42 protein-coding genes and 1 tRNA gene (1 of these 43 only partly in view) are annotated in these 53,232 nt (G+C 64.6%); 22 read left to right on the top strand and 21 right to left on the bottom strand.

Features of this window, described 5'->3' with window-relative positions; genetic code table 11:
- Window positions 1-211, top strand: a 211-nt coding sequence (locus tag ABWP22_RS06535; RefSeq protein ID WP_353199151.1) for a hypothetical protein, incomplete at its 5' end; no start/stop codon positions are given.
- A gap of 12 nt (window positions 212-223) precedes the next feature.
- On the opposite strand, the gene ABWP22_RS06530 is transcribed toward ABWP22_RS06535, so the two are convergent.
- The 3 genes from ABWP22_RS06530 to ABWP22_RS06520 form a co-directional block, all read right to left on the bottom strand.
- Entirely contained in the window at window positions 224-685 is a 462-nt protein-coding gene (locus ABWP22_RS06530) for a hypothetical protein (protein WP_353199150.1), read from the bottom strand.
- Window positions 686-1,057: 372 nt separating this feature from the next.
- Window positions 1,058-1,142: transfer RNA gene (locus ABWP22_RS06525), tRNA-Leu, on the bottom strand.
- A gap of 154 nt (window positions 1,143-1,296) precedes the next feature.
- Window positions 1,297-5,154: a TonB-dependent receptor domain-containing protein gene (locus ABWP22_RS06520; protein ID WP_353199149.1), complete on the bottom strand. Its 3,858-nt coding sequence runs from the start codon at window positions 5,152-5,154 to the stop codon at window positions 1,297-1,299.
- 459 nt (window positions 5,155-5,613) lie between these two features.
- On the opposite strand from ABWP22_RS06520, the gene ABWP22_RS06515 reads away from it, so the two are divergent.
- Together ABWP22_RS06515 and rsmD are read left to right on the top strand one after the other, a co-directional pair.
- The gene (locus tag ABWP22_RS06515) at window positions 5,614-6,729 is read left to right on the top strand and encodes a pseudouridine synthase (RefSeq protein WP_353199148.1); all 1,116 of its coding nucleotides are present in this window, start codon (window positions 5,614-5,616) and stop codon (window positions 6,727-6,729) included.
- Window positions 6,729-7,265 (top strand): 16S rRNA (guanine(966)-N(2))-methyltransferase RsmD, encoded by a 537-nt coding sequence (gene rsmD, locus ABWP22_RS06510; protein ID WP_353199147.1) that lies wholly within the window; start codon window positions 6,729-6,731, stop codon window positions 7,263-7,265. The genes ABWP22_RS06515 and rsmD overlap by 1 nt, the downstream gene beginning before the upstream one ends.
- Window positions 7,266-7,369: 104 nt before the next feature.
- Here the strand turns inward: rsmD and ABWP22_RS06505 are convergent, their stop codons facing one another.
- Complete coding sequence (locus ABWP22_RS06505) at window positions 7,370-8,266, bottom strand: prephenate dehydratase (RefSeq protein WP_353199146.1); 897 nt, start codon at window positions 8,264-8,266, stop codon at window positions 7,370-7,372.
- Window positions 8,267-8,399: 133 nt separating this feature from the next.
- On the opposite strand from ABWP22_RS06505, the gene ABWP22_RS06500 reads away from it, so the two are divergent.
- Complete coding sequence (locus ABWP22_RS06500) at window positions 8,400-9,017, top strand: c-type cytochrome (protein WP_353199145.1); 618 nt, start codon at window positions 8,400-8,402, stop codon at window positions 9,015-9,017.
- A gap of 235 nt (window positions 9,018-9,252) precedes the next feature.
- The gene (locus ABWP22_RS06495) at window positions 9,253-10,383 is read left to right on the top strand and encodes an NAD(P)-dependent alcohol dehydrogenase (protein WP_353199144.1); all 1,131 of its coding nucleotides are present in this window, start codon (window positions 9,253-9,255) and stop codon (window positions 10,381-10,383) included.
- A gap of 18 nt (window positions 10,384-10,401) precedes the next feature.
- Here the strand turns inward: ABWP22_RS06495 and ABWP22_RS06490 are convergent, their stop codons facing one another.
- Together ABWP22_RS06490 and ABWP22_RS06485 are read right to left on the bottom strand one after the other, a co-directional pair.
- Window positions 10,402-11,256, bottom strand: a complete 855-nt coding sequence (locus ABWP22_RS06490) for an LOG family protein (RefSeq protein ID WP_353199143.1) — start codon at window positions 11,254-11,256, stop codon at window positions 10,402-10,404.
- Between the two features lie 68 nt (window positions 11,257-11,324).
- Complete coding sequence (locus ABWP22_RS06485) at window positions 11,325-12,125, bottom strand: SDR family NAD(P)-dependent oxidoreductase (protein WP_353199142.1); 801 nt, start codon at window positions 12,123-12,125, stop codon at window positions 11,325-11,327.
- An 87-nt stretch (window positions 12,126-12,212) separates the two neighbouring features.
- On the opposite strand from ABWP22_RS06485, the gene ABWP22_RS06480 reads away from it, so the two are divergent.
- The 6 genes from ABWP22_RS06480 to ABWP22_RS06455 all read left to right on the top strand — a co-directional run bounded on the left by ABWP22_RS06480 (window position 12,213) and on the right by ABWP22_RS06455 (window position 19,710).
- A complete protein-coding gene (locus ABWP22_RS06480) occupies window positions 12,213-13,541 on the top strand; it encodes an APC family permease (protein WP_353199141.1) in 1,329 nt (442 codons plus the stop codon).
- Between the two features lies 1 nt (window position 13,542).
- A complete protein-coding gene (gene bla, locus ABWP22_RS06475; RefSeq protein WP_353199140.1) occupies window positions 13,543-14,406 on the top strand; it encodes a class A beta-lactamase in 864 nt (287 codons plus the stop codon).
- A gap of 208 nt (window positions 14,407-14,614) precedes the next feature.
- Window positions 14,615-15,739, top strand: a complete 1,125-nt coding sequence (locus tag ABWP22_RS06470) for a phosphoserine transaminase (RefSeq protein WP_353199139.1) — start codon at window positions 14,615-14,617, stop codon at window positions 15,737-15,739.
- Between the two features lie 124 nt (window positions 15,740-15,863).
- A complete protein-coding gene (gene serA, locus ABWP22_RS06465; RefSeq protein ID WP_353199138.1) occupies window positions 15,864-17,444 on the top strand; it encodes a phosphoglycerate dehydrogenase in 1,581 nt (526 codons plus the stop codon).
- Window positions 17,445-17,716: 272 nt separating this feature from the next.
- Window positions 17,717-18,811 carry an ATP phosphoribosyltransferase regulatory subunit gene (locus tag ABWP22_RS06460; RefSeq protein ID WP_353199137.1) on the top strand — a complete coding sequence of 365 codons (1,095 nt, stop codon included), beginning with the start codon at window positions 17,717-17,719 and terminating at the stop codon, window positions 18,809-18,811.
- Window positions 18,808-19,710: a 50S ribosomal protein L11 methyltransferase gene (locus ABWP22_RS06455; RefSeq protein WP_353199136.1), complete on the top strand. Its 903-nt coding sequence runs from the start codon at window positions 18,808-18,810 to the stop codon at window positions 19,708-19,710. Before ABWP22_RS06460 ends, ABWP22_RS06455 begins: the two co-directional genes overlap by 4 nt.
- Before the next feature lie 27 nt (window positions 19,711-19,737).
- Here the strand turns inward: ABWP22_RS06455 and ABWP22_RS06450 are convergent, their stop codons facing one another.
- From ABWP22_RS06450 to ABWP22_RS06440, 3 genes are all read right to left on the bottom strand, one after another.
- Window positions 19,738-19,896, bottom strand: a complete 159-nt coding sequence (locus ABWP22_RS06450; protein WP_353199135.1) for a hypothetical protein — start codon at window positions 19,894-19,896, stop codon at window positions 19,738-19,740.
- Window positions 19,897-20,026: 130 nt separating this feature from the next.
- Complete coding sequence (gene ligA / locus ABWP22_RS06445) at window positions 20,027-22,105, bottom strand: NAD-dependent DNA ligase LigA (RefSeq protein ID WP_353199134.1); 2,079 nt, start codon at window positions 22,103-22,105, stop codon at window positions 20,027-20,029.
- A 79-nt stretch (window positions 22,106-22,184) separates the two neighbouring features.
- On the bottom strand, window positions 22,185-24,512 hold the full coding sequence (locus ABWP22_RS06440; RefSeq protein WP_353199133.1) for a TonB-dependent receptor: 2,328 nt from the start codon (window positions 24,510-24,512) through the stop codon (window positions 22,185-22,187).
- A gap of 165 nt (window positions 24,513-24,677) precedes the next feature.
- On the opposite strand from ABWP22_RS06440, the gene ABWP22_RS06435 reads away from it, so the two are divergent.
- Window positions 24,678-25,304: a TetR/AcrR family transcriptional regulator gene (locus ABWP22_RS06435; RefSeq protein ID WP_353199132.1), complete on the top strand. Its 627-nt coding sequence runs from the start codon at window positions 24,678-24,680 to the stop codon at window positions 25,302-25,304.
- 6 nt (window positions 25,305-25,310) lie between these two features.
- On the opposite strand, the gene ABWP22_RS06430 is transcribed toward ABWP22_RS06435, so the two are convergent.
- The 3 genes from ABWP22_RS06430 to recN are packed head-to-tail and all read right to left on the bottom strand — an operon-like array spanning window position 25,311 to window position 28,702.
- A complete protein-coding gene (locus ABWP22_RS06430; protein WP_353199131.1) occupies window positions 25,311-25,724 on the bottom strand; it encodes a DoxX family protein in 414 nt (137 codons plus the stop codon).
- Window positions 25,721-27,046, bottom strand: coding sequence for a serine hydrolase domain-containing protein (locus tag ABWP22_RS06425; protein WP_353199130.1), 1,326 nt, complete (start codon window positions 27,044-27,046; stop codon window positions 25,721-25,723). The genes ABWP22_RS06430 and ABWP22_RS06425 overlap by 4 nt, the downstream gene beginning before the upstream one ends.
- A gap of 3 nt (window positions 27,047-27,049) precedes the next feature.
- On the bottom strand, window positions 27,050-28,702 hold the full coding sequence (gene recN / locus ABWP22_RS06420) for a DNA repair protein RecN (RefSeq protein ID WP_353199129.1): 1,653 nt from the start codon (window positions 28,700-28,702) through the stop codon (window positions 27,050-27,052).
- Window positions 28,703-28,950: 248 nt separating this feature from the next.
- Between recN and rpmF the strand changes: the two genes are divergently transcribed.
- From rpmF to ABWP22_RS06390, 6 genes are all read left to right on the top strand, one after another.
- Window positions 28,951-29,130 carry a 50S ribosomal protein L32 gene (gene rpmF, locus ABWP22_RS06415; protein WP_022680619.1) on the top strand — a complete coding sequence of 60 codons (180 nt, stop codon included), beginning with the start codon at window positions 28,951-28,953 and terminating at the stop codon, window positions 29,128-29,130.
- 41 nt (window positions 29,131-29,171) lie between these two features.
- Window positions 29,172-30,233, top strand: coding sequence for a phosphate acyltransferase PlsX (plsX, locus tag ABWP22_RS06410; protein ID WP_353199128.1), 1,062 nt, complete (start codon window positions 29,172-29,174; stop codon window positions 30,231-30,233).
- Window positions 30,230-31,207, top strand: a complete 978-nt coding sequence (locus ABWP22_RS06405) for a beta-ketoacyl-ACP synthase III (RefSeq protein ID WP_353199127.1) — start codon at window positions 30,230-30,232, stop codon at window positions 31,205-31,207. The genes plsX and ABWP22_RS06405 overlap by 4 nt, the downstream gene beginning before the upstream one ends.
- A gap of 138 nt (window positions 31,208-31,345) precedes the next feature.
- The gene (locus ABWP22_RS06400) at window positions 31,346-31,651 is read left to right on the top strand and encodes an integration host factor subunit alpha (RefSeq protein WP_353199126.1); all 306 of its coding nucleotides are present in this window, start codon (window positions 31,346-31,348) and stop codon (window positions 31,649-31,651) included.
- A gap of 8 nt (window positions 31,652-31,659) precedes the next feature.
- The gene (locus tag ABWP22_RS06395) at window positions 31,660-32,019 is read left to right on the top strand and encodes a MerR family transcriptional regulator (RefSeq protein WP_353199125.1); all 360 of its coding nucleotides are present in this window, start codon (window positions 31,660-31,662) and stop codon (window positions 32,017-32,019) included.
- Between the two features lie 8 nt (window positions 32,020-32,027).
- Window positions 32,028-32,750 carry a ParA family protein gene (locus tag ABWP22_RS06390; RefSeq protein WP_353199124.1) on the top strand — a complete coding sequence of 241 codons (723 nt, stop codon included), beginning with the start codon at window positions 32,028-32,030 and terminating at the stop codon, window positions 32,748-32,750.
- Window positions 32,751-32,771: 21 nt separating this feature from the next.
- Here the strand turns inward: ABWP22_RS06390 and ABWP22_RS06385 are convergent, their stop codons facing one another.
- From ABWP22_RS06385 to ABWP22_RS06375, 3 genes are all read right to left on the bottom strand, one after another.
- Window positions 32,772-36,416, bottom strand: a complete 3,645-nt coding sequence (locus tag ABWP22_RS06385) for an SDR family NAD(P)-dependent oxidoreductase (protein WP_353199123.1) — start codon at window positions 36,414-36,416, stop codon at window positions 32,772-32,774.
- Window positions 36,416-41,932 (bottom strand): AMP-binding protein, encoded by a 5,517-nt coding sequence (locus tag ABWP22_RS06380; protein ID WP_353199122.1) that lies wholly within the window; start codon window positions 41,930-41,932, stop codon window positions 36,416-36,418. Before ABWP22_RS06380 ends, ABWP22_RS06385 begins: the two co-directional genes overlap by 1 nt.
- A 189-nt stretch (window positions 41,933-42,121) precedes the next feature.
- The gene (locus tag ABWP22_RS06375; protein WP_353199121.1) at window positions 42,122-43,522 is read right to left on the bottom strand and encodes an undecaprenyl-phosphate glucose phosphotransferase; all 1,401 of its coding nucleotides are present in this window, start codon (window positions 43,520-43,522) and stop codon (window positions 42,122-42,124) included.
- On the opposite strand from ABWP22_RS06375, the gene ABWP22_RS06370 reads away from it, so the two are divergent.
- The gene (locus ABWP22_RS06370; protein WP_353199120.1) at window positions 43,432-43,965 is read left to right on the top strand and encodes an XrtV sorting system accessory protein; all 534 of its coding nucleotides are present in this window, start codon (window positions 43,432-43,434) and stop codon (window positions 43,963-43,965) included. The genes ABWP22_RS06375 and ABWP22_RS06370 overlap by 91 nt on opposite strands.
- Window positions 43,966-44,009: 44 nt before the next feature.
- On the opposite strand, the gene epsI is transcribed toward ABWP22_RS06370, so the two are convergent.
- The 6 genes from epsI to ABWP22_RS06340 all read right to left on the bottom strand — a co-directional run bounded on the left by epsI (window position 44,010) and on the right by ABWP22_RS06340 (window position 50,161).
- Window positions 44,010-44,708, bottom strand: coding sequence for an exosortase-associated protein EpsI, V-type (epsI, locus tag ABWP22_RS06365; protein ID WP_353199119.1), 699 nt, complete (start codon window positions 44,706-44,708; stop codon window positions 44,010-44,012).
- Window positions 44,705-45,619 carry an exosortase V gene (xrtV, locus tag ABWP22_RS06360; RefSeq protein WP_353199118.1) on the bottom strand — a complete coding sequence of 305 codons (915 nt, stop codon included), beginning with the start codon at window positions 45,617-45,619 and terminating at the stop codon, window positions 44,705-44,707. Before xrtV ends, epsI begins: the two co-directional genes overlap by 4 nt.
- Window positions 45,609-46,544, bottom strand: coding sequence for a hypothetical protein (locus ABWP22_RS06355; RefSeq protein ID WP_353199117.1), 936 nt, complete (start codon window positions 46,542-46,544; stop codon window positions 45,609-45,611). The genes xrtV and ABWP22_RS06355 overlap by 11 nt, the downstream gene beginning before the upstream one ends.
- On the bottom strand, window positions 46,541-47,935 hold the full coding sequence (locus tag ABWP22_RS06350) for a Wzz/FepE/Etk N-terminal domain-containing protein (RefSeq protein ID WP_353199116.1): 1,395 nt from the start codon (window positions 47,933-47,935) through the stop codon (window positions 46,541-46,543). The genes ABWP22_RS06355 and ABWP22_RS06350 overlap by 4 nt, the downstream gene beginning before the upstream one ends.
- Before the next feature lie 73 nt (window positions 47,936-48,008).
- Window positions 48,009-48,782 (bottom strand): polysaccharide biosynthesis/export family protein, encoded by a 774-nt coding sequence (locus tag ABWP22_RS06345; RefSeq protein ID WP_353199115.1) that lies wholly within the window; start codon window positions 48,780-48,782, stop codon window positions 48,009-48,011.
- Window positions 48,782-50,161, bottom strand: coding sequence for a hypothetical protein (locus ABWP22_RS06340; RefSeq protein WP_353199114.1), 1,380 nt, complete (start codon window positions 50,159-50,161; stop codon window positions 48,782-48,784). The genes ABWP22_RS06345 and ABWP22_RS06340 overlap by 1 nt, the downstream gene beginning before the upstream one ends.
- A 390-nt stretch (window positions 50,162-50,551) precedes the next feature.
- On the opposite strand from ABWP22_RS06340, the gene ABWP22_RS06335 reads away from it, so the two are divergent.
- The 3 genes from ABWP22_RS06335 to ABWP22_RS06325 form a co-directional block, all read left to right on the top strand.
- Window positions 50,552-51,874, top strand: coding sequence for an AAA family ATPase (locus ABWP22_RS06335; protein ID WP_353199113.1), 1,323 nt, complete (start codon window positions 50,552-50,554; stop codon window positions 51,872-51,874).
- Window positions 51,875-51,948: 74 nt separating this feature from the next.
- Window positions 51,949-52,869, top strand: coding sequence for a glycosyltransferase family 2 protein (locus ABWP22_RS06330; RefSeq protein WP_353199112.1), 921 nt, complete (start codon window positions 51,949-51,951; stop codon window positions 52,867-52,869).
- Window positions 52,869-53,232, top strand: the 5' portion of a protein-coding gene (locus ABWP22_RS06325; protein ID WP_353199111.1) for a glycosyltransferase. 671 nt of this gene lie beyond the right edge of the window; 364 of the gene's 1,035 nt are visible here — the first part of the coding sequence; the start codon lies at window positions 52,869-52,871; the stop codon falls past the right edge of the window. Before ABWP22_RS06330 ends, ABWP22_RS06325 begins: the two co-directional genes overlap by 1 nt.

Here is a 53,232-nt window from a genome sequence, read left to right as displayed (position 1 = left end):
TCCTCAAGAAACGGACTCTACCCAAAAATGGCGCCAATTCAGGGGTGCACGTCAGCGGCTAGCGGCATTGGAGGCAAAAGCCTGCGACGCTAACCGCGGGCCGATTATTGTTGTTCGGATGATAATCGACGTGGACGACGCTGAGACGCGCAGGGACTACGATGAAAAGCGCAATGTGCTCTACATCAGCCCGATCGACGTGAAGCTGTGACCTTAAACCGAATCAGAATATCAGTTTAAAAATATTGCCCTGCTCGTCTTTGGCAACTCCAAGACCATTTGCCGTTCCGCTGCCGGTATAAAACTCGACCGTCAATTGATTTCCACTGCCACACACCGCGACAGCTTCACCGCGATTAATCCCAGGCAAGTTTGACACCGACGTGGCAACGCCTGATATTGCTCCATACTGAGAAAATAAAGACCCCCAGCTGACACTTGTCATTTGCGGCGCAACAGACGACCAACGGCCTACACACTTATCTCCATTCGGATAAGTCACACTGAACTTTCCACTGTTTGATGTGATGTTATCTGCCTTTGCTTGCAGCACGGGAAGCGGCGTCTGATTCTTTAGCGGCCCTGCCGTTGGGAACATGCTTACCGTCTGTGCACATCCTGTAACAAAGACGGACAAGAGAGCCGGAAAAAGCAAACGGTGTTTAGTCATCAATCCGACAGACATTTTACATCCCCCTAAGCCGTTTATGATCCCGTTTGCGCAACACCCCTCAGCCGGGGCATCAGAGATTACCCGGCGATGCTGCAAGGATTATCCAATCAGGCTTAGGAATCAATCGGCGGCTGGGCCATGCAAGGCCAGTCATCGCTTTTTCTTGCGACACACCCATGTTGGCCCTCCAGCCGCTGCAAGCGAACTGGAAACCAAGGGCGGTAACGACATCGCCCAACCATTGCTGATCATATTCCGGCTGCTGGCTAATGCTGCGGGCAACGAATAGCCCCCATCACGCCGCAAAAGGTGGATAATTGGGTGGATACAAGAAAGCAGAGGAAGTCTATTCCCCCGCAATTTCAGTATTTTAGCTTGAAAAAATGGTGCCCCTGGCCGGAATCGAACCAGCACGGATTTCTCCATCCGATTTTGAGTCGGACGCGTCTACCAATTTCACCACAGGGGCAGGCGAGCGGGGGTTAGCGCAAGGCCGCCGATAGTTCAATGCCCGTCTTCATGATGGCTATCATTCGGCCGAGGCGGCTGCCAGCAGCCTGGCGCGCATATGATAAAGGCCGCCCCGAAGGGCGGCCTTTTCATGTCTGCGCTGTGGCTGCAGCTCAGAACTTCGACGTCACGGACGCCTGGAAGCGGCGACCGATCTGGTCGACGAAAGCGCCTTGGACCAAACCATTCTGACCAGCAAAATACTTGTTCGTCAGGTTGGCGACGTTGAACTGGACGCGGATATTCTTGTTGATGTCCCCACCAATCGCCAGGTCAAAGACGCTGGTCGACGGAAAGCGGGTGTCGGCCCATTGCTCGATTGTTGCCGGCAGGCCGCTGGCGAAGATCCGCGTCGGCGCGCGCCAGTTCCACACCACCTGGGCGAAGACATCGCCTGTGGTGTAACGGGCGCGGCTCTGCACTTCCCACTTCGGACGGCTGAACGTGCCGGCCGAGCTGATGATGTCGGTGAAGTTGCCCAGCGCCGAGGTGTCAAAGTTCCGCAGGTTGTAAGCGTTGGCATAGAGCGCCAGGCCGCCCAGCTTCCACGGAAGATCAAGCTTGTAGTTTGCCGATATATTGAACGCCCGGATCTTCGTCGCCGCCAGGTTGATATACCCGGAAACAAAGCCTGGCTGGATCTGGAAGTCGCTGCCGCGGCTGAAGAAGCTGCAGGTATTGACGCCCGTCGCCGCCGACGTGTTGTTATAGGTGTTGCTGTCATAGCACAACTGCACCGCCTGGCTCGGCGTGGTCGGCGCGATGGTGTCGCGCAGGTCCAGGCTGATGTAATCAACCGAAACCTGCAGATCCGGGATGAAGCGCGGCGTGAACACCGCGCCCACCGTCCAAGACCGACCCCGTTCGGGCCGCAAGGTCGAGGCACCCGAGAATGTCCCGGGGATCGACACGTTGTTCGGCTGGAAGGCGGCGAAGAAGGCGTCGGCAGCCGCGTTGTCGGCGGCCAGACCAGCACCGATCAGCGCCTGGCGGCAATTGCTGCGGCGGTTCACACGCTGCGAGCCCGTGTCGATCGCCGCTGGGCCGCAAACGTCGGTCGTCACCGAGAACGACGGCTGACCGCCAAGGAACAGTTCGACGATGCCCGGCTGACGGATGGAGCGGGTGATGTTGCCGCGCAGCAGCAGATCCTGGACGACCGGGATATCCCGGAACGGCCGCCATGTGCCGGCGATCGACCAGATCGTCTGCGGCGTGCCATTGGCGCTTTGCGTCAATAGGGCACCCTGCAAGGTGCGGAACGACGGCGCCTTGCCGTTCTGCTCCGAGATGCGGATCGACGGCGACACTTCCAGTTCGCCCAAGGCGCCGAGGAAATCCTGCCCCAAGATCGGGATCCGGGCTTCACCACCGAATTCGAGCACCTCGACCGAGCCCTGCGTCTGCGCCGACGGCGCGGAACGGGTGCGGCCCTGCTGGTTGATGGAATTGGACGAGAAATCCAGTTCCTCCTTGCGATACTCCGCCGTGCCCGACAGCGCGAGTTCACCGGCCGGCAGGTTGAAGAAGGCACCGGTGACGCTGCCTTGCAGGAAGGTCTGCTTGGAGATGTTGGTGAACTGCACTTCGGCGCGGACATAGTCCTTGGCGGCCTTGGACATGTTGTTGTAGCCGAAGGGATTGAGCGGCTGGCACCCATCGATCATCGCTTGCGTGATGGTCGGTGTGATCAGTTGGTCGGTCGGCACACCGTCAGCACCCGGCAGACGCGACAGGTTGGTCACCGTACCGTTGGGCGTGCGGCCGAGATAATCAGCGGGGAACAACTGGGCACGGCAACGGATCGTGTTGGTGTTGTCCCGCGCGGAATCGATCGCCAGCTGATACTCGATATCCTTGATGCTGGTCGTATTGGTGACCTGCTTCGAATTGCCGTAGGTGGCCGAGAACTCCGACGACCAGGCGTGGCCGAACATCTCCCACTTCGCCCGCACGCCGCCGACCAGACGATAGGTGTCGGACGTGTTGGTGAACGAGTTGTCACCAAAAAGATCCTGGTTCGTGCGGGTCAAGGTGAAATACCCGCCGCGGTTGGCCGCGTTGATGCCCACCGCATCCAGTGCCTGCAGATTCTGGGCCGTCAGGAACGGGTTGTTGACGTTGAGCAGCAAGGCCGCGTTTTCATCCGACGTCGAAACGGAATTGGCCGAAGCGCCGTTGCGCAGCGACACGTTCCTGACGCGGGCATAGAGATTTTCGGTGAACAGCGTGATGTTGTCGGTCAGATCCCATTTGGCGATCAGGTTGCCGATGAAACGGTCCTGCTGCGTGCGCAGCACGCCGTTTTCCAGGCCACGCAAGTTGCCACCGTCGCCACCGGCAAGGCCGCCGATCGCGCCCTGGCCACCCCGTGCAATCGTGCCGGCGTTATAATTGCGCAGCGTGCCATCGGCGTTGAATTCCAGCGGCACCGCAACGAACGGCAGAACCTGGTTCACCGGCACCTGCACACCGGCCACCGTCACCAATGTGGTGTCGGTGTTGGCGATGCGCGGCATGTTCGGGTTGAAGGTACCCAGAAAATAGTTGAGCGGCACGTTCGGGTTCTGGGCAAAGAACTCGCGTTGGGTTGGACGGCTGGCTTGCAGCACGTTGACAGCGATCGCCGTCAACTGCGCAGCCGTCGCGCCTGCCGGTGGGGTGACGCCAAACTGCGTGAACACCTGCGCAGCGGTCACGCCGGCAGGCAAGGTTGTCGGCGCGAAGGTCGTGAACGGCAGGTTGGCGATCGGCGTCGTGCGGCCATTCAGACCGTTGCCGGACAAGTTGCCAAGCGAATCCGTCACACCGGGCAGCCCGTTGATGACCTGAAGACCGGTATTGAAGAACGTCTGGTTGAGAGCATTGGGCAAACCGGCGGCCACCACGTTGTTGACCAGTGAGAGACCGTTCTGCAGCTGGATATACCGGGCCGCCGAGCTGTTGGCCGACGGGCGGGTTGCCGGCGACACGACATAAGGGGTTGGGAACGTGGAGACGCGCGGCAACAGCACGGTGCCGTTGTAGCTGATCGACTGGTTCACCGATCCCGCCAACAAGCCCGACGCCGGGATGCCGTCGTCACTGTTGCGCAGAAAAGCGCCGTTGTTCAGGTTGGTGATGTCAATGATTGACGGCGCAGTCGTCGAAAAGGCGGTGTTGCGCTTGGTCCCGTTGGCAAAGTTGGTGAGCGAGTTGTACCGATCACGTTGGAACCAGCGGCTGTCGGCCTGCAAACCGTCGCTGCGCGAATATTCGGCGGCAAACGTGACGTTGATGCGGCCATCGGCAAAGTTCCTGCCGGCGGTCACGTTCACCTGATACTGGTTCGCGTCGCGCTCGCCGGAAATGCCGCCAAGGGCGCGCATTTCCAGGCCTTCGAAATCGTCCCGCAGCACGAAGTTCACCACACCGGCAATGGCGTCCGAGCCATAAGCCGCGGCACCGCCCACGGTCACCACGTCCACCCGCTTGATCAGCGAGGACGGGATGGTGTTGACATCAACCTGGCTGCCAGAGGCGTTGGCATCGACGAACAGGGAAGCCGAATTGCCCGAAACATAGCGACGGCCATTAACGAGGGTCAGCGTACGCTGGGTGCCAAGATCAAGAATGTCGATGAAGGCAGCGCCAAGGCTGGCCGCCTGGCCACCGTTGTTGCCGTTGAGTGGGCTGGCACCAGGGCCGATCAACGGAATGTCGTTGATCGCTTCCAGCGCGTTGATGAAGCCACGCGCCAAAATCTGTTCGGCATTGACCTGCACACCCGGCAGCGTGCCCTGATATTCCGGGCGTGGAATGCGCGACCCGGTGACGATGATCGAGCTTTCAGCTTCGTCAGCCGGCGCAGCCGCCGTGGCGGCAGGCTTGGAAGCCGCAGGAGCAGCAGGAGCAGCAGTCTGCGCGATCAACGGCGCGGCAAGAGTCGCGGACGCAAGCGCGGTCGCGCCCAAAAGGCGTACAATTTTCATCAGGAATCCCCCCCCCTCGAAGACATATCGAGAGCGCGGACCTAAAGTTTGGCGCGGCTCATCACAACGGCCTGCGGGCGCCGCCGCTCGATTGCCGCCAGAATCGACGGCGCTGTTGCAGAAATGTAACGCACATTGCGACAAACTGTCTGATATCTGTCATAGAAACACCATACAGTGCAGGTGGTTGACCTGCGCTTTTGGCTGGACTTCACCATGGCCAGCCGGCAAGGCTTTCCAATGCGCCCCCCCCGAAACGGCAACGGCGGCCCCCGCCGCCCAGTCGACCCCCGCTCCGACCCCCGCTCCGATCCCCGCGCCGATCCCCGCTCAGGTTCGCGATCCGGTTCGCGATCCGACCAGGCCTCTGGCACCCGCACCGGCGCGGCGCGTCCGGATACGGCGCGTCCCAACGCGGCACGTCTGGATATGGCGCGTCCCAACGCGGCACGTCCCGATATGGCGCGTCCCAACGCGGCACGTCCGGATATGGCGCGTCCCAACGCGCCGGGGGCTCCGCGCGGTCGGCCACCGCAAAGCAATCGCTTCATCGATTTCGATGATCGCGCGCCGCCAAGCGAGCGCGGCTCGCGCCCGCCACGAGGTCCGCGCGCCGACGGTGACAAGCGCCCGCCACGCACCGCGCGAGATGACCGCCCGCCACGCGGTCCACGCACCGATGGTGATCCGCGTCAATCGCGCGGTCCGCGCACCGATGGTGATGCGCGCCCGCCGCGCGCCGGCGCACGCCCCAGCCGTGCCGGCAAGCCCGGGCCGGCAGACGCCGCCGCGCCGCGTGTCAAACGCGCGCCGCCGCCCGAACGCCTTACCGAAGTCGCGCCGCAGCGCATCGCCAAGGCGCTCGCCCGCGCCGGTGTCGCCTCGCGCCGCGATATCGAGCGGATGATTGCCGAAGGCCGCATCGAGATCGACGGTGCCAAGCTCACCTCGCCGGCGCTCAACATCACCTCGCTGCGCGGCGTGACGGTGGATGGCCAGGCGGTGGCCGGGATCGCGCCCACCCGCCTCTATCGCTTCCACAAGCCAGCCGGCTTCCTCACGGCGGCGCGCGATCCCGCCGGCCGCCCGACCATCATGGATATCCTGCCGCCCGATCTGCCGCGCGTCGTGCCGGTGGGCCGGTTGGACATGAACACTGAAGGCTTGCTGCTGCTCACCACCGATGGCGAGTTGAAGCGGGCGCTGGAACTGCCATCCTCCAACATCCCGCGCGTCTACCGCGTACGCGCCTTTGGCGAAGTCACCCAGGCCGCGCTGGAAAGCCTGGCCGACGGGGCCACCATCGATGGCATGCATTATGGCCCGGTGCTGGCCGATATCGAGCGCAAGACCGGCCACAATCTCTGGCTGATCGTCACCATCCGCGAAGGCAAGAACCGCGAAGTGCGCCGCGTGCTCGAACATATCGGTTTGCAGGTCAACCGGTTGATACGCGTGGCCTATGGCCCGATCGGCCTGGATGATCTGCCGCCACGCGGTGCCGACGAAATCCCGCAGTCAGACGTGCAGGCGCTGATGGCGCTATTGAAACCACTCAAACCCGCGAAGAAATAATGCGCATCATTTCTGGCCGTTGGCGGGGTCGCGCCATCATCGCGCCGCCTGGGCAGGCCACCCGCCCAACCAGCGACCGCGCCCGCGAGGCAATCTTCTCGATGCTCACCAGCCGGCTCGGCAGCTTCGAAGGACTGGACGTGCTCGATGTGTTTGCCGGCACCGGCGCGCTGGGGCTGGAGGCGCTGTCGCGCGGCGCGGGTCGCGCCTGCTTCATCGACAATGATGCAGCGGCCGTGCGGGCCATCAAGGCCAATCTGGCCGGCATGAATTATCCGGGCGATGTGCGCCAATCCCCCGTTTCCAGCCTGGGCACTTCCGTGCGCGCCCATCATGTCGTGTTTCTCGATCCGCCCTATGAATCCGGGTTCGCCGACCCGGTGCTGGCGCATCTGCATGCCAAAGGCTGGATCGCGCCCGCCGCGCTGATCAGCGTGGAGACATCCGCAAAGGAAGAACTGGCGCTGGACTGGGAGGTGCTGGTCGACCGCCGCTTCGGCAAGGCACGGGTCCGGCTGCTGCGGGCGCCCGACTGACCCCTTTCCCCTCGCGGGAGAGGAAGGAAGGGCGTGCTCGCGCGGTCAAAGGTGACACCATCCCGCTCGCCTGCGGCGGGTCCCCCTGTCCTGCACGGAGAGGATCAAGCCGCCCGATCCCGCGCCTTCGGATAGGTTCCGATCACCCGCACCCAATTGGTGAAGAACGCCAGTTCTTCCAGCGCCCGCGCCACCGCCGGATCGTGGGGACCGCCCTCGACCTCGGCATAAAATTCCGCCTGTGCAAACTTGCCATCGCGCAGGTAGGATTCCAGCTTGGTCATGTTGACGCCATTGGTGGCAAAGCCGCCCAGCGCCTTGAAAAGCGCGGCGGGCACACTGCGCACTTCGAAATTGAAGCTGGTCATCACCGGCACGTCGGCGGCCGGCAACACGGCATTGCGCGACAACACCACAAACCGGGTCGTGTTGTGATCGGCGTCTTCGATGCCTTCGGCCAGGATGTTCAACCCATAAAGCTCACCGGCCAGCCGCGAGGCGATGGCGCCAACACGGGCATCGCCCTCCCCTGCCACGGCGGCGGCCGCTGCCGCTGTGTCGAAAAACTGCACCGGTGCGATTCCGCACGCGCGCAAATGCCGGCGGACCTGGCCCAGCGCCTGGGGATGGCTCTTCACTTCGCGCAGGTCAGCCCTTTCGGTCAGTCCCAGCAGGCAGTGCCGCACCCGCACGAAATGTTCGCCAACGATGGACAGGCCCGATTCCGGCAGCAGGAAATGCATGTCAGCAACGCGGCCATGCAGGCTGTTTTCGATGGGAATCACCGCGCAGCCGGCGCGGCCGATCTGTACGGCCTCGATGGCATCTTCGAATCCGGCGCACGGCAGTGGCAGGCCATCGGGGAACGCTTCGCGCACCGCCTGATGGCTGTAGGCGCCCGGAGCGCCCTGGAAGGCGACGGCGCGATCCGGTGCGCCGTCGGCAGCGCTGACCATCGTATCGACTAGCGCTTGCGCCAAGGGAGGGTAGCTGCTGCTCATGGGCCGTTCGATATGATAGTGCGCTGCAACAAGCAAATGCTTGCGGGCGGCGGTGCAACCTCCTAATCGGTGCGCCATCCGGGGCCGCTTTGGGCTCATGCTCGTCGCCGGCCCAAACCCGTGGAGCCGCGTCGTGGACAGTTTCGAGTGGAACAAGATTTTTGGCGGCTTGCTCGCCGGCCTGGTCGCCTTGCTGGGCGTATCGATCGCCAGCGACATGATGTTTACCCGCCACCTGCCAGAAAAGCCCGGTTATGAAGTGGCCGGCGTGGAAGAAGCCCCGGCCGATGGCGGCGCTGCCGTCGAGGCCGAAAAGCCCGCCGCTTTCTATCTGGCGTCTGCCGATGTCGCCAAGGGCGAAGCGGTGTTCAAGAAATGCAGTGCCTGCCACAATGCGGCGGCCGGCGGCGGCAACGGCACCGGCCCCGCTTTGCACGGCGTCGTCGGCCGCGGCATCGCCAGCCACCCCGGCTTCAACTATTCCGACGCGCTGGGCGGCATGAAGGGCAAGAACTGGGATTTCGAATCTCTGTGGGGCTGGCTGAAAAGCCCGAAGGCCTATGCCGCCGGCAACAAGATGAGCTTCGCCGGCATCAGCAAGCCCGAAGACCGCGCCGCCGTCATCGCCTGGCTGAACACGCAAAGCGCCAGCCCGCTGCCACTGCCAGCCGCCCCGGCGGAAGACGCTGCGCCGGCTGCGGAAGCAGCCGAAGCAGAAGCGGCACCGGCGGCTGACCCGGCCGCCAAATAAGCATCTCACCTGGAATTCAGGGGCGGTGGCCTGTTGAGACCGCCGCCCCTTTTTCATAGGCGCTGATCAAGGACGATGGGGTGCCTGCCAGCCGGATCGCAGGCTCTGCGCCGGTCGATTCCAGCCTTGTGAACAGGCTTACTGGCGGGATTTCTGCACCTGTTTTGGTCCTCAGGCATCCAAACCCGCCCCGCTGCGTTCTCCTGCTGTCAACCAGAACAGCAGAAAGACCCCCATGACCGTCATCGGCTATGGCGCCCTCGGCGCAGATCAAATGCTTCAACCGGTGATGTTCGATCGCGAGCCGCTGCGGGCCGGGGAGATCGAGATCGACATCGCATTCTGCGGGGTCTGCCATTCCGATATCCACCAATGCACCGGTGATTGGGGCAACACCATCTGGCCCTGCGTTCCGGGGCACGAGATCGTCGGCACGGTCTCGGCCCTTGGCGAAGGCGTTTCGACATTCGCAGTCGGCGATACGGTCGGTGTCGGCTGCATGGTCAACAGTTGCCGCGTGTGCGCGGCCTGCATCGCCGGAGAGGAGCAATATTGTTCCGGGCCGATGAGCGCCACCTTCACCTACAACGGCCCGAAGCTGCCCGACGGCAGCAACAGTTATGGCGGTTACAGCGACAGCATCACCGTGCGTGAGGAGTTCGTGCTGCGCATCCCTCGCGTGATCGAACCGGCGCAGGCCGCGCCGATCCTGTGTGCCGGGGTGACAACCTATTCGCCGATGAAATATTTCGGCCTCAAGCCGGGCCAGACACTTGGCGTCGCCGGAATCGGCGGGCTCGGTCACATGGCCATTCAGATCGGCAGGGCGCTGGGCGCCACCGTGGTCGCGTTCACCACGTCGGCGGACAAGGCTGAAGCCATCACGGCGCTGGGCGCGCATGATGTGGTGGTGATGGATGACGCCGCAGCCGTCGCGGCCGCGGCACTGTCGCTCGACATGATGATCGACACCATTCCCTATCCGCATGATCTTGGCGATTATCTCGGCCTCATGAAGCCGGGATCGACCCTGGTTGTGGTCGGCAACATGATGGCGTTCGCCGCCTTCAATCCGGGGCCGCTGGTGTTCAACCGGATCAGCGTTGCGGGTTCCCTGATCGGCGGCATATCCGACACGCAAGCGGTACTGGATCTGTGCGCCGAACACGGCATCAGGCCAGAGATCCAGATGATCAAAATTGCCAGGATCAACGATGCGTTCGCCCGCATCAAGGCTAGGGACGTGCGGTTTCGGCATGTCATCGACATGGCGTCACTCAAGGCGGAGCGAGAAGGCACCGGGCAGACCCGCGAGCGGCTGGACGCGCCGACGCGCGGGGATGTGGTCAACCGCAAGACGGCATGAGGCACCGGCCGGGGGGCCTTACAGCCCGTAATGCGCCTTCACGATGGCCCAGCCTGCTTCCGCCGTTTCGACGAAGTGGAACAGCTTGAGGTCATCCGGCGCGATCACCCCTTCTTCGGCCAGCGCCTCGAAATTCACCACCCGGCTCCAGAAATCGCGGCCATAGAGCAGGATCGGCAGCGGCGCGACCTTGCCGGTCTGCACCAGGGTGAGCAGTTCGAACAGTTCGTCGAACGTGCCGAAGCCGCCGGGGAACACCGCTACCGCCTTGGCGCGCATCAGAAAATGCATCTTCCTCAGCGCGAAATAATGGAACTGCACCGACAGGCCGGGCGTCACATAGGGGTTGGGCACCTGTTCGTGCGGCAACACGATGTTCAGGCCCAGGGACGGCGCACCCTCTTCCCAGGCGCCGCGGTTGGCGGCTTCCATGATCGATGGCCCGCCGCCGGAGCATACGGTGAAGCAGCGCTCCCCATCCTTGCAGTCGCTCGACACCAGCCGCGCCAGATCGCGCGCCACGTCATAATATCTGGCCTTGTCGGCCAGCCGCTGCGCCACGGCCTGTTGTTCGGGCGTGGTCGCCGCCGCCAGCAGCGCCGGCGCTTCCGCAGGCGACGGAATGCGCGCCGAGCCATAGAAGACGAAGGTGGAATCGATGCCGGCTTCGGCCAGCAGCAGTTCGGTTTTCAGCAATTCCAGTTGAAACCGCACCGGCCGCAGGTCGGCGCGCAGCAGGAATTCATCATCCTGGAACGCCAGCCGATAGGCGGGATGTTCGGTTTGCGGCACCGCGGTGGGGGTGTTGCCGCGACGGGCGTCGGCTTCGGCGCTGGGGAAGATGCTGGGCGGGATCTGCGGCGCTGTCGTCATGGGTGGCCTTCTCAACTGTTACGCGACGGAAGAACGGCGGGCGGCGTTAGGCGCGCTGCGCCGGCTTGTCACGCGCTTTGTTGCAAGCCCAGCGCCGCGGTAGCCGCCGCCACCCCCTGCTGGCGGGCGGCCATGTCGTCGATCAGATGCCGGTGGGTGGGAATATAGAACAGGCCCAGATCCAGCCCAGCCAGGCACAGTTCCGCCGCGCGTTCCGGCTGGATGATGCCCATGGCGGCCGGCCAGTTCGCCGGGTCAGGCCCCAGCCCCGGGGCCGTGAGCCCGGTATAGACGCCGCCGGGCAGCAACATGTGCACGTCCATCGGCTTGCGAGCGTTGCGGCATTCGGTTGCCAGCCATTCGGCCAGAATCAGCACGCCATGTTTTGACGCCGCATACAGCCCATTGCCGAAATTCTGGATCGACGGCGGCAGCGACAGACTGTTTTCCGATCCGGTGATCACCAGCCGCGCGCGCCAGCCGCCGGCCTCCGCTGCCGCAACCAGCGCCTGCGCCAGCCTGGTGGGCCCCAGCATGTTGATTTCCCACAGCCGCGCCAGGCCCGGATCATCCAGATCGGCCTTCAACAGCCGCCGGGAATAACCGATCCCGGCATTGGCGAACACGGCATCCAGCCGGCCATGGCGCGCGACCAGCCGTTCCACCGCTTGTGCGCCGGCCGCGCCATCGGCCAGATCGATGGTGAACGCCTCCCCGCCGCACAGGGCTGCGGTTTCGGCGACGCCGGCCGCATTGATATCGGCCCCGGTCACGCGCGCGCCGCGCGCCGCCAGGGCAATGGCCAGCGCCCGCCCGATGCCACTGGCCGCACCGGTGATCAGCACCTGTTGGCCCGTCCAGTCGATCATGCTTTCACTCCCGACGCGATCTCCGGCAATCGCGCATTGACGAGACGCCATCGCCAATGCGACGTCAACCCAGGGAGGAGCGCGGGTTTGGCCGAAGCATCGCTTGATCGCGCATTGTCACCAGGCGCCGTCCTGCTGCTGGTGCTGTCTGCCGCCTCTCCGGTGCTGTCGGTGTTCGTCGGCGGATCGGGCATGCTGCACCTGTCGGGCACCACGGCGGCCCTGGCCTTTCTGGTCGGCGGCTTGCTCGCGGCGCTGTTTGCGCTGCTCTATGCCGAGCTGGGCGTGCGGCAACCGGGGGCCGGCGGCATCTATCCCGGCCTGGCGCGGCTGATCGGGCCGGGGGTGGCGCATGGCTATATGTTCATGACCATCCTGACCGCCCTGCCCCTGAATGCCTACACCGCGCTGGGACTGGCCGGCTATCTGAAGGTGCTGGGGCCGGAATTGCCCACCGTTCCGGTGGCGCTGATCAGCCTGGCGCTGGCCGCCGGCATTGCCATGCTCAACATCCGCACTTCGGCGCTGGTGACCGGCATGTTCCTGGGCGTGGAGCTGCTGGCGCTGGCCATCCTGAGCTGGGTGGCCGCCACCGCACCAACCGTGCCGCTGTTGCCGTTGCTGCTGCCCGAAAACATCGATTGGAGCCTGTTCGGCATCGCCGCACTCGGCGGCCTGTTCTGGAGCGGCGGTGCCAATTACATGCTGTATTTCGCCGAAGAGGTCAGCGGTGGCCGCGCGGCGCTGGGACCGCTCACCGCGCGGGCCGGCGCGATCTGCGCCCTGACCATTTCGCTGCCGATGCTGTTGCTGGTGCCGGCGCTGGCGGTCACGCCGGCGCTGTTCCAATCCGAAACGCCGATCGCGGCCTTTCTGGATGCCCAGGCCAGCCCGGCGGTGGCGCAGGCAGTATCGGCCGGGGTGATCGCCGCAGTGTTCAACGCGCAGATCGTCACCATCATGGCCTTTGCCCGGCTGGTCTATGCCATGGGCCGTGATGGTGTGCTGCCCGGCGCCCTTGGCCGGCTGGCAGCGCGCGTGTCGCCGCGCACGCAGTCGCCGTGGGGGGCGACCTTGCTGATCACCGTGGCGTCGGCCGCCACCATCGGGCTGGGGGAACGCTGGCTGCTGATCCTGACCAGCGGCAATGTCGCCGATTATGCGCTGGTCGCCATCGCGCTGCTGATCGCCCGCCAGCGCGGCGAAGCGACATTGTGGAAGGCGCCGGCCCACCCGATCATCCCGCTGCTGGCGCTGCTGTTCACCCTGGCGGCGGTGCAGAGCTTCTGGAACGACAGCGAGACCGGGCGGCCGTCGCTGATATTGATCGGTGGCACCTTTGCGCTGGCATGGGGTGCATGGCATGTGCGCCGCGCCGCCGGCCATGCGCCGATGCTGAACACGCTTGAGGATTAGGATGCTGATCACCCGCCGCCTGCTCGTCTCCAGCCTGCCGCTGCTCGCTGCGCCCGCACTGGCTGCGGACCGCTTCGCCCCCTTGCGCCGCGCCATCCCCGGCATCGAGCGCGCCGCCGGCGGCCCGATCGGCCTCGCGCTGATCGACACCGCCACCGGCGCGCGCTTCATGCACCGCGCCGACCAGCGTTTCCCTCTGTGCTCGACCTTCAAATTGCTGCTCGCCGCGCGGCTGCTGCACGGGGCGCAGACCGGGCTGTGGGCAATGGCCGACCGCCTGGCCATCACCCGCGCCGATATGCTGAACAACGCGCCGTTCAGCCAGACGCGCATCGGCGGCAGCGCAAGCCTGCTGGAAATGGCCGAGGCCATGGTGGTGCTGTCCGACAATCCCGCCGCCAATCTGGCGCTGGCACGCGTCGGCGGCCCGGCGGCGATGACCGCCTGGCTGCGGTCGATCGGGGATCGCATCACGCGGCTCGACCGCAACGAGCCGGAGATGAACAACGAAGTGCCCGGAGACCCACGCGACACTACCACACCGGCCGCAATGCTCGCCACCTGCCGCCGCTTGCTCACTGCTGGGCCGCTGAACGCCGCCAATCGCGCGCAACTGCTGGCGTGGATGGCCGCCAGCCGCACCGCCGACACCATGATCCGCGCCGCGCTGCCGCCGGGCTGGGTTGAGGCCAACAAGACCGGCGCTGGTTCCTGGCATGCGCGCAACATCGTTTCGATCATCACCCCGCCGAACCGCGCGCCGATCTGGCTGGCCGCCTATCTGTTTGCCGCGAAATCCGAACTGGAAGAGCGCAACCGCCAGTTCGTGCCGCTGGGCCGGGCGATCGTCGAGTCGCTGGGCTGAAACCCACCCCCAGCCCCTCCCGCAAGCGGGAAGGGAGCCGCTTGTGCCCGGCCGTTCTGCTCCCCTCCCGCTTGCGGGAGGGGCTGGGGGTGGGCCTCACCACAAGAGCCCAACCTGCGAATTCGCTTGACCCCCGCGCCCAAGTGCCTATCGCCGGCAACGGGCCACGCCGTCCCAACGCGGCGCGCGCTCTCTGTGAGGAGAGAATATGACGAACAAGCCTACCGCGCTTCCGGCGCGGCCCCATTTTTCGTCCGGGCCATGTGCCAAACGGCCAGGCTGGACACCCCAACAACTCGCCACCGAATCGCTCGGCCGCTCGCACCGGTCCAAGCTCGGCAAGGCGCGGCTGCAACACGCCATCACGCTGACCCGTGAGATCCTGGGTGTGCCCGATACCCACCGCATCGCCATCGTGCCGGCGTCTGACACCGGCGCCTATGAAATGGCGATGTGGACCATGCTGGGCGCCCGGCCGGTCACCGCGCTGGCCTGGGAGAGTTTTGGTGAAGGCTGGGTGACCGATGCGGTCAAGCAGTTGAAACTGAACCCGACCGTCATCACCGCGCCTTATGGCGAACTGCCCGATCTGGCGGCGATCGATTTCGGCCATGATGTGCTGTTCACCGCCAACGGCACCACATCCGGCGTGCGCGTGCCCGATTATGATTGGGTGCCCGAGGCCCGCGAAGGCCTGACCTTCGCGGATGCCACCAGTGCTGTGTTTGCGCAGCCCGTCGATTGGGCGAAGTGCGACGTGCTCACCTACAGCTGGCAGAAAGTGCTCGGCGGCGAAGGCGGCCACGGCATGTTGATCCTCGGGCCCCGCGCCGTGGAGCGACTGGAATCATACACCTCGGCCTGGCCGCTGCCGAAGATCTTCCGCCTCGTCGCCAAAGGCAAATTGACCGAAGGCGTGTTCGCCGGCGAGACGATCAACACGCCATCGATGCTGGCGGTGGAAGATTATATCGATGCGCTGGAATGGGCGCAGTCCATCGGCGGCCTCACCGCGCTGATGGCCCGCGCCGATGCCAATGCCGCGGCTCTTGATGCCTGGGTGCGGCGGACGCCTTGGGTGGAACATCTGGCCAAGAACGCCGCCTCGCGCTCCAACACCTCGGTCTGTCTCGTCCTGCCGGGTCTTGCCGAAGACAAGGTGAAGGCCATCGTGTCGCTGCTCGAAAAGGAAAAGGCCGCCTACGACATCGGCGCCTATCGCGATGCCCCGCCCGGCCTGCGCATCTGGTGCGGCGCCACGGTGGATACCGCCGACGTGCTGGCGCTGACCGGCTGGCTCGACTGGGCCTACGCGCAGGTCACGGCGGCCTGATTCTCCCCTCCCGCTTGCGGGAGGGGTCGGGGGTGGGTCTGCCCACCTGAGCCGTCTTTCCCGTCTTCGTGCCATTCCCACCCCCAGCCCCTCCCGCAAGCGGGAGGGGAGAAGGAATAATCCAATGCCACGCGTTCTCATTTCCGATCAAATGTCCCCCAAGGCCGCCGAAATCTTCCGCGCACGCGGCCTGGAGGTCGATGAAATCACCGGCCTGTCCAAGGACGAGTTGATCAAGATCATCGGCAACTATGATGGCCTCGCCATCCGCTCCTCCACCAAGGTGACCAAGGACATCCTGGCCGCCGCCACCAACCTGAAGGTGGTCGGTCGCGCCGGCATCGGCGTTGACAACGTCGATATCCCCGCCGCCTCGGCGCGCGGCGTCGTGGTGATGAACACGCCGTTCGGCAACAGCATCACCACTGCCGAACATGCCATCGCACTGATCTTCGCGCTCGCCCGGCAACTGCCCGAAGCCGATGCCTCCACCCAGGCCGGCAAGTGGGAGAAGAACCGCTTCATGGGCGTGGAAGTCACCGCCAAGACGCTCGGTCTGATCGGTGCCGGCAACATCGGCAGCATCGTTGCCGATCGCGCGCTCGGCCTGAAAATGAAGGTGATTGCCTTTGATCCCTTCCTCACCCCGGAACGCGCCGAACATATGGGCGTGACCAAGGTGACGCTCGACGAACTGTTGGCCCAGGCCGATTTCATCAGCCTGCACACGCCCTTGACCGACAGCACGCGCAATATCCTCAGCCGTGAAAATCTGCTGAAGGCCAAACCCGGCATCCGCATCGTCAACTGCGCCCGTGGCGGCCTGATCGACGAAGTGGCGTTGAAGGAACTGCTCGACAGCGGCCACATCGCCGGCGCCGCGCTGGACGTGTTTGCCGAAGAACCCGCCAAGGCCTCGCCGCTGTTCGGCACACCCAACTTCGTCTGCACGCCGCACCTTGGCGCCAGCACGGACGAAGCCCAGGTCAATGTCGCCATCCAGGTCGCCGAGCAACTGAGCGATTTCCTGCTCACCGGCGGCGTCACCAACGCGCTCAACATGCCGTCGCTGTCGGCCGAAGAGGCCCCGCGCCTCAAGCCCTACATGGCCCTGGCCGAACGGCTGGGCAGCCTCGTTGGGCAGCTTGACCACGACGGCATCAAATCCGTGCGCGTCGAAGTGGAAGGCGCTGCCGCGCAATTGAACATCAAACCGATCACGGCCGCCGTGCTCGCCGGGCTGATGCGCACCCACTCAGACACGGTCAACATGGTCAACGCGCCCTTCCTGGCGCGCGAGCGCGAAATCGACATCGCCGAGGTGCGCCACGATCGTGAAACCGATTACCACACGCTGCTGCGCGTGACGGTCCAGACCGCCGCCGGCCCGCGATCGGTGGCCGGCACCCTGTTCGGCAACACCAAGCCGCGGCTGACCGAGATCTTCGGCATCACCGTGGAAGCCGACCTCGCCGGGCCGATGCTGTACATCTGCAATGAAGACAAGCCGGGCTTCATCGGCCGGCTTGGTTCGGCGCTGGGCAGCGCCGGCGTCAATATCGGCACCTTCCACCTCGGCCGCCGCGACACGGGGAATGAGGCCGTGCTGCTGCTGTCGGTGGACAGCCCGATCCCGGCAGAGCTGCTCACCACGATCCGCGCCCTGCCCGGCGTGAAGGTGGCGAGCGGGCTTGCGTTTGTGTGATCCTTGGCTCCTCCCCCTGCAAGGGGAGGAGCCGAAGTATCGAAGCGGGAAACGCAATATCTCATAAAATCCCAGTCATGCTGGCGCAGGCCAGCATCCACCGCGCCGCCGGGGCCGATCAAGGCGCAACCGGCCCCCGCCCCACCATGGATGCTGGCCTGCGCCAGCATGACTTGCTCCTGTAATGAGGAGGCACATCATCAGCATCGCCCCCGGCCTTTTGCCGGGGCAAGCCCTTGCCGCCCCCTGCCCAAGCCGCTAACCCGCTACCCATGACCAGTTTTGGCCTCCTCCCCGAAGGCTTGCGGGACCGCTTGCCGCCGCAGGCGCGGGCGCTTGCCAGCCTGGTGCGCACCCTCACCGATTGCTGTGCCGCGCACGGCTATGAACGCGTCGCGCCACCCTTGGCCGAGTATGAATCGAGCCTGGCCAGCGGTGAAGGCCGGGAACGGCTGCGCTTCACCGATCCGGTTTCCCAACATACGCTGGCGCTGCGCAGCGACATCACCGGCCAGGTCGGCCGCATCGCCGTCACCCGCCTCGCCAGCGCCGCAAGGCCGCTGCGACTGATGTATGCCGGGCCGGTGTTGCGCGTGCGCGGCGATCAACTCAGCCCCGAACGCGAACGCACCCAGGCCGGCGCCGAACTGATCGGCAGCGATGCCAGCGCGGCCGTGGCGGAGATTCTGGCGGTCGCCATCGAGGCGCTGGCCGCCACCGGGCTTGCCGGCCTGTCGGTCGATCTCACCATGCCGACTCTGGTGGCCGATCTGGCCGACGCCGGCTGGCCGCTGGGCCGTGCCACGCTGGCGCAGGTGCAGGCCTGGCTGGATGGCAAGGATATCGGCGCATTACGGTCTGCCGGCGCAGATGCCTATGTGCCGCTGATTGCCGCCGCCGGGCCTGTGCGCCAAGCCATTGCGGCGCTGAAGCAGCTCGATCTGCCCGATGCGGTGCTGAACCGGCTCGATGCCATCGCCGCGCTGGCGTCTGGCCTGCAGGGCGTCACTGTCACGCTCGATCCCACCGAACGCCACGGCTTTGAATATCAGACCTGGCTCGGCTTCTCGCTGTTCGGCGCCGGGCTGATGGCGGAGGTGGGCCGCGGCGGCGCCTATCAGGTGCCGCACCCGGCCGGCCACAGCGAAGCGGCGGTGGGCTTTTCACTCTATGTCGATGGGCTGGTCGATCTTGGCCTGGGCCAGGATGCGCCGCGCCGTGTGCTGCTGCCGGTCAACACCGATGCCGCTGCGGCGGCGCAACTGCGCAGGGACGGCTGGATCACCGTGGCGGCACTGGCCGATGAAGACGCGGCGGCCATGCGGTGCAGCCATGTCTGGGCCAATGGCGCCGTGCAGCCGGCATGAGCTGGACTCTCACCCTGCGCTGCAACCGCGCCGATGCGGAAAGCCTGCCGCATCTGCCCGACCTGGCCGATCTGCTCGATGACGCACCGACCCTGAATGTCGAGGAGCCGGAGCCATCGCAGCCTGATGACTGGCTGATGACCGCCTATTTCAACGAACCGCCCGATGACGCGACCGTGGCGTTGATCAGCGGGTTTTTCCCTTCAGCACAAGAGGTTGCAGTTGCGGAACTGGCCGAGGCCGACTGGACGACCATGTCGCAGCGCGGGCTGGAGCCGGTGCGCGCCGGGCGCTTCCTGGTGCACACCGCCGATCATCGCGACGCCATCCGCCCCGGCGATTGGCCGCTGCAGATCGAAGCCGGGCTGGCGTTCGGCACCGGCCAGCACGCCACCACCCACGGCTGCCTGCATGCGCTGGTGCGGCTGGGCAAGCAGCGCCGATTCGCCAATATCGCCGATATCGGCACCGGCACCGGCGTGCTGGCGATGGCAGCGGCGCGCGCCAATCGCGCCGCGCGTGTCGTGGCCAGCGACAATGATCCGATTGCCATCGACGTGGCGGCGGAGAATCTGGCGCAGAACCAATTTGTCGCAGGTGCATGCGCTGGGCGCATCGCTCTTGCGGTCGCAGCCGGTGTGCATGCGCCAATCCTGCGCAAGCGCGCGCCCTATGATCTGGTGCTGGCCAATATATTGGCGGCGCCGCTGATCGCATTGGCGCGCGATCTATCGGCCGTGATCGCGCCCGGCGGGCATCTGGTGATGGCCGGACTGCTGGGGTCACAACAGCGTGCCGTCGCCAATGCCTATCGCCGGCACGGGATGATCCCGGCCGGTGCGATAGATTTGGCCAGCGAGTGGCCCTGCCTGGTGTTGGCAAGGAAAACGCTGCGTTAAGATGAGGTTGCCCCTGTTCGACGCGCCTCAGGCGGCGTGGAACAGCGGGACGGCCGTGGTGAACCCATTCAGCATCACGCGGCGGCGACGCTTGATCATGGATTGCAGGGGGCGGTCGATGGCCTGGGCTTCGCCAGTGGTCACAACGCGCACCTGCGGTTCAAATTCAGTCGGGATGACCTTCATTGGGGTACGCTCCTGATTGTCACCGGAACCATTTCCGGCTGACAGGAGGCTATTTAGTTCGACTCAGTTTGATTGTGCAGTGCAGCAGACTTGACCCCAGCCATGCATTTTCTGCATGCAGCCTGAACGCTCATTCGGTCGTACCCAGCTCCGCCACGCCCATCTCTGCGACCAACGCCAGCCAGCCATCCTCATCCAGCACGGTCACGCCCAACGCCTGCGCCTTGGCCAGCTTCGATCCGGCACCCGGCCCGGCCACCAGGATGCTGGTCTTGGCCGACACACTTCCCGAAACTTTCGCCCCCAGCGCCTCGGCTTCGGCTTCGGCCTCGTCGCGGGTGAACTTCTCGAGCGCGCCGGTGAACACGATGGTCTTGCCCGACAGGCCGGTCTGCAGGATCGGCGGCAGCGGCGTCGGTGACACCTGCCCCAGCAAATCGGCCAGCGTGTCCTGATTGTGCGGCTCGGCAAAGAAATCGATCAGGGCTTCGGCCACGACGCTGCCGATGCCCTTGACCGCACTGAACAAATTGGTCGCGTTGTCGCCCCTGGCCACATCGGCCACCGCCGGCGCGCTGCCGAACGCCCGTGCCAAATCACGCGCGGTCGTTTCCCCGACATGGCGGATGCCCAGGCCGAACAGGAAGCGATCGAGGCTGACGCCGCGGCGCTCATCGATCGCGGCCAGCAATTTGTCGACCGACTTTTCCTTGAAACCCGGCAGCGCCAGCAGCGCATCGCGCTTGTCGCGCAACCGGAAGATATCACCGGGCTGCACGATCAGGCCCTGGGCCGCGAACAATTCCAGCCGCTCCGTGCCCAGCCCCTCGATATCGAGGGCGCTGCGGCTGACGAAGTGGCGCAGCCGCTCGTGGCGCTGCGCCGGGCAGGTCAGGCCGCCGGTGCAGCGCCGCACCGCGCCATCCTCCTCGCGCACCGCGGTCGATCCGCAGACCGGGCAATGATCGGGCACCGCGAACGGCGCCCCGCGCGGGCCATCAGCCGGCACCACGCCAAGCACCTGCGGGATCACATCCCCCGCCCGCTGCACCCGCACCCGGTCCCCCACGCGCACATCCAGCCGGGCAATCTCGTCTTCATTGTGCAGCGTGGCGTTGGTGACAACGACCCCGCCCACTGTCACCGGCGCCAGCCGCGCCACCGGCGTCAGTGCGCCGGTGCGACCGACCTGGATATCAATGGCCTCCAGCAACGTTTCAGCCTGTTCGGCGGGGAATTTGTGCGCCACCGCCCAGCGCGGCGCCCGCGCCACCTGGCCCAGCCGTTCCTGCCAATCCAGCCGCTCGACCTTGTAGACGACGCCGTCGATATCGAACGGCAGATCGGCGCGGCGGCGTTCCAGATCGACGGTGAAGGCCAGGCATTCATCAATCGTCGCATCGCCCAACGCCAGGCGGCCGGTATCGAAGCCCCACCCGGCGATGGCGGCCATCATCTCGGTCTGTGTGCTGCCGGCCAGGCTGCTCATCTCGCCCCAGCCGTGCACGATGAAGGCCAGCGGGCGGCTGGCACTGATGGCGGGATCGAGCTGGCGCAGCGAACCGGCGGCGGCATTGCGCGGGTTGGCGAAGATCTTGGCCCCCGCTTCGGCCTGGCGGGCATTGAGCGCCGCAAAGCCGGACTTGGTCATGTAAACCTCGCCGCGGATTTCGGTGACGGAGGGGACTAACCCCGCCAATTCGTGCACCAATCCGGTCACGGCAGCGAGATTCCTGGTGACCTCTTCGCCAACCATGCCATCGCCGCGCGTGGCGCCATGCACCAGCCGGCCATCCTCAAAGCGCAGCGCGCAACTCAGGCCGTCAATCTTGGCCTCGGCGCGCAGCCGCACGTCTGCATCCTCCGGCAATTCCAGAAAGCGGCGAACACGGGCGACGAACTCGCGCGCCTCATCATCGCTGAACACATTGTCCAGGCTCAGCATGGGCTTCGCATGGATGATCTTGGCAAAGCCGGACGCCGCCTTGGCACCGACCTTGCGGCTGGGGGAATCGGCGCGGAGCAGATGGGGAAACGCCGCTTCGATGGCGGTGTTGCGCTGCACCAGCGCGTCATAGTCCGCATCGGAAATCTTCGGCGCATCCTCTTGATAATAGGCGCTGCTGTGACGGGCGATCTCCTCGGCCAGCCGCGCCAGTTCGGTGGCGGCTTGCGCTTCGGTCAGGGCTTCGGGCGGCAGATCGGTCATCCCATTCGTGTATCAGTGGCGCGCAGCCAAAAAAAGGGCGGCCCTGCGGCCGCCCTCTCCTTGGAGATGTTCACGGGGCTTAAAAGCGGAAGCCAACCATCGCATTGAAGGTGCGCGGGTCGCCAAAATAGACCGTCTGGATATTGCCGACGGACGAGAATTCCTGGCCGTCGGTGCGATACAGCGTCTTGGTCAGGTTCTTCACCCCGCCTTGCAAATACCAGCGGCCGCTGCCGGCATCGAAGCGCACGAAGCCGTTGACCAGCCAGTAACCCGGCTCGGTCAGCGCCGGGCGGTTGTCCACCGACAGGAAATGCTTGTCGATGAAGCGGGCATCGCCGCCAAAGCTCAGCGTGCCGGCACCGACGGGCACGCGGTAGTCGGTGGCGAGCGTGAAGCTGATCGGCGGCGCAAAGGCCGGCTCGCAGGTCACGCGATTGCCGGTGGGGTTGCAACTGAACGATTGCGGCGGCACGCGGCGGCCATCGTTGAATTCGTCATAATTTGCATCAAGATAGCCGAGGCTGGCCTTGACGTTCCAATGCTTGGTCGGCTTGACCAGCATTTCGACTTCAGCGCCCCAGATCGACATGCGCCCGGCGTTCAGCACCGGGAACACGCCGGTCGCACCCAGGGTGCCGCCGCCAACCCGTGCCTGGAAATCCTTGAAATCGCTGTAGAACACGTTGCCCGACAGATAGACACGGCCATCAAGGAAGCTGCCCTTGGCGCCGGTTTCATAGGTCCACACGGTTTCCGGATTGAAGCGCGTCACCAGCGTCGGCACGCCGCCCACCACCAGGGTGAGATCGGCGGTCGAGTTGGCGCGGCCGTTGAAGCCGCCCGATTTGAAGCCGCGCGAAGCCGAGGCATAGAGCGTGGTATCGTCCGAAGGCTTGAATGACAGCGTGACGCTGGGGGTCCAGGCGTTGAATTCGGCCTTGTTGTCCAGGTTCAGCGGCGCCGGCAGGTTGCCGGGGAAGCGGAAGCTGATGTTGTTCAGCGCCGCAAAGGACGATTGCGTGACGGTGAACCGGTCATAGCTGCGCTCTTCGTGGGTGTAGCGCAGGCCGCCGGTGAGGCTCAGTCGGTCCGTCAATTTGTAAGTCGCCTGGCCGAACGCGGCATAGCTCTTGGTGTTCTGCGCGTCGTCGATCAGGCGGGTGAAGCTGATCGGCCCGCCAAACAGCGTGAACAGATCATCGGCATAGGCCTCCTGATGCGAGGTGATGTTTTCGTTCAGGTAGAACAGGCCGAACACACCGGAGAAGCGATCCGTGTTCCACTTCAACTGCACTTCCTGGCTGAACTGGCGCTGGTTCACACCAACGAACACATCGCCCAGCTCGGCCTGGGTGGCATCGATATCGATGAACAGATCCGGATCGAGCTTGCGCCAGGCGGTGATGCTCGACAGCGTGATCGCGTCGGACAATTGCCAGTTGGCGGTCAGGCTGGCGCCCCAATGATCGAGGCGCTGGCCTTCGTTGCCGCGGAAGCTGGTCGAAGCGCGATAATTGTAGACGCCATAAGGCTCCGCCGGCACCAGCGTGCGGGCACCAGTGACAAAATCGGTCTGCGTCAGGTTCGCGGTGGCATAGCCCAGCGTGAGGGCATTGCGCTGACGATTATAGTCGCCGGAGAGCAGAATTTCGAGGCTTTCCGTGGGCTTGGCGCGCAATATGCCGCGCACGGTCACCGAATCACGGTCGTTATATTCGCGCCCGGTGCGCGGATCGGTGACCAGGCCGTCGCGCTTGTCATATTGTGCGGCCAGCGACAGCGCCAGGCGATCGGCGATCAACGGCGCGGAGGCATAACCATTCAGCAAGATCTGGTTGTAGCTGCCATACAGCGCCGAGGCTTCGACGCGGGTGTTTGCGTAATCCGGCTTGCGCGAGACGATGGAAATCGCACCGCCCGTGGTATTCTTGCCATAAAGTGTGCCCTGCGGGCCCCGCAGCACTTCGATGCGTTCCACGTCGGACAGGCCGAGCAAGGCGCCCTGGATGCGGCTGAAATAGACGCCATCGACATAGATGCCGACCGCCGGATCAAAGGTTTGCAGCGCATCGGGCTGGCCGAGGCCGCGGATGAAGATATTGGCGCTGGCCGCCGAGCCGCGGCCCTGCACGATATTGAGATTGGGCGCCGCGCCCTGGATGCCGGACAGATCAATCGCCTGGAATTTTTGCAGTTCCAGCGGGCTGAAGGCGGTCACGGCGACCGGCACATCGATCAACCGTTCGTCCCGGCGACGGGCCGACACCACGATTTCAGAGGCTTCCACGCTATCGCTGGCGGCTGCGGCGGCAACCGCTGGTTGCTGCTGGGCGAAGGCCGGGATGGCGGCCATCAGGCTGGCGCTGGCCAGCAGGACATTGCGGGTGCGGGCGTGCAGGATCATTTGGTCTTCTCCCCATTCAGTGCCCGATCGGCGCGGCAACAGGCTGCGCTGGCCGGGCTTGTGTCTGCTTTGCCGATGCAATACTGAAACCTGAACCACTATTCAACTACGGATCATCATGCACCCGGCCTCGCCGGCGTTGCGCAAAGGGATTGGGAACCCGCTGTGACTGCCGCGCCACACTCGCCAGCCAAGGCCAAAGTTTCTGGCAAGGCGCCGCGTACCGCGCGGGGCCAGCGCACACTGCGCCTGATCCTCGATGCGGCGGCGGAGGAATTCGGCGAGCGCGGCTATCATGACGGCAGCATCGCCCGCATCGCCCAGCGCGCCGGCGTGGCCATCGGCAGTTTCTACACCTATTTCGACAGCAAGCTGGCGGTTTTCCGCGCGCTGGTGGCGGACATGAGCCGGCAGGTGCGCGAACATGTCGTGCCGCACATCCTGGCGGCGCCCGATCGGCTGGCGGGTGAACGCGCCGGCATGGTCGCGTTTCTGCAATTCGTGCGCACCCACAAGGCGCTGTATCGTATCATCGATGAAAGTGCCTTCGTCGCCGAAGACGCCTATCGCCGCCATTATGTCGACGTGGCCGAAGGCTATGCCAACAGCCTGACGCAGGCCTTCGGGCGCGGCGAGATCGGCGATGGTGACCAGATGGTGCGCGCCTGGGCGATCATGGGCATGAACGTGTTTCTGGGCTTGCGCTTTGGTGTGTGGTCAGACGCCGAACCGGTTGAAGCCATTGCCGAAGCCGCCCACGCCCTGATCGCGCACGGCTTGGCACCGCGCTGACGCCGTTCAGCGCGCGGCGCGTCCCCGCCACGGCCAGTCTGTGATGCCGCCTGCCCACAACGCCCACCACACGATCACCGGCTGTGCCAACAGCCGCGGCGCATGATAGCCCCAGCCCAGCACTTGTCCCGAAACGGCAATGCCTTCGATGGCGTGCTTGATGTTGGCCGGAAACACGCACACCGCATAGGCTGCCAGCCCCCAGGCCGCCGCATGGCGCAGGCGCGGGATCATCAGGCCGATAGCGCCGGCCATCTCGGCCACGCCCGTGGCCAGCACCACCTCGCGTGGAAAAGGCACCCAATCCGGCACGATCGGCAGGAAGCCTTCAGGGCTGCGCAGATGCACGATGCCCACTGCCAGATAGGCCAGCGCCAGCACGAGGCGGGCGATGCGACGTGCCAGGCTGTCCCGGTTCACCGGCCTTCGGCATCGGCGGCCAGCGCCGCGGCCAGATCGACATCCCGCTTCAGCCGCGAATCCGCCATGGTTTGCAGCATCAGCACCACGCCGAACTGTCGCACGCGATCGGTCATGAACAAGGTGCCGGCGGCGCCGCCCCAGCCATAGGCATCGGCCGTGCCGCCACCCCAACCGCTGGCGCTGGCGCCGCTGCTGCGCGTATCGAACAAGGTCACCCGGCCACCGGCACCAAAGCCGTTGCTGCCATCGAAGAACACACCCGGCGGCATCAGATTGCTGGACGCCAGCCTGGCGGTGCCGCGCGGCAGGACGGTGCGGCCGTCAAATTCGCCTTCGTTCAGCACGAACTGCGCAAAGCGGGCATAATCGCGCGCTGAACCCACCAGCCCGCCGCCGCCCGAAAGCAGTTTCGGCCGCGTGGTGAAGCCATCCTTTTCCAGCACGGAAATGGGCAGCGGCTTGGTCAGCACCGTGGTCGTGCCGGGCGCCGTCCACAGATAATTGGCCGCCAGCCGCGGCTTGTCCTTCGCCCAGAAGCCGGTATCCGCCATGCCGAGCGGGCCAAAAATCTGCTGCTCCAGCACCTTGTCAAAGCTCATGCCGGTCAGGCGCTCCAGCAACGCACCGGCAACATCCAGGCCGACCGAATATTTCCACGCCGTACCGGGATCGAGCGCCAGCGGCAGGCCAGCCAGCGCCGCTGCCATCACTTGCAGATCCGGCAACGCGCCTTCGCCGGGTTGCAGAAAGGCCGGCACGCTGCCCGGCTGGATGCCCATGCGTTTGTATTCGCGTTCCAACGGGCCATTGCCGTTGATCGAATAGGAAAAACCGGCCGTGTGGGTGAGCAGGTGGCGGATGGTGATCGGGCGCGCGGCCGGCCGCGATTCCAGGCCCTTGGCCGGATCAATCAACACCTTCATGTCGCGGAATTCGGGCAGGATGTCGGCGATCGGCTGATCCAGCTTCAATTCGCCGGCAGCCACGCGCTGCATGATGGCCATGCCGGTGATCGGCTTTGACATCGAATAGAGCCGCCACAATGTATCGGGCGTGGCCTTGGTGGTGCCGCCAAAGGCAGTCACCCCGGCCGAAACAAACACCGGCTTGTGGCGGCCCGGTTCCACCAAGGCTACCACCGCGCCCGGCACCCGGCCTTGCGCAACATAATTGTCGATCAGGCCCTGCACCGCATCATGGCGCAGCGGGGCCAGCCGACGCATCGGCAATTGCGCCGCGGCCTGGCCGGAACCAATGCCAGCGCCAAGGGCGGCCAGCGCAACGGCCTGCAACATCTGACGGCGATCAACAGTCTGCATGGTTCAGTTTCCCTCAATAAGACGACCGGCCTGCGCACGCGCTTCCGGGGTAACATCTGCGCCCGACAACATGCGGGCAATCTCTTCTTTTCGGGCGCTGGCATCAAGCCAGGTCAATTTGGTGCGCGCGCTCTGGCCGTCGCTGGCCTTTTCGATGCGCCAATGGCTGTTGCCGCGCGCCGCGACCTGCGGGCTGTGCGTGACCACCAGCACCTGCGCGCCGCCCGCCAGCCGCGCCAGCCGTTCGCCGATCGCCGAGGCGACCGCACCGCCGACGCCGCGGTCAATCTCGTCAAAGATCATCGTGCCGGCGCTGCCGGCGCTGGCCAGCGCCACCTTCAGCGCCAGGATGAAGCGGGAGAGTTCGCCGCCGCTGGCGATCTTGATCAGCGGGGCGAAATCGGCGCCGGGATTGGTAGCGATTTCGAATTCGGCGCGTTCCCGGCCTTCGGGCCCCCATTCCGGTTCGGCCAACGGTGTGATGCGGGTGCGGAAGCGGGCGGAATCAAGCTTCAACGGCTTGAGTTCGTCCGCAACCGCCGCATCCAGCCGCGCCGCTGCATCCTGACGCGCCTTGCCCAGCGCGGTTGCTGCCCTGGCATAGACGGCGTGAGTGCTCGCCACCACGGCATCCAGGCCCACCAGAGCGTCTTCGCCGGCCGCCAGCGCCGCAGCGCGGGCTTGCAGGCTTTGCGCCAACATGGGCAGCGCATCGGCATCCACCTTGTGCTTGCGCGCCAGCGCCCGCAGCTCGAACAGCCTGGTTTCCACCTGTTCCAGTCGCGCCGGATCGGCATCGAGCGCGGCTGTGGCCCCCGCCAACTGGCTCTCGGCCTCGCCCGCCTCCACCAGCGCCCGATCCAACGATTCGAGCGCCGCGGCCAGCAGCGCATGTTCGCCAGCGATGCGATCGAGCCGGCGCGCAGCCTGGGCCAGAGCCGCGCTGCCATTTGCCAGTTGATCGGCGACACTGGTGAGATCATCGGCGAGACGCGCGCCCTTTTGCATCGCGGCGCGCGCCAGGGCCAGTTCGGCCTCCTCCCCCGGCTCAGCGCGAAGCGCCACCAGTTCGGCAACCGCATGATCCAGCCATTCGCGGTCACGCTGATCCGCGTCCAGCCGCGCGCGCGCCGCCACTGCATTGTCTTGCGCCGTCCGCCATGCCGCCCACGCGGTGCGGGTTTCGGCCAGTTGCGGTGCCAGCGCGCCGAACAGATCGAGCAGGCTGCGGTGTCCGCGCGCGCTGAGCAGGCCGCGTTCATCATGCTGGCCATGGATTTCCACCAGCAGGCCGCCCAGTTCCTTCAGCAAGGCAGCGGACACCGGTTGATCGTTGACGAAGGCGCGGCTGCCGCCATCGGCTTTTACCTGCCGGCGCAAGATGATCGGCCCGTCCGCCTCAAGCCCGTTTTCACTGAGCAGCGCATGGGCCGGATGAGCGGCCGGCAGATCAAATTCCGCCACCACCCTTGCCGCGTCGGCGCCGCCGCGCACCAGCCCGGCGTCTGCCCGGTTGCCGAGCACCAGACCCACCGCATCAAGCAGGATGGATTTGCCCGCGCCCGTCTCTCCGGTCAGAACGACGAGCCCCTGTGCCACATCGATGGCCAAAGCCTCGATCAGCACGACATTGTGAATGGCCAGCGCGGTAAGCACGCGGCCATTGTTAGCCGATTGCCCCGGGGCCGTGCGAGCGCATATTTCAATCCGGGGCCGGGTAATTGCAGCGATGGACGCAACGCCAATCCCTGCTTGCAACTGCTCGAAATTCGCCTATACCCCGGCGCTTCATTCGTCTTCCGATGCGGGTTTGTTCCGGCCTTTTTTAATGGTCGCCTCAAAAACGAGCAAGCGTGTATCGGCTGGCGGAAATTGCCCGTTTCAATGATGGATACAGGTGCCTCATGGCCGTTCCCAAGCGCAAGACTTCGCCTTCCCGCCGCAACATGCGTCGCAGTCACCATGCGTTGACCGCAACCCAGTTTCAGGAATGCCCGAACTGCGGTGAACTGAAGCTGCCGCACAATCTGTGCGGCGCGTGCGGCTTCTACAACGGCCGCGAAGTCGTCGCTGTCGAAGCCTGATTTCAGGCCCGATCCAGGCGTTTGCAGCCCGTCCAGACTTCATGACCGGCTCACCCAACCCTGGCCCGGTGATCGCACTTGATGTGATGAGCGGCGAGGCCGGCGTCGCCGCTGCTGTGGCGGCCGCCGATATCGCCGCCGAGCGCTATCCCCGTCTTTCATTCCTGCTGCACGGCCGCGAGGCTGAGATTGCAGCCGAACTGGCGCGTTGGCCGCGGTTGGCCGCGTGCGCGCGCATCGTCCACAGTGAAGATGTCGTGCTGATGACCGACAAGCCGGCGCACGCGCTGCGCCGCGCCCGCACCACATCAATGGGCATGGCCATCGATTCGGTAAAGCGCGGGGAGGCCCAGGCGGCCGTGTCGGCTGGCAACACCGGCGCGCTGATGGCGATGGCGCTGTTCGGATTGCGCACGATGCCCGGCATCGATCGCCCGGCGCTGGCGGCGCTGCTGCCGACCTTGAAATCCGAATCAGTGATGCTCGATCTGGGCGCCAACACCGAATGCGATGCCAATAATCTGGTGCAGTTCGCGGTGATGGGCGCAGCCTTTGCGCGAACCGTGCTGGGGCTGGAACGGCCGCGCGTCGGGCTGCTCAACATCGGCGAGGAAGAGCTGAAAGGCACCGAACAGATCCGCAAGGCAGCGGGCATCCTGCGCGCGGCGACGCTGCCCATGCAGTTCGTCGGGTTCGTGGAGGGCGACAAGATCGGCACCGGTGACATCGATGTGGTGGTGACCGACGGATTTACCGGCAATATCGCATTGAAAACCGCGGAAGGCACCAGCCGGCTGGTCACGGGCCTGCTCGGCAATGCGTTCCGCTCATCGATCTGGGGGCGCCTCGGCTATTTCATCGCGCGCGGCGCGCTGGAATCGCTGCGCGCGCATCTCGATCCCAATGCCCATAATGGCGCCGTGTTTCTGGGCCTCAATGGCCTGGTGGTGAAAAGCCATGGCAGCGCCAATGCGCGCGGTCTCGCCAACGCCATCGGTGTCGCCCACGATCTCGTGCTGGATGATGTCGGCCGCCGGATCAGCGCCGATCTGGCCGGCGTCGCCAAGGCGCGCGATCATCAGCCGGAGCCTGACGCAGCATGAGCACACGGCGCTCCGTGATCATCGGCACCGGCAGCTATCTGCCGCAGACCGTTCTGAGCAATGACGATCTGGCCGCCCGGCTTGACACGTCCGATGCCTGGATCGTTGAGCGCACCGGCATCCGCCGCCGCCATATCGCCGCGCAAGGCGAGTTCACCTCCGATCTCGGCGCGGCCGCCGCGCGCAATGCGCTCGATGCCGCCGGCCTGAGCGCAAGTGATATCGATCTGATCGTGGTCGCCACGGCCACTCCGGATCAGACCTTCCCGGCGGTCGCCACGGTGATTCAGCACAAATTAGGCATGACCCACGGCGTCGCCTTCGATGTCGGTGCGGTCTGTTCCGGCTTTCTCTATGCGCTCACCGTGGCCGATGCCCTGTTGGTGAACGGCGCCTATGCCCGCGCGCTGGTGATCGGCGCCGAAACCTTCTCCCGGTTGCTGGATTGGGAAGATCGCGCCACGGCGGTGCTGTTCGGCGATGGCGCCGGCGCGGTCGTGCTGGAGGCGCAGGCCCAAACCGGCGGCAGTGCCGACCGCGGCGTGCTGGCCAGCCGCCTGCACAGCGACGGGCGCTACAATGATCTCCTCTATGTCGATGGCGGCCCCGGCTCCACGGGCACGACGGGCCATCTGCGCATGAAGGGCCGCGAAGTGTTCCGGCACGCCGTGGTCAATCTGGCCAGCGTGATGGGCGAAGTGCTGGAAGCGGCCGGCCTGACCCCGGCCGATGTCACCTGGCTGGTGCCGCACCAGGCCAATCTGCGGATATTGGAGGCAACGGCGCGCAAGCTTGATCTGTCGCCCGACAAGGTGGTGGTCACCGTCGATCGCCATGCCAACACCTCGGCTGCATCGGTGCCCCTGGCGCTCGACACGGCGGTGCGCGACGGGCGGATCCAGCCCGGCGACCTGTTGCTGCTGGAGGCGATGGGCGGCGGATTCACCTGGGGTGCCGCTGCCGTCCGGTGGTAGACCCTCGCGCAGCAGTGGCTTTGCCGGACCCACGCACTATCTTGTAGCGAATCGGCAAAAGCTGCGTAGACTGAGCCGCTACAGGTTGTGTTTTTCCATTGGTTGAAATGTCGCATGTGTGCGGCAAAGGGGGGATGAATGACCAACACACCTGCCGCCGGTAGCGTGACGCGGGCCGATCTGGCTGACGCCGTGCATCGCGAAATCGGATTGTCGCGCACCGAATCGGCCGATCTGGTCGAGCAGGTGCTGGACCGGATCAGCGAGGAGCTGGTGGCCGGCCACAATGTCAAGATTTCCAGTTTCGGCAGCTTCGTGTTGCGGGACAAGGGCCTGCGTGTAGGGCGCAACCCGAAGACCGGGGTGGAAGTGCCGATCGAACCGCGCACCGTGCTGACCTTCCGTCCCAGCCAGTTGCTGCGCGAAGCCATCAATCGCAGCTGATCACAGTCGTGGCCGAAAAATCGGACAGCGCCTTTCGCACCATTTCCGAAGCCGCTGACGATATTGGCGTTCCGGCGCATGTCCTGCGGTTCTGGGAGACCCGCTTCGGGCAATTGCAGCCGATGAAGCGGGCCGGCGGGCGGCGATTTTACCGACCGGCCGACATGGCGCTGCTGCGCCAGATCAAGGGCCTGCTGCATGATCAGGGCCTGACCATCCGTGGCGCGGCGCTGGCGCTGGAAGCCAAGGCCGTGCCGCCTGCGGCCCGGATCGACCCCGCCGCCCCCCAGCCTGCACCGCCACGTCCCGCTGACCTTCACGCCCTGCAAGCCATCCGCGATCGGCTGGCTGCGGCGCTGGCGGCCTGAGCAGGCGGATGCGGGTTCTTGCCCTGTTCAGCGCCAAGGGCGGTGTCGGCAAGACCGCGCTGGCGGTCAATCTCGCCCATGCCGCAGCAACGATCTCCGGCAGGCGGACGTTGCTGGTCGATCTCGATCCACAGGGCGCCGCCACCTGGCTGCTGCAAGTGGAACCGCGCGGCGGCGCCAAGGCCCGCAAGCGCCTCGGTGGCGGCGAACTGGACGATCTGATCCAGGCGACCGCCTATCCCAATCTGGATGTGCTGCCCGCCGATCGCTCGTTGCGCCGGCTGGAGGCCGATCTGGCCGGGCAGGACAGCGAAAAATGGCTGAAAAGGGCGCTGAAGCCGCTGGAGGAGCGCTATGATCGCGTCATCCTCGATTGCCCGCCCGGCCTGACCGAGCTGGCCGACCAGATGTTTCGGGCAGCCGATCTGATCCTGGTGCCGGTGGTGCCGTCGCCGCTGTCGACGCGCGCACTGGCGCAGTTGCAGGCGCATCTTGCCGAAGAGATGAAAAACCCGCCGCCGCTGATGCCGGTGTTCAGCCTCGCCGATCGCCGCAAGTCCCTGCACAAGGCGGCGATGGCGGCACAGCCCGGCTGGCCGATGATCCCCTATGCCAGCGCCATCGAAGCGATGGCCGCCAGTCGCCGCCCGATCCTGGCCGGTCCGGGCAGCCCGGCCGCACGCGCCGTCAGTGGCCTGTGGGCCGATGTGGAGCGGCGGCTGGCCGGATAGCCAGCGACCGCTCCACAATCATCACACCGTCAACGACATGCCGCGATAGATGCGACTGCGATAACGGCTGTCCTCGGCATCCGGCAGTGGCGCGCCGGCCAGCAGCACGGCGCGGGCAAAGCGGCGCACCTCTTCTTCGTGCTCGGCGCTGTTCTTCGGCTCTTCCGAACGCACCCGTCTGGTGAGGTTGATCTGGTTGACCGCCACTTCATGCACCAACCGCTCGTTTTCCACCGCAATCGTCGCGGTGAAGGCATGCAGCGTCGTCTTGACGAAATTGGCCAGCGCAAACGCACCCTTGGCCCCTTCCCCCATCGGCACATCCGGCGACACCAGCACCAGTTGGCAATCATCGAACAGCGACACCTTGCGGGCGATGCGGAAATGATGGGTCAGGTTGCTGTCCACCACATCGGCAAAGCCGTCGCCATCCAGCGGCCGATCGGCATCGAACAGTTGATCCGGCAAGGCCTTCAACGGCGTCGAGACGATGGTGGTGGGGTGGCCCCAATTCGCCAGCGCCGTGTCGATCGCGACCTCGATATCGCCATCGATCACCAGCGAGACAACGCGGTCACCACCCTCGCCGATATGGCGGCGGATGGCATCGGCACCGGCGGCGGTTGCAGTGATCAATACCACGCGGGCCACGTCGCAATCGAGGAAGCCCTGCGCCGCCGCGCCGAGATAGTCGGCAAGATGTTCGCCGACCAGCCACACCGTCTTGCCGCCCATCTGCGCCAGACGTTCAGCCTTGGGGCTACCGAACAATTCGCGTTCGGTGTGCGAGCGTTCGACGTTGAGGCCGCCCGACGGCATGAAGGTTTCGCCCGAAACCGCCCGATCGGCGAGGAAGAACACCGTGGCCTGCGCCACTTCGGTTTCGGTGGGCATCTTGCCGAGATGCAGTTGCGACAGCACGCCGCCGCGCACCTTGGCGGCTTCACGGCCGATCTGTGCCACCGGCAGCCACGGCACATCATCGGGCGGCACGCGCAGCAGCCAGTCCGCGTCGCGGGTCTGCCAATCGGTGCCGATCAACCAACCGCCCAGCCGCAGCCGCTTCAACAGCTTGGCTGCCAGCGGCGGGGTGAGGATGTAACGATCCCAGCAGCAGCTTTCGTCGCCTTCGCGGGCACAGGCCAGCGCCAGATCGCGCAGCGGCTGCGGATTGGACCGGTCGTGGCTCAATTGCACCGAATCGTTGCGCGCCAGCCGCCCCAGGATTTGCGCCACCGATCCGCCGGCACGCACCGACCGGATCACCGCAGCGTGCACGGCGTTCAGCCGCTTGTTTTCCAGAATCAGCCGCCCGCGCCGTTCGAACAGGCCGGGCTTGCCGCCCAGGCCCGCCAAGCGGTCGCCATCCACCGGGCCCGGCGCGATGGCGTTGATCTGGATCTGCGGCCCCAGATGGCGCGCCATGGATTCAACCATCGCCCGCTGTCCGGCCTTGGAGACGGCATAATCGGTGCGATTGGGGTAGGATACCGCCAGATATTTCTCCCCGCCGAAATAGCTCGACACGTTGAGAATATAGCCCGAGCCCTGCGCCCGCATCATCGGCACCACCATGTGCATCAGCGCATAGTTGGAGATGAGGTTGGCAAACTGGGTGTGGCGGAAGGCGGCGATGTCCATGTCCACGGCCATTTCCTCGGCACCCGACACGCCGGCATTGTTGATCAGATAATCGATGCGGCCAAAGGCGCGCACGGTTTCATCAACCGCATGCTGCAGTGATTTCATGTCGGCCACATCGATGTTGGCCAGCGTGCGCACGCGTCGTTCGACACCGGCAAAGCCGATATCCTGCAATTCGCCCACAATACGCTCTCGGGCGGCATCCAGTTCAGACGCGCGACGCGCCACCATCATCACCTTGGCGCCCGCCAGCGCCAACAACCGCGCCAGCGCGCCGCCGATGCCGGCCGAACCGCCGGTGATCAGCGCCACCTTGCCCAGATGCAGGCCGGTGATGTTCTCGGCGGTGCCGGCCAGCGCGCGGCGGGCGCCGGTGGCTTTGGCAATGCTGGCCGGGATATACAGGTTGATCGGTTCGATCCGACGGCCACCCATCAACAGGCGGGCGGCATGGCCGGCGGCGAAATCGCGGTTCTCCGGCTCGGCATTGCCGAACCGCACGATCTGATTGCCCCACACGGCGCGTGGGGACCGGGCCTGTTCCAGCGCCACGCGGGCTTCATCGCGCCACACGCGCAGCAGTTCCTCGATGGCGGCGCGGCCGACATCGGCCCAGCCATTGCCGGCGCCATCATCGGGGTTGGTGATGAACAGCACGCGCGGGTCGCCGGGCAGATCGTGCGGGGCCTGCCAATAACGATCAAGCGTGCGCGCGACGGCGATGGACCCTTCCAGTTCATCGTCAACGAAGCGTTCGACAAAGGCATCGCCGGCCTCGGCCAGTGCCCCGGTGAAATAGCCCGGCCCACGCGTCGGCAGGATCACGGCGCTGTCAATCGGGCCGTTGCTGGCGGTGAATTCGGCCAGGGCTTCGTCCATGCTGTTGTGATCGTGGCGCGGGAAGCGCGCCGCTGCGACGCCGGGCGGCAGCCGCTCCATGGCATCATCAAGCGCCGCCTGCGCGTGGAACCCCACCAGCACGCGCGCGCCCTGCCCGGCAAACAGCCCGGCCATGGCCAGCGCGTCGTCCAGCTGATTGCCGGCGCTGATCAGGATATTGTGGCCCATGCCATCGATGGCGCGCAGATCGGGCCGGTGCAGGAATTCGCTGCGCGATTCCAGCGGCACCGCCATGCCGTGGGTGACTTCGAAATCATGGGCGGCAAAGGCGGCGGATTCATCGCTGCCCAGGAACACACAGGCATGGGCAATGTCGGCCGGGGTCGGAAAGGTCTTGGCCTTGGGTTCGCCGCCAACGCTGCGTTCCAGCGCCATCAGGTTGAAGAAGTGATTGGCAGTGCTGCCGGATTCGTCGCCCTTCAACTTGTCCATCGCGGCAAACACGGTGCGGATGCGTTCCGATGCAATCGGGCCAGGATAAAGCTGGTTCACGCGGATGCCGCGAACGCCAAGCTCGCGCGCCAGGCCCTTGGACAGGATGTTGAGCGCGGCCTTGGGCACCGTGTAGGCGGCGCGACCGAAATAATCGGTGCGGCTGAAGATGGTGGACACATTGATGATGCTGCCGCCCTCGCCCATCGCCGACGCGGCGGCGCGCACGAGATTCCAGGCCACCACCATGATGTTGCGGGCGGCATCGCCCACCGTCTCGCTGTCGGGCGTGCCGTCCAGTTCACCCGGCAGCAGCGGCAGATCGCCGAGCACCTGCTTGGGGCCGGCCGAACCGGCATTGTTGACCAGCACATCGATGCGGCCGTGACGGGCGACGACTTCGGCAATGCCGGCGCGCACGGATTCGATGTCGGCGCCGTCCATGGTGACGATGCTGGCATTGGCCGGATTGGCGCCGGTATCGGCCAGCGCGGCCTCCAGTGCCGCCGTGGTGCGCGTGGCATCACGGCCCGACATGACGACCGTGGCGCCTTCGTTCAGGTAACGGCGCACGATGCTGCCACCCAGATTGCCGGCCGCGCCAGTGATCAGCGCGACCTTGCCGGACAGGCGGCCGGCTTGCGTCTCGGGAACGGGCTTGTCGCCTTTGGTCTTGGTCGTGGCGGTCATCAACCCTGCTCCCCATTCTCGCCGGCACCCTGGGTTGCTCCCAGAGATGCCCAGGCTTCATACAGTTCATCCTTGCCGCGCAGGCCCATCGCCGGCAGGGCATGGTTGACGATATAGGTCGCGCCGGTGTGGCGGTTGTCCCACATCGCCTGGTGGGCTTCGGGCAAGCCCTCCCATGGCACCACGGTCGGTTCGGTCACATCCAGGATACTGGCCGCGATCATGTCGTTCATGCGCGTGACTTCATAGGCGTTGCACAAGTGAGTGCCGCGGATTTCGGCCGTCGGCATCACGATGCGGCGCTGACGAGTCCACACCTGCGGCGCGTAGAAATTGTAACGCTGCCCGGCCATGTCTTCACAATAGACCACGCGGCCGGTGAACGGCTTCACCATCGCGGTGGTCACGCCCAGCGTATCCTGCGCGGCGCGTTCCAGCACGATATCCGGATTGCCACGCGGATTGTCTGGGCTGCGCAGCAGCTTGCCGACCGCATTGCCGAAGGGTTTGAGCGTCTTGTCCTGGAACTGGCGCACGGCTTCGCGGAAGGTTTCGATATCGTCACGCGCCACCGGCAGGCGCGGCATGGTATCGGGCCAATCGAAATTGCCGCCTTCCCGCCGCTTGATGCCTTCCAGGCTGACGACGCCCGCCACGGCATCTTCAAAGCCCAGCGACAGGATGAATTCCCGCTGGCCATCGGTGTTGGTGACCACCACGATGCGGCAGCCCAGCGCACGGGTGGCCTCGATCATTTCAAGGCCGGTTTCATCGGCGAGCGTGCGCGTGCCGGGGCCGTAGAAGATCAGCACCGCCTCGCCACCCCTCGCCCCCGCGCGCGAAAGCATGGTCACCGGATCGGAACCGCCACGCTTGCCCATGAAGCTGAGGTGATAGCCCGACGACGCGCCGTAAAAGGCCAACTTGCCGCCATCGGCGAGCAGTTGGAACGAGCGCGGGAAGGCGGTTTCGCCGGCATGGCTGACGGCATAATCCGCCAGCTTGCCGCCGTTCATCGCCTTGTATTCATCCACCAATGCTTCGCCGGCCTGTTCCCAGGCGGCCCAATCGGCCTTGTCGCCATCCGGCACCGAGGTGAACAGATTCTTGAAGCGCGGATCGGTGCGATCGAGCGACCCCACCGCGCCCTTGCTTTGCACGAATTCTGCGCGCGCCGGGCTGGAGACCAGTCCGGTGACCAGCAACCCGCTGGACTTGGCGGATTTCAGCGCATCCAGGCCGGTGCCGGTGGCGGACCCTTCGATGAAGATGGTCTTGCCGCCGACGATTTCCAGCGTGGTGAACAGGCAGCGCCAGATGGTGCCGAGGTTGAGGATATAGGAACCAGCCTGTTCCAGCGTCAGATCGCCGGGCACGCCGTGCAACTGCGGCGCTTGCACCGTCAGGAACTGCGCGTGGCTGCCCGATTTGGTTTCATAGCCCTGGATGGCAAAATCCGCATACATCGGATCGCGGCCAGCCTGTGGGGACAGGAGATCGGAGGTGCCGGAATAGACCGCCACCAGATCGCCGACCTTCACCCGGCCCTGCCCGCGCACTTCGCTGCCCAAGGCGGCGACCAGCGCGAGACCGCCCGAACCGGTCAACTGCACATCTTCTTCGTGATTGTCGAACGGTGACACCGGAATGCCGGTCAACGCCCAGATATCGTTGAAGTTGACTTCCGAGGTGAGCAGATAGACCAAAGCCTCGTTGGGTTCCGGTTGCGGCACCGGCACGATCAGCGGCTTTTCGTGGCTGGCGGGCGGGCCGAACTGCGGAGCGCCGGTATCAGGATCACGCGCGATGCCGAAGCCATATTGATGGCCGGGGATCGGCGTGATGCCGGGGAAGAACGGCGCGCCGATCGGCAGCAGATCGCCAGCCGCTTCCAGATGCTGCGCGCGCGCTTCGAACTCGGCGGCGATATGCACGCCATTGCGGCGCACCGGCAGCGGCGGCGCCTTCTTGTCCATGAACAGGCGAATGCCGATCTTGCCGCCATCGGGATCAACCACGGCCTGCGCGAATTCCTCGGCTTCGCGGGCGAGACCGGCGGTCATGCCGTCGGTCCAGCCGGTGCGAATGGCGGCGATGGCGCGCTCACCGGCGCGGCCGCGGCCGGCCCAATCGAGCTGGCGCAGGATGCGCTGCACGAAATCGTCGGACAGGGCTTCGTCCAGATCGACATGGCCGGGTTGCTGCCAAACCGATTTGGCGGCCTTGCGGCGTTCCGCCCAGGCGCGGCCAAGATGGCTGGTATCGCCCAACCGCACGAACTCGCGCACGGCGGCATGCGCCAGGCTGAGCGCGTCGGTGGCACCATCGGCGACGGCATCGACAGCGCCCATGGTGAGCGCGGCTTGCGCCTCGACACTGCGCCCGCCCAGGATCAGATCGAGCGCATCGAGCAGGCCTTCATGGCCGCGGCGATCGGCGAGCAGACGCGGCAGGCGCTGCGTGCCGCCATAGCCCGGCAGCAGGCGCAGGCGGATTTCCGGCTGACCAAAGCGCGCATGGGCTTCGGCAACACGATAATGGCAGGCCAGCGCGAATTCCATGCCGCCGCCCAGCGCGACGCCCTGAATGGCCGCGATGCAGGGCTTGCCCATCTGCTCGATCTTGCCGAACGCCAATTGCGCGTTGGCCGGCAGCACGCGGGCTTCTTCCACGGTGTGGATTTCGTCGAGGAACTGGCGGATGTCGGCGCCGGCCACGAAGCTGGCGGTGCCATCGCCGGTGAACACCACGGCAGCGACATCGTCGCGGCGCGACAGATGCTCGACGACGATCACCAGTTCATCGATGGCGCGTTCGTTGAGCGCGTTGACCGGCGGGTTGGTGATGAACACCGTCGCCACCTTCTTGCCCGGCGCCACCGTGTTGTATTGAATGCGGAAATAACGATAGCGATCGAAAATATCCTGATCGGCCGACAGGCGCTGCTTGCGTTCCCAGGCGCCGATCACGCGCTTGAGTTCGTCCAGGCTTTCCGGATTCTTCAGCGTGGTGACATCGCCGATCGGCGTACCCTCCACCAGCGCGCGGACCATGCGGCGCATATATTTGCCGCTGCGGGTTTCCGGAAACTGGCTGACCGTGATGAAATCGCCGGGCACCGCGACGGCGCCCTTTTCGCTGCGCACCAGATCGGCGAGGCGGCGTTCATCGTCGCGGGTGATGATCTGGCCGGGCGCCGGGGTGATGAAAGCGAGCGGAGTCAGGCCCTTCTCGCGGTGCGGTGCGCCGACCACCAGCACATTGCCGACCGGGCTTTCCGGATTCAGCGCCTTGTCCCGCAGGATGGCACCTTCGATTTCCTCGGTGCCCATGCGGTGGCCGGACACGTTGATCACGTCGTCCGAACGGCCATGCAGCGAGAAGCCGTCATCCTCGCCCTGCACGGCGAAATCGCCCTGGGTATAGGCCCAGACGCCCTGCCAGCGGCCCCAATAGCCATCGCGCCAACGCCCGGCATCGCCGGCCCAGCCGCCGACCACGCGGCCGTCTTCCACCTGGAAATTGCCGGCATCGCCCCACACGGTGCGCGCCAGATAGGGATAGGGCGCAGCGATGATGATTTCGCCCTTTTCACCACGACCGGCCTTGCGCCATGACACACCATCGCTGCCGTCGCGCTGCAACAACACGCGCGCCGCGCGGTCGCCGGCTTCATCCTCTACCCACACGTCGCCAACGATCCACGGCAGCGGGAACGTGCGCGCGTCGGCCGCCAGCGGGAAATCGCCGTTGCCATAGAAATGCGTCCAGGCGATGCCGCCATGCTCGGTCGCCCAATAGCTGTTGATATATTGCGACGTCAGATGCTCCATGCCGAACGCCTGCACCGGCGGCGAGCAAGGCTCGGCGCAAAAGGTGGCGACGCGCAGGCCCGACAGGTCGTAAGCCTCGATATCCTTGAGGTTCTGCGGATCGGTCATCACCGCCTTCAGGAAGGTGACGCCGGCCTTGAAGATGGTCACGCCGTGCTGCTCGATCATCGCGGCAAAGCGCCCGGCGTGCGGAAATACCGGCGAGCCCTCGGCCAGCAAGGTGGTGACGCGCGACAGCAGCGAGGCGGCGATCATGTAGCTCTGACCGGTGATCCAGCCCGGATCGGCCACCACGAACATCACATCGCCCGGCCGTGCATCAAAGGCGACCTTCATGGTTTCCATGATGCCGCTGGCATAGCCGCCATGGACATGCACGACGCCCTTGGGCTTGCCGGTGGAGCCGGAGGTATAGATGAAGAACAGCGGAAATTCGGCATCGACCGGCAGCGGCTTGGACGCCGCCCAGATCGCCCGCACGAACGCATTGTCATCCAGCGCATGCAGCGCAGCTTCATCGGCCAGGCCGGCAGCGGCCAAAATCTCGGCCAGCGCGACATTGGTGAGATCATGGCCCCACACGTCGCGATCGCGCCAGACGATATCGGGCACTTGCACATGGGTGGCGACGATCACCGCCTCGACGCGCGGCGGGGTGGAAACCAGTGCCTCGGCAATGGCGATGCGGATGCGGGCGGACTGCGCCGCATCGACCAGGGCTTCCTTGCCCAGCTCGGCGAGCGCGCGGCCCAGGCCGCGCATCACGTCGCCGCGTTCGACGGTCACTTCGCCCTTCAGCGACGCGGTCACGATTCCGACCATCGCATCCCGGGTGGAATCGATCAGGCCCAGATCGCCGGCATCGAGCCGTTCCTGCAACAAGCGCAGCGCCACATCGACCGGCACATAATTGTCGAGCGCCGGATCGGTGTAGGCCGTCTTGAACGGCACCACCTGCGCGTTGCGATAGCCACCATCGGCCGTGATGACGATGCGCGCGCCGGCATCGTGAATACGGTCGGACAGCGTCTTGTCGGAAAAGCCGCCGAACACCGGCGTGTAGATGACACCGATGCGCTTGGCCGCTTCCGTCCAATACAACTGCGCCGGAATATTGGGCATATTCAGCGCGATGCGGTCACCGGCCTTCAGGCCGAGACGCTGCAGCGCCACCGCGCATTTCGCCGCTTCCAGCAGCAACTGGCGCCGCGAGACCGTGACGCAATCGACCGGCGCGCCGCGGCCGTTGTCAGCCGCCAGATCCCAGCGATCGCCTTCGAAAATGAAGGCCGCTTCGCTGCCATGGCCGGCCAGCACATGGCGATCGAGTTCGTTGAATGCCGCGTTGGTGCGGCCGCCTTCGAACCAACGGAAGTTGGGCGCAGCATCGGCATTGAAGGCACGGTCCCACGGCGCGAAGCCTGCCGGCAGATCGGCCGACACCGGCGCCGCGGTTTCGGCATCCCACCCGGCCCAATGTCCGTCGGCCGAACGGCTCAGCCAAACCGGGCGGCCGGCAATGTCCACCAACCAGTGCAGGTTGCACGCGGCGATTTCGCCATGAAATGCGCCGGGATCGGCCAACACGGCACTGCGCATCGCATCCCAATCGGCGCGGTCACGTACCGGATTATACTGCGGCGCCGGCACGGGCGGGCGGAAGGGAGCGGCGGGATCATACATGGTCGGTCTGCCTCATGCCGGCCGTCAGACAGGCACCACCGGCGCGAGCGAACGGACAGGAAATTTTGAATGAGCCGGGCTCTAGTGAAATATTATGTCTCTTACAAGTCTTCAGCGGACATTTTTAATGCTGCGACAGATTGTCCTGCCTGGACCGCGCCGGTCAGACCGGCTGAAACGACCGGGAGGTCAAAAGGCATTGCGCGGCAGCAACACTGCCCCCACCGTGCGCAGCAAGATGTAGAGATCGAGCCAGAGCGACCAGTTTTCGATATAGTAGAGATCATGCTCGAAGCGCTTGACCAGCTTCTCTTCGGTATCCGTCTCGCCCCGCCAACCGCACACCTGCGCCCAGCCGGTGATGCCGGGCTTTACCTTGTGGCGGGCAGCATAGCTTTGCACGACATCCGAAAACAGCCGGCCACCAGCGCGCGTGGATGGCGCATGTGGCCTGGGGCCAACCAACGACATGTCCCCCATCATGACATTGAACAACTGGGGCAGTTCATCCAGGCTGGTGCGTCGCAGGATACGGCCAACCCTGGTCACGCGCGGATCATCGCGACTGGCCTGGGTGATATTCTTGTACTCCAGACGGTTGTGATACATCGTCCGGAACTTGTAACAGTTGAACGGGCGGTTGTTGAAGCCTTCGCGCGGCTGCCGGAACAGGATCGGTCCGGGCGAATCGAGCCGCACCGCCACAGCGATGGCCAGCAACACCGGCCAGCTCAGCGCCAGGATGATGCCGGTCAGCACCTTGTCTTCGAAATCCTTCATCACCGCCGACATGCCGGATATCGGCCTGTCGAAGAGTGTCATCACCGGCACATCACCCAGGATGACCACAGGGCGGCGCGAGAAGGTGAAGCTGACCAGATCCGGTGCCAATCGCACCTTCACTGGCGTCAGCGCCAGGCGGCTGACCACATCCTGCAAGCGGCGTTCGGCGGCCCACGGCAGGGCCACCACGACCTGATCGATCAACCCTTCACGGATCATGCCGATCAGGGTCGATAGATTGCCGAGCAAGGGCACGCCGGCCACCTCCACGGGCAATCGATCAGCCTTGCGATCGTCGAAAAGGCCAACCAGGGAGATGGTCAGGCGATCATGCGCCTGAACATATTCGGCAAATCGCACGCCTTGCGGGCCGGCGCCGAAAATCGCCACCCGTTCGTTGAACGTGCCGTTGTTCTTCAAGCGGCGCACCCACATCGTCGACAAGGCGCGCGCCAGCAACAAGGATGCGCCGCCGGAGAGGAACCAGCCGATCGCCCAGGCGCGCGAGACCGCATCCGACGCTTTCAGCAGATAACCCATGGTGATCAGGAACAGGGCCGTCATCGCCCAGGCCAGAGTGACCCGGCGCCAGCCCAGACGCAGCGAAAACTGCGCTTCGATATCATAGCTGCCCAGGCTTTCCGCGAGAACGGCAAACGCCAGCGCCGCGATCAGGGTGACGCGGCCATAAATGGCAAGGTTGCCATCGAGTTCGAATGCCCCGAACCACACCAGCAGCAGGCCAGCCAAACCGACCACAAGAAATTCCAGCACGCGCACCAGCAGAATGGCCGCTCCAAGCGGCATGTCGGGCCCTTTGGCGGGCACCCGCAAAGGTGGCACCGTCGGCGCCTGCAGGGGATGCTGCGAATTCACGTCAGGCGCACCGATGCGGCGCCCGGCATCCCGCCACGGAATTTCTCAAACTGTGCAAACAACATGGTGCAGACGTCGTATCTTGCTATATACGGCGGCGCGAAGGAGTGAATGGAATGGAAACGCCCTACGATTGGCTGACTGTAATGACATTTGCCGGCCTGATCGTGTTGTTCCTGCAACGCAGCCAGGGTGAACCGCGTGACCATCTTTGGCAGTATCTTATTGCAGCTATAGGATGCGCTGCTACCAATTTCCTTGGCAACGAAGCCTTGAAGTCTGGCGAAATGCTGCTGCACGCTGGTGCCATCGCGCTGTTCGCGGCCACGATCGCCTTCATCTGGCGTGTGCTGCAACCCTTCAGCCAAGGCTGATCGCGCGCCCCGCCGCCGGTGGCCATGCAATTGGTCTGCTTTATTCATGCGATGCGTGTGGCCAGGGGCCGCCCCAGCAAGGCCGGCCGATCGGGGGCCGGCATCGCATGGACCATCACCCGTGCAAATTCGGCCAGTTGTTCGCGAACCGCCGGCGTTGGGGCCACCGGGCAAGACATGCGCACCAGAATGCCGTCGGATATATAGCCGTCGAGCTGCTGGCCAAGCTTGGCAAGCCGCTGTTCGGTACCACTTGTGGGCAGGTCATCCCCGATTCGGGTCCAATAGGTGATGCTCTCCACCCGTTCTTCGTTGCGCGCCACCAGTTGCCGGGCCGGCATGCTTACCCCAGGGGCAAGCATGATATCGGCGCGTTGCATTTCCGTGATATCAAACCCGACCGCCGAATAGCAGACTTCCGGGCGATGCAGCTGCAACAGATCATTCTGGACTTCGCCATAGGCGATGACCAGCACCACCGGCAGGCGTGATGGCGAGAAATAGACCCGGCTGAGCACCTGGCCATAAAGCTTCGCCGTCAGGCCATCTTCATCCCGCGGCAACACGATCCCGCCGCTTGGCGCATAGGTCCAAGGCCCAAGCTGTTTCGGCACCATGGTTTCAAGTTGGTGGCCTGCCAGCATCAGGGTGAGCCGACCACGCGGCGTCATCGCCAACGCCCCGCCGGCACCGGCCACCAGCGCCCCCCCCATCAGAACATCGCGGCGGCTGGGGTGGGTCATGTGACCGAACTCCGGCGTTCCAGCACATTGCGCAGCGGTGTCAGCAGCCAATCCAGCAGGAAGATGAACAGAAGGGCGGACACAAAGGTCACCATGCCGGCAAAATTGTGAAGATAACCCTGCGCCATGGCGTTGCCGAAATAATAGGTGATCAGCACCAGTGCGGCCACACGCACGCAATTGGCCGCGATGGCGATGGGGATGACCATGGCCAGCAGCAACAGCGAATAGACCGGATTGGACCCACGAATGAGATAGACATAGAACAAACCGATCGCCGACAGGCTGACCAGGGAATTCAACCCGGCGCAGGCATCTTCCACCAGCAACTGGTAGGACGCGATATACAAGGTGACGCCGAGCCGCCCGACCGGAAACCCCAGATTCGCCAGGCCGCCGGTGACCAGTTCCGACACCAGCACCTTCAACGGCAATGTCACCGTATCAAGCAGCCAGCCGGGGATCGGCACGACGAAGCCCAGATACAGGATCGGGAACCACAGCATGCGCACCACCGCCATGCCCCAATATTGCTGCATCACCGCCACCATCGCCAGCAGCAGCGCGGCCGCTTCGATGCTGATGAATTCAAACGCCCGTCCCGCCACATAGAGTGGCAGCGCAACGGCCAGCAGTGCCGCGGTGATCAGCGGTTGCCCAATGGACCGCATGGCCACGATATCATCCCACCGGCGCAGCATCAGCCAGATGCCGGTCACCAGCACGATCACGCCGTGAACACCGGATTCCTCCTGCCATGGCCCCTGGCCAAGGCTGACGATGGTCGGCCCGGCAAGGGCCGCCATGCCAATTGCCAAAGGCCAATGCCCGGTCAGGAACCGCCGCCAGTCGAGGCTGGCCACGGGTGCCGTGCTGGCCATATCGGCGCGATGCGCGGGTTCAGAATTCATTCAACACCGCGCCAACCACTGCGCAGCGCGCAGCCGCCAACTGATCGGCCATCGTACTGATATCTTTATAAAAACTGTGATTGGCCCGGCCGACGATCAGCGCATAAGCTGCCGCTGCACCAATATTGAGCGCATCGGCGCTGGTGTTGGCGGCCGGCGTGTCGAACAGCACCAGATCATATTCGCGGAGCAAGGCGTTGACCCCGTCGCGAAAGCGGTTGCCCGACAGCAATTCCTGCGGGCGGCTGGTTGGCGGGCCGGCCGTGATCAGCGCCAATCCGGGCAACACGTTGGCATTCACCACGCGTTCGGGGCGGGCCACCTGCAACGAAAGGAAATTGGACAGGCCCGGCGCGTTGGGATCAAGGCCGAAGATCTGATCCTGGCGCGGGCTGCGCATATTGGCATCGACCAGAAGGATCTTGAAGCCGACCTGTGACATCGCCACGGCAAGATTGGCCGCCACCCACGAACAACCATGGCCATCGGCCGAACCCACCACCGCAAGGCCGCGGCGGCCGTTCTTGATATGCTGGGCGATCACTTGCGTGCGCAGCATGCGGATCGATTCTGCCCGCACCGACGCAGGATCGGACAAGACGACCAGTTCATCCGAAACCGGGCGGCGCGCCACATCCTGCAACGCCATGCTGGTGATCAGCTGTTCACGGGCGCGATCAAGATCTTCTGTGGTGATATAGCCCAGTTCAAGCGCGGCCTGATCGAAATCCAGCGCGCGTTCACTGGCATGGCCAGCCACGCGTGCCGCCTGATCGTCGGTCAGATAGCCCAACCGGGTCAGAACATCGCGGATCGGTGCATCATAGCGTGTGTTCGAGGTATAGCTGCCGCCCGACACCACACTGCCAGCGACTTCCACCGCCTGCACTTCGCTTTCGATATTGTCCATTGGTTCACCAATCATTGGGCCGGCTGCCAACCAGGCGCGTTACGACCGCGTCTATACAATATGCGCTTCAAGGCCTGCTGCCATTCAGGGCGACGCCGATCCGCAATCACGGTGAACACCGGCACGCGTGCGGCAAAGGCCAGATCTTCGCCGCCCCGCACACGACGGTTCACCAATTCGATGATCATCGCCATCACCACACCAAGCGAAAGCCCGGCCCCCAGCGCCAAAGTGATGATCAGCGGCCAGACCGGGAACGACGGCGAGTTGGAAACCGTCGCGTCACCCAGCACGACCAGGCCGGAATCAGCCACATTGGCTTCCAGTTGCAATTCGCTGGTCCGCTTGGCGGCCTGTTCATACTGCTGGCGCCGCAGTGACACTTCGCTGACCAATTGGGTCAGACGATCAAGCTTGTCCTTCATGGCAAAGACTTTGCCGCGCTGGGCGGTATACTGCGCTTCCAGTTGGGCAATCCCGCTGCTGGTGGCGCCAAGCTGGGCCGCACCGGCCGCACGCGCACCGGTCTGCTCGCGCGCCAGTTGGCGCGTCAGTTCGGTCCGCCGCGCGATCAGGCCAAGATAGGTCGGATGCTGGTTGCCCAGCTTTTCCGATGCCTGTTCGATCTGGTCATTCAACGTCAACAACTGGAGCTTGAGCTGATCGACAAGGCTCGATGCCGTGGCCTGGCGCATGGCTTCGAACTGTTGCAGGCCCTGGTTGCTGCGGGCAGCGGTCAGGGCCGATTGCAGACTGGCAAGCCGAACCGTTTCGACCTCGCCTTCAGCCGTCATGACGATGCCATTTTCCTGCTCGAACTGGTTCTTGGCCGTTTCCGCGGTTTCGAGGGCACGCAGGGCACGGTTGGCCTGTTCGCGATACCATTCGGCGGTGCGCCCGGCACTGTCGGTGCGGAACTTGAGGCTGTTGACGATATAGGAATCGCGCAGCGCATTCACCGTGCGGCGGGCAACCTCGGGATTGCTCGCCTCATAGCTGATTTCCATGATGTTGCTGCCTTCGACAACATTCACGGTCACGCTTCTGACAATCCGGTCAGCCAGCCAGCGGCGGAAATCGCCATAGCCACCGGTTTCAGCCTGCCAATCGGCCAGCAAGGCCGCGTTGCCGGTCAGGCCAAGGCGGTCAACCGCTTCACCTGCAATGCGATAATCCTTGATCAATTCCAGCTGCGTACTGATGAACTGCCGCAAGCCATTGCCATTGATCACCTGGCCGGTCACCGGGTCAGGCTTGAAATTGTCCATCAGCACGCGAGCGTTGGCAGGATAACGGGCCGGCAGGATCAGGCCCACCCCAACCGCAACAGTCAGTGACAGGGATACAGCGATCAAGACGACCCACCGACGAGCCATCAGGATACGTAGCAATTGAATGATACTCATCGCCTGTCGTCAGCCTTTGTTGATGTTGTGCAGACCTACGGATCAATTGGCGCAATGCCAGTCGATCCAAGAATCAGAACAACCGTTCCTTGATCACCAATATGTCGCCGTTCAACACCTTCTGTGACAGATCGGCGTCGACTTCCTTGGCATTACCCCGGATCAGTCCGACCTTGTTGGCATTGCCCGAAGCCGACACACCGCCCGATAGCGCGACGGCCTGGCGGATGGTCATCCCCGGCAAGATGGCCTTCATCCCCGGACCATTGATGGCGCCATAAATGAAGAATGTTTCCGCGGGAGGGACGAACAAGGTATCGCCCGGGACCAGCAGCGGATCACTGTCACGCTCGCCCTTCACCAGATCGTCCACCTGCAAGGTGCGCACCGGCTGGCCACTGCGACGCAGATACACAAAATTTGCCGCATCCACCCGCACCCAGCCCGCCTTCAGCAAGATCTCCAGAGCATGATACGGACGATCGAGCGGATAGATGCCCGATTGGCCAACATTGCCGGCGACATTGACCGAACGCGAAACATAGGCGCCGACCTCAATGTTGACCAAAGGCGATTTGAGGAAGCCGCCGGCCACCAGCTTGTCGGTGATCTGCCGCGCCAGGCTGATATTGGTTTCACCTTCGGCCTTCACGATGCCGATCAAGGGCATCACGATCGTGCCATCATGCTTCACGCGGGTGCTGACATTGAATTCCGCCTGGCCATAGACAATCACCTGCACCGTATCGTCCGGTCCAAGGCGGTAACCCTGGTATCCGGCATCCTGTGCCTGCGCGCTGACCGCCAACGAAGCCGCAAGCATCGCCATCTTGAGTTTGTGGATCATCAACTACCCCTTCCAAATGCGACACTGAGGTTGAGACCGGCACCTGTTGAGGTGAAACTGAACAGATCCGGGTTCGAAATCCGCTTCACATGGTTCACTTCCACGCTGGCTCGCAATCGTTGACCGATCTTGCCCCCGACATTGATGAAGTAAGATTCGAAGCGGTCCGACCGGCGCGCGGCCGGATCAAATTGCGATACGAAACCACCCTGATAGCGATTACGGCTGAACAGCCCCCCTGCTGTAACCGTGTACTGGCCAAGCTTGGCGTTTGCCGACGCCGCATAAGTGTTGCTGATGGTCAGCAGGGCGCCGACGAAGGGGTTTGAATTGACGGTGCGGTCGGCGGAGACCTCAAATGCAAGCCGCGATGACAGGGTGACAGCAAGGGCCCCGTCATAGCCAATCCCCGAGAACCCGGCCCGATCGACAATCTGCGGCAGCCCATCAACGATGATCACTGTTGATTCCGTGCCAGGCTTGTTATCGATCGCCGAAGCTCCCAGCGTCGCCGTTATCCGGTTTCCAAACGCCCTCGACACACCCACCCGCAGCGACCGCTGCTTGAAACTGTCCTCGACAATGCCGTTGGGGCTTACCACAAAACGCCCGGGAAAATGCACATCCGAGATGGCGCCGCCCAGCGAAAACTGCCCGAGCCCACTGGCGTTGAAACCCAGGCCGGCCGAATAATCCAACCGATCGGTGTTCAGCGCGAAGCTTGCACCAGCGACGTTCTTGTCTTTGCTCTTGCTGATGGCGCCGTTCACCGACAGCGCGTTGCCGATCTGGCAATTGGCCGCCGTTCCCAGTGTTTCAGTCTGTTGCTGAAAGCCACCGAACAGCCCTGCGTCCGTGCGAAGGTTCAAGCTCTTGCGGAAAGAGCCCCCAAGTTGGCCAGAGCATCTGGACAAGACAAAATCCAACCCGCCCGACAAGCTGCTGCGATCCCCGCCCTTGATCAACTGGTTACCAAGCACGATGTCGCGACCGTAGCTGCCGTCGACAAAAAGCCCCAAGCGCTTGCTGCCAAGGCCATAGCTGGCCGAAACCTGCGGCAGGAAACGCACAGCGTCGTCAATGGCCGGGAGCCTTGAGAAATTGGTTTCATAACGGTTGGAAACCGATGCCGTAACGGCCAGGCCGCGGCCATTGAAGCCCGCCACGCCAGGCACCCTGGCGCCCGACCGCACCGGGCCATCATCACTGTTGCTGGCCATTGGCCGGACAGTTTGCTGCGCCGGATTGATCTGAGCTGAGGCAGGCTGGGCGGCGATCGCAGCACCGATCAAAAAGGCACTGGCCAATGCGACGCGCGCCTTGTCAGTTGGCTGCTTGCTCGCCCCATCGATTTCTTGTCGCGCCATTACGATCGTCAATCCTTAGTTTCATGTTTCCAGCCAATTCACGTCATTGGTCGGTTAAGATTGGTCAGTTAAGCTTCAATGGCCGCCTGCTACACGCAGGCAAGCAAACCGGCAACCGTGCATCCGCCGGCAAAACCGATTTTCGACAGATTCAGCCGGGCAGCGGCTGTTTTGACCCTCGCTTCAGGCCGGACTTCGTGGCAGAGGCTCCGTTCATAATGAACCTGTTTCGCGCGTCGTGCCGTAAATGGCGGCGAGCGCTCACGGAAACGGGCGTTGTTTCACGCAGGCACAGAGGTAGCGATGATCTGGAAGCGCAAATTGCGGAGCGGTGCCGACAACAGCGCAGGCTCGGACACACCGGCAGCGACGGACACGGCCACGACCCGTTTTCAGGATCCTGTGGGGCTGCCCCCGGCCTACACCGCCGGAGAAGGCCTGCCCGGCGACGACGTGGTGACATCCGAAATGGCCTTGTGGCGCCAGACGGACTTCGAGCCGGGCCCGATGCTGCCCAAGTTCATCGCAAGCGCTTCCGACGACGTCGAAAGCGACACCACGAGCGCCCTTGCCCGCCGCCGATTGGCCCTGCGTGATTCGTTGGGCGCGTCCCAGCCGGTCACGGCCCGCGAGGCCTTTGCCGGCCGCCACGAGGCGATGGCCCAACTGATCAACGCCATTGAGGAACAGCGGGTCCATGTGGTCATCTACGGTGAGCGCGGGATCGGCAAGACCAGCCTTGTCCACGTGTTCACACAGACGGCCCGCGAAGCGCGCTACCATGTGATCTATGCCAGTTGCGGCACGGCGGCGGTTTTTCCGGAAATGTTCCGCAGTGTGCTGGGGCTCATCCCGCACATCTACCACGCGACGGTGCTGCCCAATTCCAGCGAAGCCGAAAAGGGCGGAAACTTCGATTCGATGCTGCCTCCCGGCGATTTCGGCGCGCGCGAGCTGGCCGAAATCCTCGCCGGCGTTGTCGGTACGCGGGTCCTGGTGATCCTCGACGAATATGATCGCGTGGTTGATCCGAACTTCCGCCGTGAAGTCGCTGAATTGATCAAGAACCTGTCTGATCGCGCGGCCCGCGTGCAACTGGTGATCACCGGGGTTGCGCTCAACCTTGATGAGCTCATCGGCTATGCCCCGTCGATCAGACGCAACGTTGCCGGCCTGCCGATGCGGCCGATGTCGTCCGAAGAAGTGCTTGATTTGCTGCGGATGGGCGAGCGCGCCGCCGATATCAGCTTCAGCGAAGCAGCCGTGGCGCTGATATCGCGCATGTCGGCCGGTTCGCCCTATCTTGTGCGTCTGCTCGGCCACCAGGCCGGGATCAACACCATAAACGCCGGCCGTGATCGGGTGACCGAAACCGACGCCGGCAACGCCATCGAGCGGGTGATCAGTGATTGGCAGGCCAGCTTGCCGCGCCGTGTGCAGGCCAATCTGGCACGGGAAGAGGCGCGCACCCACGTGGATCTTCTGGTTGCCGCAGCCCGCGCCGGCAACTCGGCGGATGGCTGGTTCACGGTCGACGATGTGTACACCGAAATGGGCGGCGCGCTGACGCCGCTGGTGATCGAACGCGATCTGAAGTTGTTCGTGAACAACGTCGATCTGCTGGAACGCCGCGAAGGGCCGGGCGATCCGCATTTCCGCTTTGGCTATCCCGGCGTTGCGGCATTGCTGATCATCTCCTCGGCGATGGCCCGCGCGGCGCTTTGACGCCCTTCAACCGGATCGGTGCAATGAACAGTCCATTTGCAGGCCCTGACAAGGCAGACCCGCTTGCGGCATCGATGGCGGCGCCGCGTGCAACCGTGATCATCCCGCACTATAACATGCCGGATGCACTGGCCCGCTGCCTGCGGTCGATCACCAGCCAGGCTTTTGACGGCGCAGTGGAAATCATCGTTGTCGACAATGGATCCAAGATCACGCCCGAGGCGGCGCTGGTCGAGTTTCCGCAGGTTCGCCTGTTGTCTGAAAAGACGCCAGGCCCCGGCCCGGCGCGCAATACGGGCGTCCGGGCGGCCCGGGCACCGGTGCTGGTGTTCATCGATGCCGATTGCCGCGCTGAACAGGGCTGGCTGAATGCAGCGGTCAACGCTGTGGAATCACGGGAAAATCGCGGTGTTGTCGGTGGAGACGTCTGTATCGACATCGATGACACCAGCAACCCGACCGCTTTGGAAGTCTATGAAGCGTTTTTTGCCTATCGCCAGCGCCTGTATATCGAACAGCATGGCTATTCGGGCACCGGCAACCTCGCCATGCACCGCGATGTCCATGAAAAGGTCGGGCCGTTCGTCGGCATATCCTATGCCGAAGATGTTGATTGGGGCAGACGCGCCACCGCGGCGGGTTATCGGGTCAGCTTTGTCGACAACATGGTCGTCTACCATCCGGCGCGGCCGGACCTGGCCAGCCTGCTGGTCAAATGGCAACGCCACATCGCGCATTTCTATGAAGGCCACATCGCCGAAGGCCGGCCGCGTTGGCAGTGGCTGCTGCGCGCCCTGATGATGCCGCCATCGATTCTGGTGGATGGCACGCGTCTGTTGCTGGCGCGGCAGGAACGCGGCCTGCCCGCCCCCGCGCGGCGCTGGGGCGGTGTCCAGGTGCTGGCGTCGGTGCGCATGATGCGCATGCGCGAGATGCTGCGAATCCTGCTGGCGGGGCGCAGCGATGCCCGCGCCGCCTGGCAGGATCAAAGCTGATGGCAGCGCCAAAATTGTCGCCCATCTTGGGAGTGGTGATCGTCAATTTCCGTGGCGCCGCCGACACCATCGAATGTCTCGAAAGCCTGCTGCGTTGCCCGCTGCAGATGAAGATCGTCGTGGTTGAAAATGGGTCTGGCGACGATAGCGTGGCCAGATTGCGGGGATGGGCGGCCGGAACCGTGTCATCAGTGGCCGAATCGGCCGAACTGGCCGGCTTTTCGACACCGCCGATGGCCAAACCGATCGCCATGGCCGAAGTGACCACCGACGCGATCGGCAAGGGCCCGATCGCGCCGCTCAGCATGATTGTCTCGCCCGACAACCTGGGCTTTGCCGGCGGCAACAATCTGGGCCTGCGCC

This window comes from Sandarakinorhabdus sp., assembly GCF_040398665.1.
Classification (GTDB): Bacteria; Pseudomonadota; Alphaproteobacteria; order Sphingomonadales; family Sphingomonadaceae; genus Sandarakinorhabdus.
This window is presented reverse-complemented; position numbering and strand designations above follow the sequence as displayed.

Bases quoted from the DNA above. Each gene is read 5' to 3' on its own strand.
- ABWP22_RS06530 (WP_353199150.1), bottom strand. From the start codon at position 685: ATGTCTGTCGGATTGATGACTAAACACCGTTTGCTTTTTCCGGCTCTC.
- ABWP22_RS06520 (WP_353199149.1), bottom strand. From the start codon at position 5,154: ATGAAAATTGTACGCCTTTTGGGCGCGACCGCGCTTGCGTCCGCGACT.
- ABWP22_RS06515 (WP_353199148.1), top strand. From the start codon at position 5,614: ATGGCGCGTCCCAACGCGGCACGTCCGGATATGGCGCGTCCCAACGCG.
- rsmD (WP_353199147.1), top strand. From the start codon at position 6,729: ATGCGCATCATTTCTGGCCGTTGGCGGGGTCGCGCCATCATCGCGCCG.
- ABWP22_RS06505 (WP_353199146.1), bottom strand. From the start codon at position 8,266: ATGAGCAGCAGCTACCCTCCCTTGGCGCAAGCGCTAGTCGATACGATG.
- ABWP22_RS06495 (WP_353199144.1), top strand. From the start codon at position 9,253: ATGACCGTCATCGGCTATGGCGCCCTCGGCGCAGATCAAATGCTTCAA.
- ABWP22_RS06490 (WP_353199143.1), bottom strand. From the start codon at position 11,256: ATGACGACAGCGCCGCAGATCCCGCCCAGCATCTTCCCCAGCGCCGAA.
- ABWP22_RS06485 (WP_353199142.1), bottom strand. From the start codon at position 12,125: ATGATCGACTGGACGGGCCAACAGGTGCTGATCACCGGTGCGGCCAGT.
- bla (WP_353199140.1), top strand. From the start codon at position 13,543: ATGCTGATCACCCGCCGCCTGCTCGTCTCCAGCCTGCCGCTGCTCGCT.
- ABWP22_RS06470 (WP_353199139.1), top strand. From the start codon at position 14,615: ATGACGAACAAGCCTACCGCGCTTCCGGCGCGGCCCCATTTTTCGTCC.
- serA (WP_353199138.1), top strand. From the start codon at position 15,864: ATGCCACGCGTTCTCATTTCCGATCAAATGTCCCCCAAGGCCGCCGAA.
- ABWP22_RS06460 (WP_353199137.1), top strand. From the start codon at position 17,717: ATGACCAGTTTTGGCCTCCTCCCCGAAGGCTTGCGGGACCGCTTGCCG.
- ABWP22_RS06455 (WP_353199136.1), top strand. From the start codon at position 18,808: ATGAGCTGGACTCTCACCCTGCGCTGCAACCGCGCCGATGCGGAAAGC.
- ABWP22_RS06450 (WP_353199135.1), bottom strand. From the start codon at position 19,896: ATGAAGGTCATCCCGACTGAATTTGAACCGCAGGTGCGCGTTGTGACC.
- ligA (WP_353199134.1), bottom strand. From the start codon at position 22,105: ATGACCGATCTGCCGCCCGAAGCCCTGACCGAAGCGCAAGCCGCCACC.
- ABWP22_RS06440 (WP_353199133.1), bottom strand. From the start codon at position 24,512: ATGATCCTGCACGCCCGCACCCGCAATGTCCTGCTGGCCAGCGCCAGC.
- ABWP22_RS06425 (WP_353199130.1), bottom strand. From the start codon at position 27,046: ATGCAGACTGTTGATCGCCGTCAGATGTTGCAGGCCGTTGCGCTGGCC.
- rpmF (WP_022680619.1), top strand. From the start codon at position 28,951: ATGGCCGTTCCCAAGCGCAAGACTTCGCCTTCCCGCCGCAACATGCGT.
- plsX (WP_353199128.1), top strand. From the start codon at position 29,172: ATGACCGGCTCACCCAACCCTGGCCCGGTGATCGCACTTGATGTGATG.
- ABWP22_RS06405 (WP_353199127.1), top strand. From the start codon at position 30,230: ATGAGCACACGGCGCTCCGTGATCATCGGCACCGGCAGCTATCTGCCG.
- ABWP22_RS06400 (WP_353199126.1), top strand. From the start codon at position 31,346: ATGACCAACACACCTGCCGCCGGTAGCGTGACGCGGGCCGATCTGGCT.
- ABWP22_RS06390 (WP_353199124.1), top strand. From the start codon at position 32,028: ATGCGGGTTCTTGCCCTGTTCAGCGCCAAGGGCGGTGTCGGCAAGACC.
- ABWP22_RS06385 (WP_353199123.1), bottom strand. From the start codon at position 36,416: ATGACCGCCACGACCAAGACCAAAGGCGACAAGCCCGTTCCCGAGACG.
- ABWP22_RS06380 (WP_353199122.1), bottom strand. From the start codon at position 41,932: ATGTATGATCCCGCCGCTCCCTTCCGCCCGCCCGTGCCGGCGCCGCAG.
- ABWP22_RS06370 (WP_353199120.1), top strand. From the start codon at position 43,432: ATGCCCCGAACCACACCAGCAGCAGGCCAGCCAAACCGACCACAAGAA.
- ABWP22_RS06375 (WP_353199121.1), bottom strand. From the start codon at position 43,522: ATGCCGCTTGGAGCGGCCATTCTGCTGGTGCGCGTGCTGGAATTTCTT.
- epsI (WP_353199119.1), bottom strand. From the start codon at position 44,708: ATGACCCACCCCAGCCGCCGCGATGTTCTGATGGGGGGGGCGCTGGTG.
- xrtV (WP_353199118.1), bottom strand. From the start codon at position 45,619: ATGAATTCTGAACCCGCGCATCGCGCCGATATGGCCAGCACGGCACCC.
- ABWP22_RS06355 (WP_353199117.1), bottom strand. From the start codon at position 46,544: ATGATTGGTGAACCAATGGACAATATCGAAAGCGAAGTGCAGGCGGTG.
- ABWP22_RS06350 (WP_353199116.1), bottom strand. From the start codon at position 47,935: ATGAGTATCATTCAATTGCTACGTATCCTGATGGCTCGTCGGTGGGTC.
- ABWP22_RS06345 (WP_353199115.1), bottom strand. From the start codon at position 48,782: ATGATCCACAAACTCAAGATGGCGATGCTTGCGGCTTCGTTGGCGGTC.
- ABWP22_RS06330 (WP_353199112.1), top strand. From the start codon at position 51,949: ATGGCGGCGCCGCGTGCAACCGTGATCATCCCGCACTATAACATGCCG.